Raw genomic sequence first — 56897 nt, 5'->3', positions numbered from 1 at the left:
CAACGCGATCGTCTCGCGCCTGAAGCGCGACAACATCGACCTCGTCTATGTCGGCGGCTATCATCAGGAGAGCGGCCTGATCCTGCGCCAGATGCGTGACCAGGGCCTCAAGACGATCCTGATGGCCGGCGATGCGCTCGCCGACAAGGAGTACGCCTCCATCACCGGTCCGGCCGGCGAAGGCACGCTGTTCACCTTCGGTCCGGATCCGCGCAACAAGCCGACCGCGAAGAAGATCGTCGACGCCTTCAAGGCCAAGAACATCGACCCCGAGGGCTATACGCTCTACACCTACGCGGCGATGCAGGTCTGGTCGCAGGCGGCAAAGAAGGCCGGCACCACGGATGCCAAGAAGGTCATGGCGGCGATCAAGGCCGGCAAGTGGGACACCGTGATCGGCCCGATCGAGTATGACGCCAAGGGCGACATCAAGCAGCTCGACTATGTCGTCTACAAGTGGGACGCCAAGGGCGGCTACGCCGAGATCAAGGGCAACGGCACCTGAGACAGGATGCCTGACCTTTTAATCAGATCAATCCAACGCCCCGGTTCGCCGGGGCGTTTTCTTTCGCCTTGCGGTCACACGGCCGCGGAGAGCTCGCCGCCCGCCGCAGCCTGGGCCTTGTGGAGCGCTTGCAGGAGATCGTTCGGCCGAAATGGCTTTTGCAGGCATACCACGTCGGCCAGACCAGGCGCCTCACCCATGAAATCCAGCGCGGTCATGCCGGAGACCGCGACGATCGGGAACCCGGGAACTCGCTCGCGAATGGCCGCCATGACGTCAACGCCGCTGGTGTCGGCCAGGAAAATATCGACGATCGCGGCATCGAAAGCGCCCTCGCTGAAGGCTTTCAGGCCCGCTGCGCCGCTCTCGGCGTCGACGACGTCAAAGCGGTTGACCCGAAGCACGATCGCGACCATGGCGCGGACCTCCTTCTGGTCGTCGACAACGAGAACACGGCGCATGGGAACAACTCCCGGATACGTATCATTATTTGGTTCAATTCACCGCAACTGCCCGGCAAGGCAGTATGGGTCTGTCCCGGTAAATCACCTCTTACCAGCTACCTGTTCCAAGTCCCACCCCAAGTTAAATAAGCTGTAACCTTCGGTTGAGTCGCATGCGCTTTCTGTCAGGATGCGCGCCCGGAGCGGGCTACCATGCGGGTAGCGGCTTCCCGGCCGGAAGAGATTGACGTAGGAGGTCATCATGCCGGCTTACGAGAGATCGACGTGCTAGCGCCTAACGACCGAAGCACATTCCTGTCGACCTTGCCGGCTACGCGAAGCGATCGCAGGGCTGCGTTGGCGATCGTCGGCATCTCCGCGATCCTGTTCGCACTGGCGGTACCGTTTGCGGGCTTGCCGCTCGCACAGGTGCCGGCCTTCGTGGCGAGCTACCAGTCGGCGCTCGCGGTCAGCGACATCATCACCGCCGTTTTGCTGCTGTCGCAGTTCGCCGTGCTGCGCAGCCGCGCGCTGCTGCTGCTATCGATCGGCTATATGTTCACGGCGGGCGCCGCGGTGACCCACGCCCTCACCTTCCCCGGGCTGTTCGCCCCGGCCGGATTGTTCGGTGCAGGCCCGCAGACCACCGTCTGGCTCTACATGATCTGGCACGCCGGTTTCCCGCTGTTCGTGCTGGCCTATGCCTGGCTCAAGGACAGCAACGGCGGCAACAGGGTTGCGGGCGCGACGGCTCCCGCGATCGCACTTTCCGTCGTCGGCGTGTTCGTCGCGTTGACCGTCTTCGCCTGGCTGGTGACTGCGCAGCACGGCCTGCTACCGGTCCTGCTCAAGGACGGCCACTACACCCCCACCATGATCGGCGTGGTGTCGTTCGTGTGGTCCCTGAGCTTCGCGGCGCTGGTCACGCTGTGGTTTCGCAAGCCGCACACGGTGATCGACGTCTGGCTCATGGTCACGATGTGCGCCTGGCTGTTCGACATCGCGCTGTCGGCGATCGTCAACGTCGCGCGTTTCGACCTCGGTTTCTATGCCGGCCGTCTCTACGGCCTCTTTGCGTCGAGTTTCGTGCTCGCGGTGCTGCTGATCGAGAACGTGCGGCTCCAGGCCAACACGGCAGGCATGGTCGGCGCGCTGCAGCGGCAGTCGAGCTCGGAGCGGAACTATTATGCCGAGCGCGAGCGGCTGTTCAGCGCCGTCGTCGAGTCCTCCAACGACGCCATCATCACGAAGTCGCTCGACGGCACCATCACGTCCTGGAACAAGGCGGCAGAGCACGTCTTCGGCTACTCCGCCAGCGAGGCGATCGGCCGCCAGGTCGATATCATCATGCCCGAGGGGCAGCGCGAGGAAGTCGCCGAAATGCTGGCCCGCACCCGCAACGGCGAGGTCATCGACCAGCACGAGACCGTGCGGCTGCACAAGAGTGGCCAGCCGATCGACGTCCTGCTGAGCCAGGTCCCGCTGCGATCGACCGACGGCAAGATCATCGGCGCCTCCAAGGTCGCTCGCGACATCACCGAGCGGAAGCGGGCGGAATCCGCCCTCAACCGCGAGATCGAGGAGCGCCAGCGCATCTTCGAGACCTCGCAGGACCTGATCCTCGTGACGGACGGTTACGGCAATTTCATCCAGATCAGCCCGAGCGTGAAGGACATCCTCGGGTACAAGCCGGAGGACATGATCGGGCACAGCGCCATCGAGTTCATTCACCCCGATGACCTCGACAACACCCGCAGCGAGATGCGCGCGGCGCGGCGTGGCGCGGTCAAGCGCAGCTTCGAGGCGCGCTACTACCACTACGACGGTCACGAGGTGACGCTGAACTGGATGGGGACCTGGTCGGAGCCGGTGAAGCGCCATTTCTTCATCGGCCGCGACCTCACCGAGAAGCAGGCCGCGGAAGCCCAGCTCAGGCAGGTCCAGAAAATGGACTCCATCGGCCAGCTGACCGGCGGCGTCGCCCACGATTTCAACAACGTGCTGACCGTCATCACCGGCACGATCGGCATCCTCGCGGACGCGGTGGCCGACCGTCCCGAGCTCGCCGCCATCACCAAGCTGATCGACGACGCCGCCGAGCGCGGCGCGCAACTGACCAAGCACCTGCTCGCCTTTGCCCGCAAGCAGCCGCTCCAGCCGCGCGAGATCGACGTCAATGCGCTGGCGCTCGAGGCCGCCAAGCTGCTGCACCCGACCCTCGGCGAGCAGATCACCATCATGCCGCAGCTCACCGAGGATGCCTGGCCGGCGCTGGTCGACCCGGGCCAGCTTTCCACCGCGATCCTCAATCTCGCGCTGAACGCGCGCGACGCCATGCCGGACGGCGGCACCCTGGTCCTGGAGACCCGCAACATCTTCCTCGACGACGGCTATGCCAGCATGAATCCCGACGTCGTCGCCGGCAGCTATGTGATGATCGCGGTCAGCGACACCGGCACCGGCATTCCACCCGACCTGATGGAACGGGTGTTCGACCCGTTCTTCACCACCAAGGAGGTCGGCRAGGGCACCGGGCTGGGGCTCAGCATGGTGTTCGGCTTCGTCAAGCAGTCCGGCGGCCACATCAAGATCTACAGCGAGGAAGGCCACGGCACGAGCGTGAAGATCTACCTGCCGCGCTCGAGCGGCGTGCAGGAGAGCGAGTACGAGTCGCTCCAGAACGTGCCCATCGCCGGCGGCGACGAGAAGATCCTGATCGTCGAGGACGACGCGCTGGTGCGCCAATATGTCGTGACCCAGATCAAGAGCCTCGGCTATGCCGCGCTCGAAGCCGCCAACGCGGCCGAAGCCCTCACCATCATAGATGCCGACAAGGGCATCGACCTGCTCTTCACCGACATCATCATGCCCGGCCACATGAACGGCCGCCAGCTCGCGGACGAGGCGGTGCGACGGCGTCCCGACCTGAAGACGCTGTTCACCTCGGGCTACACCGAGAACGCCATCGTCCATCACGGCCGGCTCGATTCCGGCGTGCTGCTGCTGGCCAAGCCCTACCGCAAATCCGAGCTCGCCAAGATGCTCAGGACCGCGCTGGCGAGTTGAGCGCGCGGCATCGGTGCGCTATCGCTGATGGCTGAAGCGCATGGAGTGCCGGCCTTGAAAAATCTGCTTACCGATATCGCCGGCGTCCGCGTCGGCCATGCCGAGGATGCGAAAATCGCCTCCGGCACGACAGCGATCATCTTCGATGCCCCGGCGGTCGCGGCGATCGACGTGCGCGGCGGTGGGCCCGGCACGCGCGAGGATGCGCTGCTCGACCTTGCCAGCACGGTCGAGCGCGTCGACGCGATTGCGCTGTCCGGCGGCTCCGCCTTTGGCATCGAGACCGGCGGCGGCGTCCAGGCCTGGCTTGCCGAACAGGGCCGCGGCTTCCGGATTCGCGAGGCGGTGATCCCGATCGTGCCGGGCGCCATCGTGTTCGACCTGCTCAACGGCGGCGACAAGGCCTGGGGTCGCTTCGCGCCCTATCGCGATCTCGGTTACGCGGCAGCTGTGGCCGCGGGCCACGATTTCGCGCTGGGCAGCGTCGGCGCAGGCCTCGGCTGTACCACCGCGACCTTCAAGGGCGGGCTCGGCTCGGCTTCAGCGGTCCTGCCCAACGGCATCAAGGTGGCCGCCATCATGGTCGTCAACGCGGTCGGCAGCGCAACCGTCGGCGAGGGACCGTGGTTCTGGGCGGCGCCGTTCGAGGAGAACGGCGAGTTCGGCGGGCGCGGTCTACCATCCAAATTCACGCCTGACATGCTGGCGATGCGCATCAAGGGCGGCCCGGCCGCAAGCGCGCGCGAGAACACCACGATCGGCCTCGTCGTCACCGATGCGACGCTGACCAAGGCCCAGGCCAAGCGGCTTGCGATGATCGCGCACACCGGATTTGCCCGCGCCATCTATCCCGTCCATGCCCCGACCGACGGCGACGTGCTGTTTGCGGCTGCGACCTGTGAAAAGCCGATCGAGCCGCTGGTCGGCCTCACCGAGCTCGGCACGGTCGCCGCCAACGTGGTCGCGCGCGCGATCGCGCGCGGCGTGTACAGCGCGACAGCGCTGCCGTTTACGGGAGCATTACCGGCGTGGAAGGACCGCTTCGGCGTGTAAGGGGCACGCGCCTCTCGCCGCATATCGCGCGTCATCGCCCGGCGAAGACCGGGCGATCCAGTATCCCAGAGACAGTTGTGATTGAACCGGGAAGCCGCGGCGTACTGGATGCCCCGGTCCCGGCTCCGCCAAGGCTACGCCGGGGCCACAAGGGTGCTCGGCCGCCGAAGCTTTAGCGAAGGCGGCAAGCCGGGGCATGACAGCGAGTGGGCGTCAGACGCTCATCGACATCGACGAGCCAGCGGTCGCCGAGGCGCCTTGCCCCTGCCCGCCTTGCCGCTGCATCAACTGCGCGAACAGATCGTAGGCCGAATTGCGAGAGGCGCTGGAGGCGCCCGGGACCGTCGTCGACATCTTGAAGCCGTCGGCATAGGTGACGGTGGTGGTGGTCGAGCCGTCGGCGGCGGTCGTCGTGGTCGAGGTCGATCCGCCGCTCGCCTTCGAGGCGGAATCCGATCCGTCGCCGGAGCCGCTGGCACCGTGGGCATGGCCGTGGTGGCCGCTCTTCAGCGCCTTCGACATCTCATCCAGGCTGACACCTCCGTCGGAATTCGTATCCATCTTCGAGAACACGTCGTCGGCCTGCGCGAGGTTGGTGCCGCCGGCGCCCAGCGCGTTCTCGAATTCGGACTTGGTGATCTTGCCGTCGCCGTCCCCGTCGATCTGCGAGAACAGGTCCTTCAGCGCAGCGTCGCGGCTCGTCGAGGTCGAAGACGTCGAACTCGACGAGGTCGAGCTGGCCGCACTGCCGGTGCTGTCCGTCGACTGGCTTTGCGCGGCGAACAGCGCGTTCATCGTCTCCGGCGAGATTTGCGGAGTTTTGCCCGCATTGACCGACGAGGTCGCGTTGCTCGTCGTGCTGCTGCTGCTGTCGATCGCGAACGGATTGGTCGGCGCGCTCTGCGAAGACCCCGTCTTCTGCGTCGACGAGGACGATTTCGAGTTCGTCAGCGACTGGATCGCGTCGAGCGCGCTCGATACGGCACCAAGGGCAAACAACATTGCACAACTCCAACGATGCGGCACGCCGCAGCCAATGTTCTGCCGGTGACGTGAGCAAGCGTCGTGCCAGCGCAAAAAGCTCAATGAAATCCGCCTTCGCGACGCCTGGCACGGCTCGGGAACACCGGCAATTCATGCCGGTCGCGGCAGAAATTTCCGCCCACAGGAAGCTCAAAGCTCCTGCATTGCCCGGCTGAGAGGCCCATGTTAGGCGAGCATCATCTTTCACGGCCGCCACGGGACACCGCGCCATGACCCAAGCCTTCACTCCCCGCCCCCTGGCCATCGCGCCCTCGATCCTGGCCTCGGACTTCTCCAGGCTCGGCGAAGAGGTGCGCGCGGTGGACGCGGCCGGCGCCGACTGGATCCATCTCGACGTGATGGACGGTCATTTCGTGCCCAACATCTCCTACGGCCCCGACGTCATCAAGGCGATGCGCCCGCACACCAGGAAGATCTTCGACGCGCATCTGATGATCTCGCCCTGCGACCCCTATCTCGAGGCCTTCGCCAAAGCCGGCTGTGACCACATCACCGTGCATGCGGAAGCCGGTCCCCATCTGCACCGCTCGCTCCAGGCGATCCGCGCGCTCGGCAAGAAGGCCGGCGTCTCGCTCAACCCGGGCACGCCGATCAGCGTGCTCGAATACGTCATCGACCTCGTCGACCTCGTGCTGGTGATGTCGGTCAATCCCGGCTTCGGCGGCCAGGCCTTCATCCCGTCTGCGATCGGCAAGATCCGCGACATCCGCGCGATGACGGCGGGACGTCCGATCGACATCGAGGTCGATGGCGGCGTCGGTCCCGATGTCGCGGGTCCCCTGGCCGCGGCGGGCGCCAACGCCTTCGTCGCCGGCACCTCCGTGTTCAAGGGCGGCACGCAGGAAGCGTACAAGACCAACATCGCCGCGATCCGTAACGCCGCCGCAGGCGCACGCGGCGAAGCGATCTGAAGCACAAGCAACATATTTGCTGAAAAGCTGCGGGTCTTACGGGCGTTGCGACGCGCAATGCCTAAATTGCACCTTGATCCGTACTCCTCCGGGCTTCCCTGATTCGTGCAAATCACCGCTAGTGATTCCTGCCTGTTTTCGCGGGAGCACATCATGACGACGACCCTGGTTTGGACTGGCGTGGCGTTGTGGCTTGGTTTCAGTGCGTTTGTTGTGTTTGGCCCATCGGCCGGACCGGCGAGGGTGCCGGCACGTTCGGCCCGCATCGTCCGTCGCGACTGGTATCGGGCCTGAGCCCATGCAGATCGCGCTCGTGAGGCGTCAAGCGAAGCGCAGGTGCCGCATCCCGCGGCGCCCGCATCCTGACCTCGACTATTTCTTCGGTCGGCTCGAACGCACCGAAGGCGAGAGGCGCGACGACACCGGGCCCGAGATGGCGGACCCGGATCACCCGCTCCGGTCACCGCGCCGGCATTGAATTCTGTTCTGGACCACGCCCGATGAAACCRCACTGCCCGAACTGCCTGAAGGAAATGACCAAGGCATCTGCGTCGCGTAACCTCTTCAATTGCGAGCCCTGCCGCGAGATCATCCAGTATTTCGGCGGCGGCGCGGATCACGGCGAACCCGGCCCGCAATTCTGCTGGCCGATCCGCCGCAAGCGCTCCGTCCACGCCGCCCACGCGGCGTGATCTTTCCTAGCCCCACACGACGCCGGCGTCCGGTTTCGCAGCAGCCATCCGCGGCGGCCGCACCACAGTGACGGTGCAGGCCGCCTCCGAGGCCACCTTGGCCGAGACGCTGCCGAGCAGCGCGCGGCGGAACGAGCTCTGCCGTGCGCCGATGATGACGTGGTCGACCTGATTGACCTCGGCGAATTCCAACAGCGCCGCGGCGGGGTCGACGGCCTCCAGCACGTGAACCGACAGCCGGCTCTCATCCAGCTTGAGCGGCGTCGCCCAATGCCGGAGCGCGACCAGGCGGTCGATATGCTTGTTGGAGCCCTGCTCGTCGAGCGTCCGGTCGATCGCGATGCGGTTGAGCTTGAGCACGTTGACGCAGGCAAGCCGCGCCGACGGCAGCGTCGCGAGAATGCGCTCGGTCGTCACGCGCAGCGCCTCGTTCAGCTCGCCCTCGCCTTCCACCGTGTCGAGCGCGACCGCGAGGATCGGGCTGGAGGCGATTTGCGCGGCGACGTCCGATTTCGCGCGCGGCGCCATGACACCCAGGTTGAAGCGCCGCCGCCAGGCGACGCTCAAGGGGTCGCGCTTCAGCCGTTCCGAACGCGCGGTGAGCCTGACCTGGTCCGGATGAGCGAGATCGAAGGCGAGCTGGGACGCGGTCGGATAGCGCCGCACCGGCTCGATCTCGAGACAGCGCAGCACCACCTCCTGAAGCCAGGGCGGATAGTCCGCGCGCAATTCGCGCGGCGGATGCGGATCGCGCCACAGCCGGCGACGCATCGCGCGCAGCGTCTCGCCCTCGCCGAAGGGACGCTCGCCGGTGGTGAAGAAATAGAGCAGCACACCCAGCGAAAACAGATCGCTGCGCGGATCGTCGCGTACCCCCAACAGCCGCTCGGGCGCCATGTAGGGCGCGGTGCCGTAAGGCAGCCGGAATTCCTCCTGCAACAGGTCCGGCAAATGGTTGTGGTGCGACAGGCCGTAATCGATCAGGACCGCCTCGCCGCTATCGCGGAACATGATGCTGCTCGGCTTGATGTCGTGATGGATCACGTTCTGCCGGTGCAGATCGGCCAGCGCGGCGGCGATCTTCGCGACGAGCTGCCGCGCCTCCTCGTATGGGAGCGGCAGGTCGGGCAGCCGCTTGTAGAGCGTGGTCCCGGGAATGCGCTCGATCACGGCGTAGGCCTGGTGCGCGAAGTCGCCGGTGCCGAAACACGAGGGCACGTGCGGCCCGGCGAGCCGCGGCAAGATCATCATCTCCATCTCGAACGAGACGATCGCGGCGGGGTCCTCGCCCTCCGACACCCGCGGAATCTTCATCAGCAGCGGCACGTCGATGCCGGGATGGGTGACGGTCCACAGCGTCGCCATGCCGCCGGCATGGACGCATTCGCCGATGGTGTAGCCGTCGATCTCGGCGCCTGATTTGACCAGGGATTGCGGCATCGCCGTCAGCGTCCCTGCGACAGCCGGTCGGCGAGCCAGGGCGGCAGGCCGTTCTCGCGAATCTTGTTCGCCGCGCTCGCGATGTCATAGGGCGCGCGGCAATAGGTGATCTGGCACGACACGGTGTCGAACAGCACGAAGGCTGCGGATGGATCGCCATCGCGAGGCTGGCCCACCGAGCCGAGCACGGCCAGCCATTGCCGCCCGCGTAGCAGCGGCACGGAAACGTCGGTCTTGGGCACGAGGCTCGTCATCTTCGCCGTCACCGACATCGAATAGAGCGCCGGGCGATGGATGTGGCCGCAGAAGGTGACATGGGCGGGCGTCGATATCAGGCTCTTGGCAGCATCCGCCGTCGAACGGACATAGTGCCAGCGCTGCGGGCTTGAGGCCTCCGAGTGGACGTAAAGGCGCTCCTTCTCGTCCACCAGCATCGGCAGCTCGGCGAGGAACCGCCGCTGCGCGACGTCGAGCCGCCCGCGCGTCCATTCGATCGCGATCTGCGCCTCCGCATTCATGGCTTCGGTCGTGGTGTTGACCGCCTCGTCATGATTGCCGCGGACGGCGATGGCGCCCTCCCGGACCAGACCCATCACGGTATCCACGACCCATTCCGGATCGGCGCCATAGCCGACGAAATCGCCGAGCAGGACGAACCGCTCCGCGCCCTTCGCGCGGGCAACCTTCAGGCAGGCCTCGAACGCCTGCCGGTTGCCGTGGATATCCGAGAAGACAGCGAGAAGCACGCACCCTCCACCCCAAAGGCCTTATCGGAAGCCGATAAGGCCAAATTGAGGGACGTCAAGAAGATGCGCCAGTGCGGGTCCGTTTTCCAGCGTGCCCCTGTCGCGATGGTGAAGAGCCTATTGCTCGTCCTTCGGCGGCATCCGAGGCGGCGGAATCGGGGTGAACACCGCGCCTTGCGCGCCGGCCGGAGGTGCGAGGAATTCGCCGGTCGAGGAATCGCCGCCGGTGGTCTCCAAAATGGTCTTCGGCGTCACATATTCCCGGACCATGTCAATGAGACTGCCATCGCCGCCACCGAAATCGGCGGCACGGCCTCCTTGCGGATGTCCCAGCGCGATCTCGTTCTCCGCCGCATGGGTCTTGTCGGCCAGCCTGTCATTGTAGGGCACACGAAAGGCGCGCGGGATGCCGCTCGGGCGATTGTCGTCATCCAGCTGCTCGACCCAGAGATAGATCGAGCCGGGATCGCCTTCCAGCGAATGCGGCTCGACGATGCGGGCCTTCAGCAGCTTGAAGGTCGCCGGCAGCCGGTCGGCGCTGGCCCAGCCGAGCAGTCCGCGCATCTCGGTGAAGCTGACGACATAGAAGGCGCTGGTCACGACCACTGCGACCGCCTTGAACGACCAGTGCAGCCGCGCATAGACCAGCACGACCAGCAACAACGCGCCGATGACGGCGTAGGCGACCGACAGCGTGAGGATGACCGTTTGCAGGCTAGTCACGGCGCACCCTCACAGCGTTCTTGCTCACCCCCGTCCGCGGGTCGAGATCGGCGCCGTTGCGCCAGCTGCTCCGGAACGTCTCGAGCAGCGATTTCGGCCTCTGGTCCACATTGACGACCTTGCCTTCCGCATCGATGCGGAACCGCACCGCGGTCTTCTCGTCGCCGGTGTGATCGAGCGTGAACTTGTTGTCGAAGACCACCTGCGCGGTCGGATTGAGTTTTTGTACCTTCACATTGGCCTGGACCGGCTCGCCCGTCGTCGCCACGAAATGCGAGACGTTGACGGTGTATTCGCCGGCGACGATGCCGCGCACCGTGACGATCTCCTCGCGGATCGGCGAGGCGATCTTCTTGCCGTTGACCATGATGAAGTCGTTGGCCCCGCCCCGGTCGTCGCGATCGAGCGTGAGGAAGCCGGCTTCGCGGTGGCGATACCAGGCGATGTTGCCGGCGGGATCCTGCACGAACAGGTCGAGATCGTCTGGATGGCTGTCCGGCCAGTCCAGCGTGATCATGAACTCGGCCTTGGAATCGATCTTGCCGTCCTTGGCATCGGGCGACACCGCGAGGAGCGCGAGGAAGAACAGGAAGGCGATCACCTGGAGCGCCTTGAACAGCATCACGCCCAGCGGATCGAACGGCTCCTCGCGCGGATAGAGACCAAAGTCATCCATCATGACGCGGTTCCAGCGCCTTTGCGCTCCAGTACCGGCGTCACATAGGTCTCGGTCAGCACCACCGCGTCCGAGAACACCCGCTGGGTCGCGGCATCCAGCATGTAATACTGGATGCGCACCAGGATCGAGCCGACGAGGCCCGCCAGCGTCGTGTACATCGCGACCGCCATGCCGTCGCTCATCAGCCCCATCGAGGAACGCATCGCGACCTTGTCGGCGGCATCCAGTCCCGCGATCGGCGCCAGCATGATGATGAAGCCGATGATGGTGCCGAGCAGGCCAAGCTTCATCAGCGTGTCCGAGACGAAGGCACCGAAGCCGTTCGAGCCGCGCAGCCGGTCGGCCAGCGTCCGCAGCAGCAGCGTCTGGTCGACCGCCCGGTAGTCCTGCGCGGACGCTTTCGTCACGAGGCTCTCGATATGGTCCCGCACCAGCCCGCGTGGCAGCGCGGCCGCGCTGCCGTCGAGCACTTTGCTGCCCCCGGGCGCCGCAAGCACCGCCCGGCACCGCCGCGCCGCCGCGCCTTCACGGGCGATCGCCCGTGTCCGCAGGAAGCAGTGGCCGCAGGTAAGGACATAGAGCAGCGCGATCACGCTGGAAATGTAGGTGCGGTCCGAGGTCAGCATCAGGCGGATCAGGCCGAAGCGCCACAGCAGCACGACGGCGAAGATCGACAGCCCAGTGAAGATCATCCAGAACAGCAGCGCACTGCGCTCGGATGGGTCGGCAGCAGACCCCGCAATCGGTCCAATCGTCATCGAACTCATGCTGCACTGCTCCTGGCTTGCAGGGATTGGCCTGCAACGATTCCACCCCGATTAGATCAAAGCCGCCGCGCGCGGTCCAAAGAGCCATGCCCAATCCGGCTTGGGAAATTTGCCCGAGCTGCAATCCGGCCCAAACCCCGCAATTGGCAAGGCGCGGCGGCGTTGTTAGGCTGACCTTACCAAACGTTGAGGGTGATCGCATGCGCCTCGTGCTTCAGCTTGTCGCCCGTCTGCTTCTCATCGTCGCGCTCTGCCTTGGCGCTGCGACCGTCTGGGCCACGTTCGACGCCTATCGCAGCGTCGACCGGGCGACCGCGGCCTCGGCGCAGCGGGTCGCGCAGGCGCTTCAGGCGCTGTACTGGCACGAGTTCTTGTTGCGCAGCAGCAGAACGCGCGAGCAGCTCTTGCCGGTTCCGGAGTGGCGCACCCTGGAGACGATGAAACTGATCTCGCCCGGCGTCTGCGTCGAGTTCCAGCCGGCCATCGCATTCGAAAGGCCGCTCTGCGGCCAGAGCGTGGGGCTGGGCAAGACGCCGCCGCACTGGTTCACCGCGATCGTACCCATCTTCCTCGGCAGCCACGCCGAAGTGATAAGGCCCGTCAGTCCCCGCGCGGCAGCCGCCGGAACGGTCGTCGCGACGCCGGATGCCGCAGCGGCCATCTCGCTTGCCTGGGAGTATCTCCTCAACGTGGTCGATGTCGCGCTTCTGATGGCGGCGGCGATCGCGCTCTTGGCGTCGCTCGCCATTGCGCACGCGCTGGCGCCGGCGCGCACCATCGTCGCCGCGCTCCAGCGCATGGCGCGGGGCCAGTATCGCACGAAACTGCCGCGCTTCCGCTCCATGGAGCTGGCGATGATCGGCAGCGCCGTCGGCGAGCTCGGCGGCCGGCTGGAGGAAGCCACCGAACAGCGCGCGGCGCTGACAAGGCGGCTGATCGAGATCCGTGACGACGAACGCCGCGCGCTCGCCCGCGAGCTGCACGACGAGTTCGGCCAAAATCTCTCCGCCATCCTCGCCTTCGCCAACACGATCGAGACCGCAAGCGCGAAGGAGAGCAAGGATAACGCAATCGCGCAGGACGCGCGCATGATCTCGCAGGCCACCCATCATCTGATGGCCTCGCTGCGTGATGCGCTCAAACGCCTGCGCAATCCGCTGCCCGAGGAGCTCGGGCTCGAGGCCAGCCTGGTCAATTTGGTGGACAGCTGGCGCTCGCAAAGCGCAGCGCAGCCGACCATCCGGCTCGATCTCAGGGGCGACCTCACCGACATCAGCGGCCCGGCCRCCACCACCGCCTATCGCGTGGCGCAGGAATGCCTGACCAACGCACTGCGCCACAGCTCGGCGCGCGAGATCTCCTTGCGCATCGAGCGGCGCGCCGGTGACGACGACGCGTTGCTGATCCGTGTCGAGGACGACGGCGGCGGCGACGCCGCGCGCGTGGCGCAGTCGGCCGGCTTCGGCCTCACCGGCATCCGCGAGCGGGTCGCGGCGGCCGGCGGATCGCTGTCGATCCTGCCTGCGCGAGGAGGCCTCAGCGTCGCCGCCACCATCCCGCTCGCCGCATGAGGCCGACATGAGCGATGTTGCGGCAACAGGCATCTCCGTGCTGCTGGTCGACGATCATCCGATCGTGCGGCAAGGCTACCGGCGCGTGCTGGAGAGCCAGGGCGATCTCCATGTCGTGGCGGAAGCCGACAACGCGGCCGACGCCTACGGCGCCTTCAAGGCGCACGACCCTGATGTCGTCCTGCTGGATATCTCGATGCCCGGCGCGAGCGGGCTGGAGGCGATCCGCAACATCCGCGCGCGCAGCCCGCGGGCGCGCATCCTCGTCTTCACCATGCACAACGAGGCCGTGCTGGTGAAAGCCGCCTTCAGCGCCGGCGCCAGCGGCTTCGTCACCAAGAGCAGCGAACCTTCCGCGGTCGTCACCGCGATCCGCAGCGTTGCGCGCGGCGAGCGCGCCATGAGCGACGACATCGCGCACATTTTGGCCGAGGACAGCCTGTCGGCGGGCTCGGCGCTGGACCAACTGGGTGAGCGCGAGATCGAGATCCTGCGCCAATTCGCCGGCGGCGCGACGACCGAGCAGATTGCTGCGCATCTCAATCTCAGCGTCAAGACGGTGCAGAACTATCACTATTTGATCAAGACCAAGACCGGCGCGCGCACCGACGCGCAACTGGTGCGGCTGGCAGCGAGCTGCGGGCTGACGAGGATCTAGAGCTTGGCGGCTGGACGCCTATCTGGTTCCGGCCGCTCCAACGAAGATCTCCAGTCGCTCTCGGATTGTGCTAGGCTCGATCGCAGCCACGGCATCCGGCACGAGACCGCCGGTGGATGTCTGTTGGGCTCCGATCTTGACGCGAGCCTCCCGGCGCTTTCGAAGCCGCCCTCGTTCCCGTTGTATGTTTTGCATGACAACAGGAGACGCTTCCATGAACATCAGGGACAGTCTTCTTGCCGCACTGATCGCCTTCAACGTTTTCGCGACCGGAACCACCGAGAGCGCAGCAGCCGACGCGAAAGACCAGATCACCATTCTTTATGATGCCTTCGGCACAAATGACGCGATGACAAAGGACTGGGGTTTTTCCGCCCTTGTCGAAGTCGCGGGAAAACGCATCCTGTTCGACACGGGTAACGACCCCGAGATCTTCGCGGCAAACGTGAAGGCCAGGGGCGTCAACCTCTCGGACCTCGACTTTGTCGTTCTTTCGCACCGCCACTCCGATCATATGGCGGGCTTGTCCTATGTCCTGAGCGTCAATCCGACCGTCAAGATCTACGCGCCGAAGGAAGGATTCGRCATCTACGGCTCTTCGCTGCCCTCCGGCTTCTTCCGGAAGGACGAGTCTCTGCCGCCGGAGATGCGGTACTACGGAGGCAAGCCCCCAGCGGTGATGAAGTTCGGCTCGGCATGGGCCACCGCAAACTTCGAACTGATCGATCAGACGACCGAGATTGCTCCTGGGATCACGCTGATTTCGCTGATCTCCGACGCGCCCGGGACAAGAGAGCTCAAGGAGCTGTCTCTGGCCGTCAACACCGCAGAAGGCGTAGTCCTTCTGGTCGGTTGTTCGCACCCCGGGATCGAGCGCATTGTCGAAGCGGCGACCGGGATCAATCCCAGGATTCATCTCATCGTAGGCGGATTTCATCTGGTCGTGGCGCCTGACGAGGCAATCGCGAAAGTCGTTACCGCTCTGAAGGACAGGTTCAAGGTCGACGCCGTAGCACCGGGACATTGCACCGGTGAGCCGACTTTTGCCGCGCTCAAGAAGGCGTTCGGCGACAGCTATCTCTATGCCGGCCTCGGCACGTCGATTCCGGTTGGAACGAGTGGGAATGTCCGACGCGGAGAAGGTCCGACGCTTGACGACCTTGCGACATATCGGAAACTGGCCGGGCGCGAAGACCCGTTCGGCATCTTGCGGTCGCGCGGCCTGCGGTCGGGATCCGCGCTCTAGCGCGGCGGCGCGCAGTTCGCGCCTTTATCCAGCGCTTGAGGCGAGCAGAATGGAACCGACACCGTCGCGCTTTGGTTAGCAGAAGAGTGAAGGAGTTGCGCCATGAGTAAGGCCATGCACCGAACGGTCGTCGATCCTCCGCTCCTCACCGTGGGCGAGCTCATCGACGAACTCTGCCGCTTGCCAGATACGGCCGTCGTCCACTTCCGCTGCCCCGCACTCGATCAGGAGCTTACATTCTACCGCATTCGGAAGCGGTCGAAGGACGCCGTCGAAATCGCGGTGAACACATATCCGGAGAGCCCGCCTGTTGTCCCATCCTCCAACGGAAGGCAATCGACCCGCTCGCCTGCCCTTCGCGAGGAGGCCCTTTTGCACAAGGCGAAAGGCTGAATCGACAGTTACACGCTTTGGCGGGACCGCGTCGGTCTAGGCCGCCTTCAACCCGCGCAGCACCAGCGCCAGGGTCGCATCGACACGAGCGGGCAGATCGGTGTCCTTCCACTCATCGGCATGGGCCGGGTGGTGAAAGCGGACGGTGGCATCGAAGATGGCGCGGGCGGTGGCCTTGACGTCGCCGACCTCGAACACGCCCTGCTTCACGCCGTCAGTCAGGATCGACGCGATCTGGTCGATCATGGTGTCCTTGTGGCACTTGACGGCGGCGCAAGCCTCGCGCGCCAGCGTCAGATAGGTGTCGAACATCTCGGGATCGTCGAGCACGCGCGAGCGCTTGGCGGCGAACAGCGTGCGCAGCCAGCGGTCGAGTCGGGCCGGCGCCGGCCCCTGCTCCTCGGCGATCGCCAGCAACGGCGCGTCGATGCGATCCAGCCAGCGTTTGGCGACGGCCTCGCGCAGCGAGGCCTTGCTCGGGAAATGGCGATAGACGCTGCCGTGGCTCACATCGAGCGCACGGGCAACGTCAACCACGGTGGCCTTGGCAAGTCCGTAGCGCCGCAGAACGTCCTCGGTGACTTCGAGGATCCGCTCCGGCGTCAAGATCACGGCTTCATTCATGCCAGCACCATGTTCCCGTTGAGGGCTCAGTTACCCGGCGATGGAGCTGCTTCCGAAGCGCCCGTCGTGCCGGTCGTTTCGGAAAGCTCTCGCCTTAATGAGGCAGTTTTGCAGCCTGCGCCGCGATCTGGCGCGCAACCAGTAAATTGAGCCAATGCCCAATCGTTCCGGTGAAGTTGATGATTTCGGTCGTCATTGTCTTAAGTCTCCATTCGTCCGCGGTCCCAACATCCTTATGTCCCGCGATCCGCAACTGTTTCGGACCTCGGGCTCCCCGGGCGGGTCGCCGCGGGACGCCCAATCGGAGCGTCCGAGAACGGATATACACGTCTCGCTGACAGATTTCAATATCTGTCAGTCAATGATCCGTGATTGACAGTTAATTTTTGTGGGCGGCGTCTCCTCAGCTTGGGCTGGTCCAGGGGCGGTGGATAGCTCGCCGATCCCCCTCGCCAGGGGTCCAGATCGTTTGTTTCGCCCTGACCGCTCTGCTAAATCACGGCGTAAAAAGCATTTTGGCCGGTCGCCGCCCCCTTGGGCCGCCCGCCCACCTTCCTGGAGCAGTCTGATGATCCCCCGCTATACCCGCCCGGAAATGGCCTCGATCTGGGAGCCGCAGACCCGGTTCAAGATCTGGTTCGAGATCGAGGCGCACGCGGCGGACGCCCTCGCCGAACTCGGGACCATCCCCAAAGAGGCCGCCAGGACGGTATGGGCCAAGGCCAAGGACGCCACTTTCGACGTCGCCCGCATCGATGAGATCGAGCGCGAGACCAAGCACGACGTCATCGCCTTCCTGACCCACCTTGCCGAAATCGTCGGCCCCGAGGCGCGCTTCGTACACCAGGGCATGACCTCCTCCGACGTGCTCGACACCTGCCTCAACGTCCAACTCACCCGCGCCGCCGACCTCCTGCTTGCCGATCTCGACAAGGTGCTGGCGGCGCTGAAGAAGCGTGCCTTCGAGCACAAGATGACGCCGACCATCGGCCGCAGCCACGGCATCCACGCCGAGCCTGTGACCTTCGGCCTCAAGCTCGCTTATGCCTATGCCGAATTCTCGCGCGCCAAGGAGCGCCTGATCGCAGCGCGCAAGGAAGTTGCGACCTGCGCCATCTCCGGCGCCGTTGGCACCTTCGCGCAGATCGACCCGCGCGTCGAAGAGCACGTCGCCAAGGCGATGGGCCTCGTCCCCGAGCCGATCTCCACTCAGGTCATCCCGCGCGACCGCCACGCGATGTATTTCTCGACGCTTGGCGTGATCGCCTCCTCGGTCGAGCGTATCGCGGTGGAAATCCGCCACATGCAACGCACCGAGGTGCTGGAGGCCGAGGAGTTCTTCTCGGAAGGCCAGAAGGGCTCGTCCGCGATGCCGCACAAGCGCAACCCGGTGCTGTCGGAAAACCTCACCGGCCTCTCCCGCATGGTCCGCGCCTATGTGACGCCGGCGCTTGAGAACGTCGTGCTCTGGCACGAGCGCGACATCTCGCACTCCTCTGCCGAGCGCATGATGGGCCCGGATGCGACCGTGACGCTCGACTTCGCGCTGGTGCGCCTCGCCGGCCTGATCGACAAGCTGCTGGTGTACCCCGCCAACATGCAGAAGAACCTCGACCGCCTCGGCGGCCTCGTGCATTCGCAGCGCGTGCTGCTGGCGCTGACCCAGAAGGGTGCAAGCCGCGAGGACGCCTACAAGCTGGTGCAGCGCAACGCCATGCCGGTCTGGCGCGGCGAAGGCGACTTCCTCCAGCTCCTGAAGAAGGACGCCGAAGTGAAGAAGTATCTCACCGACGCCGAGATCGAGGAGCAGTTCGACCTCGGCTATCACCTCAAGCATGTCGACACGATCTTCAAGCGCGTGTTCGGCGAGAGCTGAGCGCGCGTCCGTAGAAGCTGCCGGGTGGTTAGCCGCAGGCATCACCCACCATTCCTCGTGACACGGCGGTGGGTTACGCTACGCTAACCCACCCCACGAACAAGAAACGGATCCCCTCATGCCCATCGTCAACCGCGTTGCCGCCCTCTCCGACGAAATGGCCGCCTGGCGCCATGACTTCCATGAGAACCCGGAGCTGCTCTACGAGGTCCATCGCACCGCCGGCATCGTCGCCGATCGCTTGCGCGAATTCGGCTGCGACGAGGTGGTGACGGGCATCGGCCGGACCGGTGTCGTCGGCGTGATCCGCGGCCGCAAGTCCGCCTCCGGCAAGACCATCGGGCTGCGTGCCGACATGGACGCGCTGCCGATCATGGAGACGTCGGGCGTCGCCTACGCCTCCAAGGTTCCCGGCAAGATGCACGCCTGCGGCCATGACGGCCACACCGCCATGCTGCTCGGTGCTGCCAAATATCTCGCCGAGACGCGCAATTTCGACGGCACCGCGATCATGATCTTCCAGCCTGCGGAAGAAGGCGGCGGTGGCGGCAAGGCCATGGTCGAGGACGGCTTGATGACGCGCTGGAACATCCAGGAGGTCTATGGCATGCACAACATGCCGGGCCTGCCCGAGGGCCATTTCGCGACCACGCCCGGCGCGATGCTGGCCTCGTCCGACAACATCCAGATCACCGTCCACGGCAAGGGCGGCCACGCCGGCGCCGGTCCGCACAAATCCGTCGACAGCGTGCTGATCGGCTCGCAGATCGTCAACGCGCTGCAGTCAATCGTCGCGCGCAACGTCGATCCGCTGAAGTCCGCCGTCATCTCGATCACGCAATTCCACTCCGGCACGGCCTTCAACATCATCCCTGAAGTCGCCGAGCTCGGCGGCACCGTCCGCACGCTCGATCCTGAAGTGCGCGATCTCGTCGAGCGCCGCATCGGCGAGGTCGCCGAGAGCGTCGCCCGTGCCTATGGCGGCTCGGCCGAGACCAAGTATACGCGGATGTATCCGGTGACGATGAACCATGCGCGCGAGGCCGGCCTTGCCGCCGACGTCGCCCGCGACATCGTCGGTGCCGAGCGTGTCAACGACAAGTTCATCCCGATGATGGGCGCCGAGGACTTCTCGTTCATGCTGGAAGCACGTCCCGGCGCGATGATCCTGGTCGGCATGGGCGACGGCAACGAGTGCCACCACCCGGCCTATGTCTTCAACGACAACATCCTCGGCCACGGCGCCTCCTACTGGGCGCGCCTGGTGGAGACGCGGATGCCGGCTGGCTAGCGCCGCTTCGCTGCAATCGTGGCCCCGGCGACAATCCCGCCAAAGGGCCACGCTACGCGGAGCCCGTCATCGAGCCGCAGAGCGTTGGCCCGTTGGCTCATCGGCCTCCAGCGGGCGAGATGCGGTCTCGTCTGAGGCGAGAGGCAGGGTGAACTGGAAGAAGGCGCCCCGCGGCTCGTTTGCGCCGGCCCACATCCGCCCGCCGTGCGCCTCGATGATCGAGCGGCAGATGGCGAGACCCATCCCCATGCCTGTGGGCTTGGTGGTGTAGAAGGCTTCGAACAGGCGATCCACGTTCTTCGGATCCAGCCCCGGACCGGAATCCCGCAAGGTGACGTGGACGCCGTCGGATGCATCCCGACCGGTGCTGATCAGCAACTCCCGTCCCCCCTCGCCGACCGCGGCCATCGCCTCGATCGCGTTGACGATCAGGTTGAGCACCACTTGCTGAACTTGAACCCGGTCGGCCTGAATCGGCGGCAAGCCCTCGGCAAATTGCATTCGCACCGAGACGCCGTTCTTGAACGCTTCGCTGCGTGTCAGCGCGATGACCTCAAGCACCGCCGGGTTGATCTCCAGAGTCTCTTTTTGCGGGGGCGCGTTCCTGATGAGCGCCCGGATCCGGCCGATGATGTCGCCGGCTCGCATACCATCACCGGTGATCCAGTCGAGGGTCTGTCGAACCCGCTCCAGGTTTGGCGGTCGCGCCTCCAGCCAATTCAGCCCGGCCTCGGCGTTCGCCACGATCGCGGCGATCGGCTGGTTGACTTCATGGGCGATCGAAGCGGTTAGCTGTCCCATCGTGGTGACGCGATTGGCGTGCGCGAGCTCCATCAGCGCTTCACGGTAGCGCCGCTCGTGTTCGCGGCCTTCGGCTTCCGCCCGCTTGAGAGCCGTCAGATCAAGGACAAAGCCGACGCCATGATCCGTACCTTCTCCGAACATGGTCCCGCCGATCAGCACTGGAACACGGCTTCCGTCCTTCCGCACATACTCCTTCTCGAATGGCTGGGCCGTCCCGATCCGCTTCAGTTCCGCCACGGTATGCAAGTCGCGGTCGCGCCATTCCGGCGGCGTGAGGTCGGTCCGATGCAGGCGCCCCGCGGCGAGATCTTCCCGGTCGTATCCCACGATGCGCAGGAAGGCATCGTTGGCCTCGAGAATGCGCCCCTCGACCTCCCAGATGATGATGCCGATGATGTTGRCATCGAACAGGCGCCTGATCTTGATATCCCGTGCTGCAAGATCACTCTGGAGCTGGATGTTCTGCTCAGTCGCCTCCCGCCGCCGTTTCGCTTCGAGCCGCGCGAGCGCCAGCGCCGCTGCGGCCAGCGCGACGACGAGGACAACGGCGCCGGCGATCAGCCAGGTCCAGCGTTGCTCGAATGCTTCTGCGCGCGCCTCCCGGCCGGCGAGCCGAAAGCGCTCGTGATCCACCATCTGGTCGATTTGCGAGCGGATCTCGTCCATGCTGCGGATCATTGCCAGCGCGGCCAGCCCGGACGTGCCGGCCGTCTTCAGCAGCTCGTCGATCTCGCGCAGCGTGGCTGTAACGGTCAGCGCCAGATGTCCGGCCCGAAGGCCCTGCAACGGATCATCCGCCACCAACATCTGCAGCGCCTGAGCCTCGCGCCGTACGCTTTCGTCAGAGACGCCGTAGGCCTTGAGATAGGCGGGGTCGAGGGTCATGAGATACCCGCGCCTTTCAGTCTCCAGTTCCGCGACGATCGCCCGCAGCCGATCAAGCGTTTCGAGGACCTGGCGGCTATGCTCGATGAAGTGATGAGCTGCTTGCYGCTCCTGCCAATATTGCAGGCCGAGGAAGCTGGTCGCGGCAAACAGGGTCACAAGCACTGCGACCGCAAGGATCAGCGGACGAGCAAACCATCGCAGAGGCAGGGCCCGAACAGGAACGGACATTGGCCGTGGGTCTTCGATGCTCGTGTGACCGCGCGTGTTCTGGTGCCGACGCCAGAGCATGATGGGACAATAGCACGGATAAGGAGGTCGGGAACCCGACATTCATCGGATACGCCGGAGGTCGGGCCGTGATGTCGCAGGACTGCGGCACCGTGCGTGTGCTATGGATGAATGCCCTTGGTTGATTCAAGGAGCATCATCATGGCACAGGGTGAAAACTCTTTGAGCCATCCGGCGAGCCGCCGCAGTTTCATCAAGGGACTGGGGGCGGCTGGCGCGGGCCTGACCGCGCTGCCGCGATGGGGCTTTGCCGAGGATTCCGCTGCGGCTAACGCCAACGCCGCGATCGACTGGAAGCAATTTGCGGGACAGACGATCGCACTTTCGGGTGCGATCCATCCGTGGTCGAACGCGATCGCGCCGCTGTTGCCGGAGTTCACCATCCTCACCGGCATCAACGTCACCATCGATTTCCAGCTGGAAACCACCTACCTCGGCGCGCTGCCGATCAGGCTCGCTCGCGGCAGTAGCGCGCCCGACGTCTTCATGTTCACGACCTATGGCCAGGGCATCACGAACGGATGGGTGGAGCCACTGAACGGCTATTATTCCATGAAGTCGCTGACCGACCCCGCCTGGTATGACGAGAGCGACCTGCTCAAGACGGCCCGCGCCTTCCCGCTGTGGTCGGACGGCGAACGGTACGCGGTCCCGATTACCTCAGAGGCGACGACCCTGTTCATCAACAGCGATGCGCTGGCAGCCAAGGACCAGCCGATACCCCAGACTTTCGACGAGCTGCTTGTCACCGCCAAGGCGGTCAAGAGCAACGGGATGTCGGGGATCGCGATGCGGGCCCAGGCGAGCGGCAATTCCTCCCCGCCTGCCATGGGCTTCCTGTTCTCCTACGGTGGGGCCATGGTCGAGCACAACAGGGTCGTTTTCGCGAGCCCGGAGGGGATCGCGGCCGTCGAGATGTACGGACAGTTGCTCGGTCAGGCCGGGCCTGCCGGCGTCGGCAGCTACGAATGGTACCACGTGCTGGACGACTTCCTGCAGGGGCGGACGGCCATGGCGATCGACAGCAGTAACTTCGCGACCGACATTTCCAATCCAGCGAAAAGCCGTGTCGCCAAGCAGGCCGGATTTGCAACCTTTCCGCATCTCGCCGGTCGCGGCCCCGTCCCCTTCATGTCGCACTGGCAGGCGTGCATCAATTCCAAATCGCGAAACAAGCGCGCGGCTTTCCTGTTCCTGCTCTGGGCGACGAGCAAGGCGACCTCGCTGCAGACTGCTGCAGCAGGGCTGGCGACGACACGCGTGTCGGCCTGGTCGAGTGAGGGCTTCAGGAAGGCGTTCGGTTCGCAGGCCGCCGAGGCGGCGCTGATCAATTTGCAGAATGCCGACGTCGACCGCGCCAAGGCGATTCTTTTCCATCCGCAATCAAGACTGATCCTGGACGCCTTCATGATCGGCGTGAATGAAGTGGTCAACGGTGCGAAATCGGCCAAGGATGCGATGACGGGCGCAGCCGAAAGGGCCAATGCGGCGATCCGCGGGTAACGGCGAGGCGTCGCCCGATCGGAAGAGGTGGCCACGGCGGACAAGTCGCCGACTCCCGCTGCGCGGCGATTACCCCTGATATTGCAGCACGTGCATTCCGGCATTCCAGTCCGACACGAACATCAGCCCGTCAGGCCGGACATAGGCGTCGCAGGTCTTGGCCGCGAGCGCGACGTTCGGCCGGGGATCGATCAGCTTCTTCGGTACCGGCGGCACCCAATACGCGATCTCCTTCGGCGCAAACTGATCCCTGACGTCAAACACCCTGACGCCGGCATTGTTGTAGGTCGCGAAAATCGTCTCCTCGCTCTGGAAGGAGCCGGGGCGGTTCTCATGCAGATTATGCGGACCGAAGGTGCCCTTCGCACAGAAGTCGCGATCGCGTGGCGTCGGCAGCGTCGCGATCGGCACCGGATTTTGCGGCGCGCGCACGTCAAGCACGAATGTATGAAACAGGCCCTTGGCGCATTGATCCGCATTGGCTTCATCCGCGACGATGGCGAGCTGGCGCTTGGGCAGCGGCAGCGGCGTATGCGTGCCGCCGGCGAAGGGCGGCGACCAGTTGATGTGCGAGAGCAGCTTCGGATTGGCGGGATCGCCGATGTCGTGGATGGTGAAGCCGCCGTCGCGCCAGGCGGCATAGCCGCGATCGCCCGCCGTGATCATGTGATGCAGCGCAAAGCGCTTGCCCTTGGGCGTCGCCGGCTCGCCGGCCGCGCGGTTCATGCCCGGCAGCCACCATTTCGCGACGATCTCCGGCTTGGTGATGGTCTTGAGATCGACCACGCAAAGGATGTGGTCGGTGAAGCCGTCGAAATGCGCCGACACATAGGCATAGCGGCCGCCGGGCCACCACAGCCGGTTGATGCCGAAGCCCGGCATTTCGAGAAACGCGATCTCGCGCATCTCGCCCGGTTTCGAGATGTCGTGGATCGACAGGCCGGAGCGGAATTTCTTGGCCTTGGTGATGCTGTCGGCGAGCGAATTCTCGAAATAGCCGCGCATGCTGTCGTAGGACTGCATCGCGACGATGTTGGCGCCGTTCGCAAGCAGCAGCAGGTCTTCCGCCACCTGCAAATGGTGGGTGCGGGTGTATTGCCCGGCAGTGAAGAAATTGACCGGTTTCAGTGCGCGCGGATCGGATGCGTCCAGGATCGTCACGCCGTCGCTGAACATGTGTCCGACATAGACGTGCTGCCGGTTGAACATCACCTGCACGGTGTCGGGCCGGCCGCCGACATCGCTGTACGAGATATGCTTGATGCCCTTGCCGATGCCCTCCGGCGGAATGTCCGGCTCTGACGCCCATGCCGGCCGTGACAATCCGGACAGCGCAGCGGATCCGAACACGGCCGACAATTGTTGAAGGTGATGGCGGCGAGAGAGTTCAGGCATCGGCTTCCCCCCATTTTTTGAGAGGATGATGCGCGCTCGCGGCGAGGCGCGCAAGCCTCGCGTGCCCTTACCTACGCCTGCACCACCTCGTGCCGCATCACGAACGGATCGAGCAGCGTGTGCACCTCGCCAGCGACGAGTTCGCGCTGGTCTGCCGGCAGGCCCGCGAGCGTCACAGTGGCGATCGAGCCGTGGCTGCCATGCGCGCCGACCTTCACCTTGCAGTCGATGCCGCGCTCAGTGAGCGGCGACAGCACTTTGGCGAACACGCGCTGCGCGGCATCCCAGCGCAGCTGTGGCTTGAACACCTTGCCCACGCCGGTCACCGGCATCGGATCGATCGGAATGACCTGCACCGGAACGGCCGCGCGCTCCGGCGTGCGTTCGCGCACCCAGGCTTCCAGCTCGCCCGGCTCGACCTTGGCGCCCGGCTTCAGCTGCACATAACCGACCGGCAGCTCGCCCGCATAAGCGTCGGGCTGGCCAACCACGGCGGCGAAGCCGACGGCGGGATGGCGAAACATGATCTCTTCGATCGGCGCCGGATCGATATTGTGGCCGCCGCGGATCACGAGATCCTTGGCGCGGCCAGTGATCCAGAGGTAGCCGTCGGCATCGAGACGTCCGAGGTCGCCGGAGTTGACCCAGACATCGTCGACGAACGCGCCCTTGTTGTGCTCGTCGTTGAGATAGCCGCCGAACACGCCGGGCCCGGCCATGATGACGACGCCAATCTCGTCGGCCGCGCAGTCGCGGATCAGGCGGCCGTCGGCATCGAGCTGCACAATGCGCACGCGCGCGTAAGGCATGGGAAGGCCGACCGAGCCGAGCCGGATCGGCCGGCTGGGATAAGCAAGCGTGTGCACGCTCGAGGTCTCGGTCATGCCGTAGACCTCGACCACCGGCAGCTTCAGCTTCTCCTGGATCGCCGAGCCGACGGCGACGGGAATCGCCGAGCCGCCGCCGGCGGCATATTTCAGGCTGGAGATGTCCGCATTGCCTGGCGGCACCGCAAGCGTGGCCGCCAGCACCGTCGGCACGCTCGACAGCGCCTCGGGCTTGAAGCGCTCCACCAGCCCCCAGATGTTCTTCACCGAATTCGGGTTGCGCCAGCCGCTCGGCGACAGCACGACCAATGAGCCGCCGGCGGACAGCGTCAGCAACACCTGCGTCAGCGATCCCCCGACGTGGAATAGCGGCATGCCGAACAGCATGTTGGCGCCGGGCTTCGACTTCAGCAGCAGATTGAGCGCCCAGGCCTGATAGACCTGATTGGCGTGGGTGTGCCGCACAAGCTTCGGCGTGCCGGTGGTGCCGCCGGTGTGGAAATAGGCGGCGATGTCGCCACCGAGAATCTTGCGCCCGCTGATAAGCCGGTCGGACGGCTGCTGCTTGATCAGGTCGTTGAAGGCGAAGATGCCCTTGTCCGGATCGCCTCCCCCGAACACCTGCACGACCGCCTTGAGGTGTTTGAGCTGCGGACGGATCTGCTCGACCTTTTGCCAGATGTCGGTGCCCGGCATCGGCCCGAGCGCAACCAGAACCTTGGTATTCGCGGCCTCAAGGATCTCCGCGATCTGGTGCGGCTCGAGCAGCGGATTGACGGGATTGGCGATGCCCGCGACCTCGACGCCGAACAGCGTCACGAAGGCATCGGGCACCAGCGGCAGCATGAAGCTGACGACGTCGCCCTTCTCGACGCCGAGCGCGTGAAACATGTTGGCGGCCTGCGTGACGCGCGCGACGAAATCGCGATAGGTGACCATCACAGGCGTATCGGCCGGATCGGCGTTTTGCAGGAACTGGATCGCCGCGCCGTCGGGATTGCGCGCCGCACCGAGCCTGATGGCGTCATAGGTGCTCTCGGCCGCGACGCGATCGGCGTAAGGGACCTGCTCGAAAGCCTGGACCTCTGCGTCCGTCGCAAAGTCCGGATAGTCGTTGCCGATGAACCGATCGAGCGCGTGGATGCCCGCCATGAAATTCCGTCCTCCCTCAGATGCATTTCCCCGCCCCCTGTCTTTTGACATTTTGGTCGGCGAGGCCTCGGCCGATGGCCGGTCGAGCGCGGACAGAATGATGGATGATTGAGCGTTCGTCCATGGCCGAACGGCTACGGCCGTAGCACGCGTCTTCGAGGCCATTGAACCTCCCCGCCCGATCGGGGGACCAAGAACATGCATCGGACTCCCCTGCCAGCGTCCTGCCGCAAGACTTGAGGAAATCATGACCACGCCCCCGCGGGACCGCGTCACACGGCTGATTGTCGCGCTCGCCGTGACTTCGGCGATCATGACTTCAACGATCATGACTTCGGCGATCGTCCTGCCGCGCGCGGCGCGCGCCGAGGACGGCCAGTTCGACAAGATGCGTGCCAGGATCGCCGCCTTCGTCGCCGACAAGATGGAGAAGCTGGGCGGCTCGCGCATCGTCTACAGGGTCGATACCGACGGCTTGCGCGAGAGCGTCATCACGGATTTGCGCGACGATGTCTACAAGACCCTGCGCGAGGGCAAGATCGCCTTCTCCGGTCTTGCGATCCGCGACGCCGGCGTGGAGGTGAAGATCGCGGATGCCAAGGGCCGCGAACAGCTCGCACGCAAGGTCGCGTCGGCCGCGGAGGGATTGCCATCGCATGCGCTCAAGGTGACCGATAGCGGCGACGGACTGGTCAGGCTCGCGCCGACCGATGCCGCATCCGCGGCCCGGCTGCGCGATCTCGTCGAAGATTCCATCGCCATGATCGAGCAGCGCCTCAAGGATGCCGGCATCAACCTCGCCAGCGTCCTGCCGGATGGCACGGATCGCATCCGCATTTTCATCCCGAGCATGATGGAGCCCGCCCGCGTGACCGCGGTCTTCGCCAGGAAGGTCAAGGTCAGCTTCCGTCTGATCGACGTCTCGATGCCGGCGGAGCAGGCGCAATCCGGCACGCCGCCCACGGGCACCGAAGTCCTGCCCGGCTTCAAGGACGAGCGCCATTACCTAGTCGCCAGGGACAGCGCACTCGATGGCGACGACATCAGCTATGMCGGCCCGGGATTTGCCAGCGGCACGAAAGACCCGATCGCCTCGTTCCGCTTCAACGGCCGCGGCACGCGGCGCTTTGCCCACGTCACCGAAGAGAACATCGGAAGGCCCTTCGCCATCGTGCTCGACGGCAAGGTGATCTCCGCCCCCGTGATCCGCGAGCCCATCACCGGCGGCTCGGGCCAGATCTCCGGCAATTTCACCCTGGAGGAAGCCAATAGCGTCGCGATGCTGCTGCRCGCCGGTTCGCTGCCGGGGCACCTCGACCTCGTCGAGCAGCAGGTCGTGCAGCCCGCCGCCAAGCCGTAAGGCTGGTCGCCCTGCGCCCAGCCCCGTCGGGGCGCCAAGGTCCACGACGCCGAAGCCCGCGCCCCGGGGGCCCCGAATCACGGGCGCGCCACGGCCATGCGCACAACCAACGGGCAATTGCCGAAACGCCCGATCAGGCTAAAATTTGCCTCTTGCGGCATGGCGGCCGAAGGCTTCATTTCAAGCGGTCGTCATTCGATTTCGGCTATACGTGTCGAGCATACCGACCAGGACTGAAGGCCTTACGCGGGGTTAGTACATGCCGTCCGGCAGCGCAGACATTTCCTCGATCCTCGACCGCATTCTCGATGCGGCGACGGACAACCTCAGGATCGCAAAGATCCTGGTCCAGATGGGCCTCGATCCCAACAACGTCACCTACGACGCGATCTTCAACCGCCTGCTGGAGATCTTTGTCCAAAACATTACGCTGGCCAATCTGTTCGCCGCGGTCGGCGCCGGCTTCTTCGTCGCCACCCTCCTGATGCGGACGATGGTGCCGCTGCGCGTCGCCAACATGGTCGGCTGTGCATTCTTCGCCGTTTTCGGCGCGCTCTCGGCCAACGTCTCGACCTTCCTCCTCTATCTGTTGCTGCTTCCGATCAACGCCCTGCGCCTGCGGCAGATGCTCAAGCTCGTCAAGAAGGCGCGTCATGCGGCCGAAGGCGACATGTCGATCGAGTGGCTCAAGCCGTTCATGACCGAGCGCAGATATCGCAGTGGCGATACGCTCTTCAAACTGGGCGATCCCGCCAAGGAGATGCTCCTCACGGTCACCGGCAAGTTCCTGGTCAAGGAGATCAATGTCGAGATCGGGCCCGGAGCTCTCATGGGAGAGCTCGGGTTCCTCACGCCGGACAACCGGCGCACCGGAACGATCGAATGCGTCGAGGACGGACAGGTGCTGACGATCACCTATGACCGCTTGCTCGAGATCTATTTTCAGGACCCGCAGTTCGGCTATTACTTCCTGGTGCTGACCAGCCAGCGCCTGCTGCAAAACATCGACCGCTTGCAGAAGCAGCTGGCGAGCGAGCGGTCAACGACCACGAACCGGATCGCGTGAACGGCGCCGCGGCTCAGCTCAGCAGCAGCGCCATTCCCGGATCGCCCTTCTCCATCGCGCGCCGGTAAGCTGCCCGCGCGCCGATGCGGCCGAGATAGTTCACCACGTTCGGGCAGCGCGACAGGTCATAGGGCTGGAAGTAGCGCATCGTGGTGAGCGAGAAGCCCATCATGATGTCGGCGGTGGTGAAGGTGTCGCCCGCCAGATATTCGGCGTCGCGAACACGCGCATCGACCAGGTCGAAGGCGCGGTCGGTACGCCCTCTGCTCGCGACCAGCATCGGATTGTCCTCGGCAAGCTTGAGCCGGTTCAGGATCATCAGCCGGCCCATGCCGGCCTGCAGCGTGCCGTTGGCGAAGTGAAACCAGTACAGGAACTGCGCGAAATCAGGATGATCAGGGCGGAGCGCAAGGCGTCCATCGCCGTATTTGGCCATGATGTAATCGACGATGGCGCCGGACTCGGCGAGAACGAGGTCGCCGTCGGTGATCACGGGCGCACTCCCGATCGGATGCAACGCCTTGTAGTCGGGCGGCGCCAGCATGGTGACGGAATCGCGCGCGTAGCGCTTCAGTTCGTAGGGAATTCCCAGTTCCTCGCAGAGCCAGACGATGCGCTCGGATTGCGACTTGCCGAGATAGTGGACGGTGAGCATGGCGTCTCCTGCGACCGTGAGTTGGACCTGCCGTGATGTCCGGATCTTAACCCGTCATTGCGAGCGCAGCGAAGCAATCCAGACTGCCACCGCGGAAAGACTCTGGATTGCTTCGCTGCGCTCGCAATGACGACGTGGAGGGACCGCCCTACCCCGCCTCGTCCGTCACCATCCGCGCCACGACGCGGTCGCGGCGGATGAAGTGGTGCCAGAGGGCAGCGACCACGTGAATCGCGATCAGCGCCAGCAGCACATAGGCAAAGAGGATGTGGCGGTCCTCATAGGCGCCCGCCGCCGCACGGTCGGGAGAGGTGAATTGCGGCACGTGAAACAGGCCGAAGAAGTCGGAATAATCCGGCGTACGCGCGCCGGAATGCGCCCAGCCCAGGATCGCGACCAGGATGACCACGAGATAGAGCGCGCCGTGGCTGATATGGGCCGCGATCTTCTGCCAGCGCGAGGTTTCGGGCGGCATCGCGGGCGTCGGGTTGACGGCGCGCCAGGCCAGGCGCAGCACGGTCAGCAGCAGGATCACATAGCCGATATCGGCGTGGATCGAGCGGTAAAAGAAGCGGTCGGGACGCGCCGGGATGTGGTTTATCCACCAGCCGAAGCCGATCATGGCGAGGATGGCCAGCGCCAAAATCCAGTGCAGCCACCGGGAAACGCTGCCCCAGCCGTTACTGGTATTTCTGATCATGTCGGCTCTCCGGAGTTTTGCGGATATGTCCCCGTCCGCAGCGCAGCTGCTGATAGCGGGAACTTGCGGCAACCGTGAAATTGAATCGTTCCAAATTGGTACCAAGCGGGCCCTGCCGCAAAACCGCCCCAAAAACCGAATGGTAACCATGGTGCCCTTAAGGTAGCGACGTGACCTATTCCCCGACGATCCTGGTGTTCGATTCCGGCCTTGGCGGACTCACGGTGCTCCGCGAGGTCGTGGCTGCGCGCCCGGACGCGCATTACGTCTATGTCGCCGACGATGCCTTCTTCCCCTATGGCCACCACAGCGAGGACGAGATCATCGCCCGTGTCGTGCCGCTGATGGGCGAACTGATTGGCACGCACGATCCTGACCTCGTCGTCATCGCCTGCAACACGGCGTCCACCCTGGTCCTATCTCACTTGCGCGCCGCTTATTCCCTGCCCTTCGTCGGCACCGTGCCGGCGATCAAGCCCGCCTGCGCGCAGTCGAAGAGCCGCCGCGTCTCGGTGCTCGGCACCAAGGGCACGGTGAAGCGCGAATACACCAAGGCGCTGATCCGCGATTTCGGGCTGGGTTGCGAGGTGACTTTGGTCGGCTCGCCGGAGCTCGCCTCTCTGGCAGAAGCCGCGCTCAGCGGCCATCCGATCAGCGACGGCGACATCCTCGCCGAACTCGTCCCCTGCTTCGTCGGTGATCCCGCGGACGCGACATCGCGCACCGACACCGTGGTGCTCGCCTGCACGCACTATCCGCTGCTGCTCGACCGGATGAAGACGCTCGCGCCCTGGCCGGTCGAATGGATCGACCCTGCGCCGGCCATCGCCCGCCGCGTCTCCGACCTGCTCGGCACGCAAATCGGCGGCATCGCGCAGTCCGGCGCCGAGATGATCTTCACCTCGAACCGCGTGCATGGGCTTTCGGCCACGCTGACGCCGTTCTTCGGCGGACGCGCACTGGCCTGACCTTGCGCCTCGACGGCGCGCTGCTAGGTTTCGCCGTCGCCATCTTCGCAGGTTCATCCCCATGCCGGTCCCCGCAACGCCGCTCAATCGCCTCCGCCAATTGTGGAGCGAGGGGCGCCCCGCCTTTGGCGCGATCGCGACGATCCCGAGCGTGCAGACCGTACAGATCATGGCGCGCTCGCTCGACTGGATCATCGTCGACCTCGAGCATGGCCCGATTGGCTTGACCGAAGCGCATGCGATGATCGCCGCCACGACAGGCACGCCATGCACGCCCCTGGTGCGGATCGCGGCGAACGAGCCGTGGCTTGCGAAAGCGCCGATGGACATCGGCGCCTTCGGCATCAATTTCCCGATGATCACTAATCGCGCCGAAGCCGAGAAGGCGGTGCGCAGCGTGCGCTATCCGCCGCGCGGCGATCGTCTCTGGGGTCCGTTCCACGCGCCGTTCCGCTGGGGCCAGTCGATGCCGGACTACATGGCCAGCGCCGACGACGAGATGATCTGCATGATCACCATCGAGCATATCGAGGCCGTCAATCGCATCGATGAGATCATGGCGACGCCGGGCATCGACGTCGCGGTGATCGGCCCCGGCGATCTCGCGACGTCCATCAACAAGCGCGGGCAGATGGACGATCCGGAATTGCTGGAGCTGGTCGCCCGCGCCGAGGCCGGCATCCTCAAAAGCGGCGTGCCGATCGGCGGCGTCGCCCGCACCGCAGACCAGGCCAACGCCCTGGTCGACCGCGGTTATCGCGCAATCGCGCTGGGTTTCGACTGGTCGCTGTTCCAGCGCGGCATCATGGCGGCGTTCGAGGGAATCAAGCGCTGAACGAGCCGATCGCGGCCTTGCCGGGAACTGCGACGCTGCTAGGGTCGGCGGTTCCAGGGAGGAAGAACCATGCTCAAAAAGACTTTACTCGCTCTCGCCTTCACCAGCCTCGCCGTTGCGGCCTTCGCCCAGCAGACCGGCATCAAGCGGACCCCACTGCAGAAGGTCGAATTTCCCGACGGCTACAACACCGTCACCGCCATCGCAGAGGTCCCGGCGGGCGGCGCGGCCGGACGCCATACCCATCCTGGGGTCGAAACCGGCTACGTGCTCGAAGGCGAGCTGAATCTCCTCATCGACGGCCAGCCGGAGAAAACCCTGAAAGCCGGGGATTCCTACCAGATCCCGGCGGGCGTCGTGCACGACGCCAAGGCTCATGGCGACAAGGCCATGAAAGTGCTTGGGGTTTACATCGTCGACAAGACCAAGCCGCTGGCTTCGCCGGCGCCCTGATGCGGCGAACCGACCGGCGCCAGGCGGGTTGGTTCGTGCTAGAGCACGCGGCGAGCGGGCCACCCGCTCGCTGCACATATTTTAGTCCGCAGGAACCGAAAGACCCATGCGCGGGACGTCCAAGACCATTTCGCTGCCGCGCCGGCTGATTTGCGACCTCATGCGGGCGTCGATGGACGTGCCATTCGTCTCGCTCTCCCGCCCCCTCAATATCCGCCCCCTGCTGGAGGCGCGTGCGGGAGCGATGGCGCCCTCCGGCTGGGCCGCAATGTTCGTCAAGGCCTTTGCCCTGGTCGCCAGGGACGAGCCGGTCCTGCGCACCGTCTACGCCAAATGGCCTTGGCCGATGCTCTACGAGCTGCCCAATAGCGTGGCGTCGGTGGCGATCGCCCGGGTCCAAGACGGCGAGGAATGCGTGATGCCGCAGCGAATCGCGGCTCCCGAAGCCATGGCGCTGGCCGCGGTGGACGCCGAAATCCGGCGTGCCAAGACGGCCCCGATCGACGATATCCCGATGTTCCGCAAGATCATGCGGGCCACCCGCCTGCCGCTGCCGCTGCGGCGGCTGTGCTGGGCGGTCGGGCTGAATTTCGGCCGACAGCGCGGCAATTGGTTCGGCAGTTTTGCCGTGAGCTCAGTGGCCGCCTATGGCGGTGGCGAGCTCCATCCCATCACGCCGGGCCCGTTCATCGTCAGCTATGGGGTGGTCGAGGGCGACCAGACCATCCATGTCGTGATCCGCTGGGACCACCGTGTGACCGACGCCGCCCCCATTGCCCGGGTCCTGACCCGGCTGGAGCAGGTCCTGAACACTGAAATCGCTGCCGAATTGCGCGCGGCCGGGCCGAAGACGATCCGCGCTGTCCGGACATGATTTCGGGGCTATTCGCATTGACAGAACGGCCCAAACTCACCTAAAAGCCGCCTGCTCGCGGGCCGATTTCGGCCCGCGAAGCGTTTCGCGACCCGTGGTCCTCTCCCTTAAGCTTTGGGGATCGGACCTGTCAGTGCCGGGCCCAGCCCGTCACACAGGAGGGCGCGTTTCCTCAAACCATGTACCTGAAGAGGACGCGATGACTAAGCGCAGTGAGGCGAAGTACAAACTCGATCGCCGTATGGGCCAGAACATCTGGGGCCGCCCGAAGAGCCCCGTCAACCGCCGCGAGTACGGCCCCGGCCAGCACGGCCAGCGCCGCAAGGGCAAGCTCTCCGACTTCGGCGTGCAGCTGCGCGCCAAGCAGAAGCTGAAGGGCTACTACGCCAACATTTCCGAGCGTCAGTTCCACGGCATCTATGTCGAGGCGAGCCGCCTCAAGGGTGACACCGGCGAGAACCTGATCGGTCTCCTGGAGCGTCGTCTCGACGCGGTCGTGTACCGCGCCAAGTTCGTCTCCACGATCTTCGCCGCGCGCCAGTTCATCAACCACGGCCACGTCAAGGTGAACGGCCGCAAGGTCAACATCTCGAGCTACCAGCTCAAGATCGGCGACGTGATCGAGGTCAAGGAAGCCTCCAAGCAGCTCGCCCACGTGCTCGAAGCCAGCCAGCTCCCCGAGCGCGACACCCCCGACTATCTCGAAGTCGACCACGGCAAGATGACCGCCAAGTACGTGCGCATCCCCGGCCTCTCCGACGTGCCGTTCCCGGTGCAGATGGAGCCGCATCTGGTCGTCGAATTCTATTCGCGCTAATAGTTCGGCAGAACGACATTCAAAGGCCCCGGTTCACCGGGGCCTTTTTGTTTGAGCCGGCGATTYCCATGTCTCAGGCCATCTGTGCTATGATTGCACATCGCGGAGTTGAGCATGACTCGTCTTCTGGAAGAGGCCTTCAGCAAAGTTTCCGGCCTGCCCGATTCAGAGCAGGACGAACTGGCGCGGACCCTGCTTGAGCTTGCCGGGGTCGATCAGCCACCAATCCAGCTGACGGCGGCGGAAGAGGCAGATCTCGCCGAGGCCGAAGCCGAAATCGCCCGCGGCGAGCTGGCCAGCGCCGACGAAGTCCGCGCGATGTGGGCTAAGCACGGCCTGTGAAGGTCCGCTATACGAAGCGGGCGCTCGCCCAAATCGACCAAATTCTGACCTACATCGAGGCGCACTCGCCCCAAGGCGCAGGCCACGTGCGCGGCCGCATTGTCGCTCTCATAGCATTGCTAGAGACCTCCCCCCACGCAGGGCGAACGACTACGCGTGCATACGTCCGTCGCTTGCCGGTCAACCCTTATCCCTATCTGATCGATTATCGTGTGACCGAGACAGAAATCGTTATTATGCGGTTTCGTCACGCCGCCCGGCGTCCACCCAGAGCTCGCTGACCGCGAGCGAGTGCCATTCCCCTCAGGGAGCAAGTTGATGCTCTATACCCCTCCCCCGATCGATCCCAAGGCGCCGCCGGTGCGCATCAATCTGCTCTCGGACACGCAGACCAAGCCGACGGCTGCGATGCGCGAGGCGATGGCGCGCGCCGAGGTCGGCGACGAGCAGGTCGGCGACGATCCGACCGTGAACGCACTGTGCGAGCGCGTCGCCGCGCTGCTCGGCAAGGAAGCCGCGGTCTACATGCCCTCAGGCACGATGTGCAACGTCACCGCGACGCTGGTGCATTGCCGTCCCGGCGACGAGATCCTCGCCCACGAGAGCGCACATATCATCGCCCGCGAAGGCGGCGCGCATGYCGCGATCGGCGGCTTCCAGGTCACCCAGCTCAAGGGACCCGACGGCCAGTTCACGCCCGAGACCTTTCGCAAGGCACTGCATCCGCGCACGCGCTACCAGCCGCCGCAGACAGTCGTCAGCGTCGAGCAGACCGCCAATATCGGCGGCGGCACGATCTGGAAGAAGGCAGCGCTCGACGAGATCGTCGCGATCGCCAAGCAACACGGCCTCGTCACCCACATGGACGGCGCGCGCCTGCTCAATGCCACGGTGGCGAGCGGCATCTCCCCGCGCGACATGACAGCGGGCTGGGATTCGGCCTGGATCGATTTCTCCAAGGGCCTGGGCGCGCCGATCGGCGGCGTGCTCGCGGGCACCCGCGCCTTCATCGACGCGGTGTGGCAGTGGAAGCAGCGCCTCGGCGGCTCGATGCGGCAGGCCGGCGTCTGCGCGGCCGCCTGCATCTACGCACTCGACCATCACGTCGATCGCCTGGCCGACGACCACGCCAATGCGCGCGYGCTCGCCCGCGGGCTGTCGCAGATCGCAGGCGTCGAGGTGCAGGAGCCCGAGACCAATCTCGTGTTCTTCAAGCCTGATGGCGCCGGAATTGCCGGCGACAAGATGGTCGCCGCACTGCGCCAGCGCGGCGTGACGCTCGCGATGATGGACGGCCGTATCCGCGCCTGCACCCATCTCGACGTCAATGCGGGCCAGATCGAGGAAACGATCGGATACGTGCGCGAGATCGTGCGCGGGGCGTAAGTCCGTAGCCCGGATGGAGCGCAGCGAAATCCGGGGTCCTCGCCTCGCGGAAAGATTTTCCCGGATTGCGCTTCGCTCCATCCGGGCTACGAAGGCGGCTAGCTACCGCCCCATCGCCTGATAGATCAGCGTCTTCAACGCGAGCTGAATCCGGCCACGCTGCGACGGGGTTTGCACCATGAAGATCCCGAACAGATCGTCTTCGGGATCGATGAAGAAGAAGGTGCCGCCGACGCCGTCCCAGCGATATTCGCCAAGCGGCCACGATGTCCCTGATGGCACCGAGGTGCGCACCGCGAAACCGAGGCCGAAGCCGGAGCTTCCGCCCGGATAGTAATTCTGATCGCGCGCGATCTTCGTCCCGGGGCCGATATGATCCGACGCCATCAGCGCGATGGTCTCGGGCTTGAGATAGCGCCGGCCTTCATAGCTGCCGCCGTTGAGCAGCATCTGCGAGAAACGCGCGTAGTCACCGACCGTACCGACAAGGCCGCCGCCGCCCGACTCCCACCTCAGCGGTTTCCGGGGATCGCGGACCTGTGTCATCGGGCTGATCGCGCGATCCTGCGGCATCGGCTCGGCGATGCGCGGCCACTTGGCAGGATCGGCGACATAGTATGCAGTGTCCGTCATCCCGAGCGGATTGAGCAGCCGCTCCTTCTCGAACTCGAACAGCGATTTCCCCGATATGACCTCGAGGATGCGGCCGAGCACGTCCGTGGAGTGGCCATAGTCCCAGTTCGTGCCGGGCTGTTCGGCGAGCGGAAGCGTGGTGATCTTCGCGACGAGTTCGGCGTTGGTCAAAGCCTTGTTGTCGAAGAGACCCGCGTCGGCATAGAGCTTGTTCACCAAGCCCCCGCCATAATAGCCGTAGGGCAGCCCGGCAGTGTGGCGCATCAAATCCTTGATCGTCACGGAGCGACTGAGCGGCTCCAGCGCCAGCGCAACCTTGCCGTCCTCGGCCTTCGTCTCGACACCGACCTTCATCTTGCCAAAGGCCGGAATGTATTTTGCGACGGGATCGTCGAGCGAGAGCTTGCCCTCCTCGACCAGCATCATCGCCATGACTGTCGTGACCGGCTTCGACATCGAAYAGAGCCGAAAGATCGTGTCCGCGCTCATCGAGATCTCGGTGGCGACATCGCGGACGCCGAAATTCTCGTAATAGACCGGCTTGCCGTGCTGCTGGAGCAGCAGGATCGCGCCCGGAAACGTACCGGCGACGATCTCGCTGCGGATGTAGTCGGAAACCTTTGCCAGACCCTCCGGCGAGAAGGCGTGGGCGCGCCCCTCGGAGCCCGCTTGCGCCCCCACTGCACCGAACAAGAGAACGAGCGCCGCAATCAGCGCGCGGCGCCCGAACATGTCAATTCTCCATGGCTTCATAGACCAACTGCTTCAATGTCCGCTGCACGCGCTGGCGCTCGGTCGGGGTCTGCTCCAGCAGCACGAAGAACATGTCCTGCTTGGGGTCGATGACGAAATAGCAACCGGAGGCGCCGTCCCACTTCAATTCCCCGAGATCGCCGGGCGGCGGCGGCTTGGCGTTGCCGGGATCGGTGCGGACCGCAAGGCCAAGACCGAAGCCGAAACCGTCGCCGGGGAAATAGAAATAGTCGCGACCGACCCCCGAGGTCGGGCCGATTTGATCGGTCACCATCAGCTTGAACGTCTCGGGCTTGAGGATGGTCTTGCCGTCGAGGCTGCCGCCATTGAGCAGCATCTGCGCAAAGCGCTCATAGTCCGCCATGGTCGTAACCATGCCGCCGCTGGCAAATTGAATCTTTTTGACAACCGTCGGATCGTTGATCCGGCCGACGCGAAAATCGGCGTCATTCGGCACCGGCTGCGCCAGAAGCTTCTGCTTCTCGGGCGCGGTGACGAAGAAGCCGGTGTCGACCATGCCGAGCGGATCGAGCAGCTTCTCCCGCTCGATATCGAGCAACGGCTTGCCGGTTGCGACCTCCATGACTCGCGCCAGAATGTCGGTGGAATGGCCGTATTGCCACAGCGCGCCCGGCTGGTTGTGCAGCGGCAATTTTGCGATGCGCTCGGCGAACTCGGCGAGATCGAAATCGCCGTCGTAGATCTTGGCGTCGCGATAGGCCTTGCGGACCAGGCTGTCGCCGTAGAAGCCATAGGTGACGCCAGACGTGTGCGTCATCAGATCCTTCACCGTCATCGGCCGGCTCAGCGGCACGAGTTCGAGCGACTTGGTGCCGTCGTCGGCCTTCTTCTCGACGCCGACCTTCACATTGGCGAAGGACGGAATGTATTTCGAGACGGGATCGTCGAGCTTGATCTTGCCGTCCTCGATCAACTGCACCGCAACGACGGAGGTGATCGCCTTGCTCATCGAGAACAGGCGGAAGATGGTCTGGTCCGTGATCGGCGCCTTGCTCACCACGTCCTGCACGCYGAAGGCTTCGCGGAAGACGGGCTTGCCGTGCTGCTTGATCAGCACTGTCGCGCCGGCGATCTTGCCGGTCGCGACCTCGTTCTTGAAGAACTCGCTGACCTTGGCGAGCTTGTCCTGATTGAAATGCGCGCCGGCCGGAATCTCGTAGGTGCCTTCGGCGCGCGCGAGCGACATCGCACCCAGCGACACCAGTGCGCCGCAAATCAACGCACGCAGTCCGAAATGTGAATTCATATCCCCTCCCCGGAAGGTGGCCGAGCGGAGTGTACTGACCACGTCATCAGGCACAAGGGCTGCTGTACCGCGCCAGAACGTCCGTGTGGAGCGCGGCGCTTGTCTCCGAGAAACAACAGAATATGACGTGGGTGACCAGCGGCGCAGCCGGCAGGGCTTCGATGGTCGCATGGACCGCAATCTTCGCGGCCTGGTCGGCCGGAAAGCGATATACCCCGGTCGAGATCGCGGAGAAGGCTAGAGAGTTCAGTCTATTGGCCTGGGAGAGCTCAAGCGCACGGCGATAACAGGAACGCAGCGAATCCACCTCGCCGCGGCTGCCGCCGTGCCAGACGGGGCCGACTGCGTGGATCACATGTCGCGCGGGCAGACGGTAGCCCTTCCTGATCTTGGCATCGCCGGTCGGACATCCCCCGAGCGTCCGGCACTCGGCCAGAAGCTCGGGACCGGCAGCGTCGTGGATTGCGCCATCAACGCCGCCTCCGCCAAGGAGAGACGAATTTGCGGCGTTGACGATGGCGTCAACGCCGAGTGTCGTGATGTCAGCGACGATAACCTCGAGCTCGGCGCCGCCGATGCGGCGCGTCAGCTGGGTCACGTGTCAGGCCGCGACGGCGACGCCCTTCTCGGAGAGCAGCTGCTGCAGTTCGCCGGCCTGGAACATCTCGCGGACGATGTCGCATCCGCCGACGAACTCGCCCTTCACATAGAGCTGCGGAATGGTCGGCCAGTTCGAGTAGTCCTTGATGCCGTTGCGCAGTTCGGCGGATTCGAGGACGTTGAGGCCCTTATAGCCAACGCCGATATGGTCGAGGATCTGGACGACCTGGCCGGAGAAACCGCACTGCGGAAACTGCGGCGTTCCCTTCATGAACAGAACCACGTCGTTCGACTTCACTTCGTTGGCGATGAATTCCGCGATGCTCATATCCGTGTCCTTCTGGGGCGGAGCCCTCAACAATCACTCCGGGCCGGCTCAGCCGATTTAACCCGATACCTGCCTTATATATGTAGCCCAAACCGTTGTGCATCCAAAGTAAAATGGCGGCGAACAGCCCCATGGGGCCGGTCCAGGCCACGCCGGCCCCATTACATGATGCCACGAATATCATCGCCGGGGAGGACTTTCATACCGTAACGGAGCCCCTATCTAGGACGAACCCAGGTTTTGGAACCGGGCAACGCCAACAACGTTCTCTTGTCCTGTCTGGAGAAAAACGTGACGAAATCAGCCTCCGCTACGGCCACCCCGCCGCTTTCGTCACCGTCGGCCGACCCGCGCGGCCTCGCCCAGGGGCYGGAAGAGGCATTTCTCGCCGTCCGCAACGAGACCGAGCGCCGGGCCGAGCCGCTGTCGCCCGAAGACCAGCAGATTCAATCCATGCCGGATGCGAGCCCCACGAAATGGCATCGGGCCCATACCACCTGGTTCTGGGAGCAATTCCTGCTCGGCGAGCACGCCCCTGGCTACCGGCCCTTCCACCCTGATTTCGCTTTCCTGTTCAATTCCTATTACGTCAGCGCCGGCCCGCGTCATTCCCGCAATCACCGCGGCGACATCACCCGTCCCAGCGCCGATCAGGTCGGCGCCTATCGAGCATATGTCGATGCGGCCGTCGTCAAATTCTTTCGCGAGGTTGGCGCGGACAAGCTTCGCGAGATCGCACCGCTGGTCGAGGTCGGGCTCAATCACGAGCAGCAGCATCAGGAATTGATGGTCACCGACATCCTGCATGCCTTCGCGCAGAACCCGATCCCGCCGGCCTATGATCCGGACTGGCGCTTCCCGGCTTCGACACGCGCGGGTGAGGATTGGCTGACACTGAACGAGGGTATCCACACCGTCGGTCATGTCGACGACAGTTTTCATTTCGACAATGAGAAGCCGGCGCATCGCGCCCTCGTCGGTCCAGTCAGGGTCGCACGCAATCTCGTCACCAACGCCGAGTGGCTCGCCTTCATGCGCGACGGCGGCTACCGGACCGCAACGCTGTGGCTGATGGACGGCTTTGCCACCGTCAACAACGAAGGCTGGGACGCCCCCGGCCATTGGCGCGAGATCGACGGCCAGTGGCACACGATGACGCTCGCCGGCCTCAAGCCGGTCGATCCGGACGCGCCGGTCTGCCACGTCAGCTATTACGAGGCCGATGCGTTTGCGCGCTGGGCCGGAAAGCATCTGCCGACCGAGATGGAATGGGAGGTTGCTGCGCGCGCCGGCCAGCTCAACGACGCCTTCGGCATCGTCTGGCAGTGGACGCGTTCTTCATATTCGCCCTACCCCGGCTACCGCGCCATCGAAGGCGCGCTCGGGGAGTACAACGGCAAGTTCATGATCAACCAACTGGTGCTGCGCGGCTCCTCGCTTGCAACTCCCGAGGGCCACAGCCGTATTACCTATCGCAATTTCTTCTATCCGCACCATCGCTGGCAGTTCGCGGGACTGCGGCTCGCCGATTACGTCTAGTTTTCATCCGACGATAAATGCGCGCCGGACAGCGCGTTCAGGAGAGTATCATGAATGTGCACGCCAGCGCTTTGGCCGAAGCCCATCTCCCCGACGAGCAGACCACCGCCTTCGCCCGCGAGGCCATCGAGGACCTCTCGCAGCAGCCGAAAAAGCTGTCGCCGAAATATTTCTACGACGCGACCGGCTCGGAGCTGTTCGAGGCAATCACGCGCCTGCCGGAATATTACCCGACGCGCACCGAGCTTGCGATCCTGAAGGAGCGCGGCAGCGAGATCGCGAAGATCATTCCGCAGCATGCGGCGCTGGTCGAGTTCGGCGCCGGAGCAACCACAAAAGTCCGCCTGCTGCTCGATCACTGCAAGTTCGCGGCCTATGTACCCGTCGACATCTCCGGCGACTTCCTGAAGGCGCAGGCCAACGGCCTGAAGCGGGACTTCCCAACGCTCGGCATCTATCCGGTGGCGGCCGACTTCACCACGCCGTTCGAGTTGCCCAAGGCCGTCGCATCGATGCCCAAGGTCGGCTTCTTCCCCGGCTCGACCATCGGAAATTTCGAGCCGCATGAGGCTCAGGCCTTCCTGAAGAGCGCCCGCAAGATCCTGGGCAAGGGCGCGCAGATGATCATCGGCGCCGACCTCGAGAAGGAAGAGCGCGTCCTCCACGACGCCTACAACGATGCCGCCGGCGTCACCGCCCGCTTCAACCTCAATGTGCTCGTGCGCATCAACCGCGAGCTCGGCGGCAATTTCGACCTGTCCGCCTTCACCCATCGCGCGATCTACAACCGCGAGCGGCACCGGATCGAGATGCATCTGATCAGCAAGAAGAGCCAGACCGTGCGCCTGCTCGGCACCAGTTTCTCGTTCCRCCCCGGCGAGAGCATCCACACCGAGAACAGCTACAAATACAGCCTCGAGCGTTTTGCTGCGCTGGCGCAGGGCGCGGGCTGGCAGGTGCGCGAAAGCTGGACGGACGCGGCGAAGATGTTTTCGGTGCACGCGCTGGAGGCGGCGGAGTAAGTGCTCCGTTGAATCTGAGAGCGGTTTCCTGCGGCACATCCTTCGAGACGCCCGCCTTCGGCGGGCTCCTCAGGATGAGGACGGAGCGCGCGGCAACAGTTTCAACGGGTGCCTATGCCGATTAGCCTCACCCTGAGGAGACCGCGCAGCGGTCGTCTCGAAGGACGAGGCGTGCGCTCAGACAGCTCTACGAGGACATATGCGGCCGGAGCTCAATGCGCCTCTGCCTCCTCCGGCTTCGACCCCAGCGACATCGACTCCCACACTGCGACCACGATCATGATCACGGTCGACGCGACCGACAGCCAGAGCGGTGAGAGATCGGCGGCGAACCACCACAGCACCAGTAGCAGGATGATGCCGATGCCGTGGGAGAGCTGGAGGAAGCCGCGGATCGCGTGCTTGAACAGGATGGTGCCGACCAGGAACACCAAGGGACCACCGACCGTGCTCACGATGATCCTGATATCGGAATGGCCGGTCGGATGCTTCAGCACCAGCTCGTCCGACACTGCGGTCAGGATGATGCCGGCGACGATCGGCATGTGCAGATAGGTATAGGCCATCCGTGCCAGCCGGCCGGATTCGGTGGATTTCGAGAGCCGCTCGGAGCCGGCCTCCGCGCCCTTGTGGAAATAGACCCACCACATCGCGATGGCCCCGGCCAGCGCCGAGACGAAGGCCAGGATGTTGTCCGCGGTCCACTCCAGCTCGGCGAAGGTGGCACCGTTGACGACGACGGCCTCACCGAGTGCGATGATGATGAAGCCGGCGCAGCGCTCTGCCATGTGCCCGCCTTCGACGGCCCAGGCTTCGACCGACGAGAAGCCGAGCTTCGGGACCCAGAAGCGCACCGCGGGCGAGACGTATTCGATCGCGAGCGCCGCGATCCAGAACCACAGCCGCGCCTCGTCATGGGCGAGACCGCCGAGGATCCAGAAGATCGCGGAGCCGCAGAGCCAGACCAGAATGCGGATCGCGTTGTGCCGGACGGCCGTTCGATGGCGCGGGGTCGCGAGCAGCCAGAAGGCGGTGCGTCCGACCTGCATGGTCGCGTAGGCGATCGCGAACCACAGGCCCCGCCCCTCGAACGCGGTCGGAATCGTCGTCGACAGCACGAGGCCGCCCAGCATCATCAGGAAGATCAGGATGCGGACCGGCGTCAGGTCGGGGTTGAGCCAGTTGGTGACCCAGGCTGTGTAGACCCACACCCACCACACCGCGAGGAACAGCACCGTGACGTGCACCGCGCCGAGCGGGGTGAAATGGTGCAGCAGCGTGTGCGAGACCTGCGTGACGGCGAAGACGAAGACGAGGTCGAAGAACAGCTCGGCATTGGTGACGCGGCTGTGCTGGTTCGGAGCGATGACGCGAAACATCGCGCCGCGAGGATTGTCCGCAGCCATCGTCATCCCCCCGTCACGCGATCAGATCAGGCCCCGGGTACCCCGGTTTGCAACGCCAGCGCATGCAGCACGCCGCCCATCTGGCCTTGCAGGGACTGATAGACGATCTGGTGCTGCTGAACGCGGGACTTGCCGCGGAAGGATTCCGAGATCACGGTCGCGGCATAGTGGTCGCCATCGCCGGCGAGGTCACGGATCGTCACCTCGGCATCGGGGATCGCTGCCTTGATCATCGCCTCGATATCGTGGGCGTCCATGGGCATTCGGGTCTTGCTCCTGTCTCGGCTTCGAATCGCTTGCCGGGGTCCCCGGACCGGCAGGGCCAAACTTAGCGTGAACGGCCTTCTACGTCACGCATTCCGGCACTATATCCTTGATCCCATCCGGATAAAGGCACGACAAAGTGCCGCGCGCGCAAGATTGATCGAAAAGGCGTGAAATCATGAAGCTCCCAGGGCCCGACCACCCCATCACCATTACCCAAAATCCCCGACGCGTCCGCGTCACGGCCGGCGACATCGTGATCGCCGAGACCAGCAAGGCGCTGATCTTGAAGGAGGCCAAATATCCGGCGGTGCAATATGTTCCGCGGGAGGACGCCAACATGGCGGTGCTGGAGCGCACCGACCGCGTCACCCATTGCCCCTACAAAGGGGACGCGAGCTATTACAGCGTCAAGGCCGACGGCAAGACGCTCGACAACGCGATCTGGACCTACGAGACGCCCTTCCCCGCGATGACGGAGATTTCCGGCCATCTCGCCTTCTATCCGGACAAGGTGAAGATCGAGGAAGTGGGGTAGGCTCATCGCGCCGGGGGCGATCGCAGGTCGCTTCCTCTCAGTCGACACAAGGCTCAAGATGCCGCGCAAAGCCGCAAGACTGATTGGGGTCTCGTTGCTGGGCGTGGCCGGTATCCTCATCGTGGTGGCCGCCGCCGGACTGGGTTTTCGCGCCTATCGCCAGCATCTTGCTGCCGAAACCCTCGCGATCCGCTCACCAAAGGGCGTGCAGGAGGGAGGGTTCGTCCACATCGGCGGAATCAAGCAATGGATTCAAATCCGCGGCGAGGATCGGGATAACCCGGTCCTCCTGTTCGTCCACGGCGGGCCCGGAGGCTCCAGCTGGCCAATGTCGTCGGGTTGGCGCCCCTGGGAGAAGCACTTCACCATCGTGCAATGGGACCAGCGCGGCACCGGCCGCACGTATGGCGCCGCCGGAGACACGCTTGCGCCGACCATGACACTGGAGCGCATGACGCAGGATGGCGTCGAGCTGGCCGAGCATCTGCGCACGCATCTGCACAAGGACAGGATCGTCCTGGTCGGGCATTCGTGGGGCTCGTTCCTGGGAATTCACATGGTGAAGCAACGCCCGGATCTGTTCTCGGCCTATGTCGGCACCGGCCAGGTGGTTGGCAGGACGACCTTCGAGAAGGCATTCGAGCTCACGATCGCGCGCCTGCAACGGCTTGCGGCATCCGCCAACAATCGTGAAGCCCTGGCGGAATTGGCGCCGGTCGCTTCACAGCCGACCCTCACCCCCGAAAATCGCCTGATTGCGGACAGATGGAGCAACGCGCTGGGTCTGCCGCCCGCCGGCGGCTTCCAGTTCGCCGGTCCCATCCCGCCGCTCTTCATGCCGGATGTCTCGCTGCTCGACTTGTACAACTGGCGCAAGGGCGTCGCCTTCTCGGCCAAATATCTGACCGGGCGGAACGGGCCGATGTTTCAGAGCGACATGGTCTCGATGGGATTCAGATCTTCGATCCCCATGTTCTTCATTGAGGGCGACGCGGACGGCGTGACGCCGGGCGAACCCGCCGAGCAATATTTCAAGGAGATCACGGCCCCGCATAAGGAGTTTGTGTGGGTTCGCGGCGGCGATCATTTCATTCCGTTCGATCGTCCTGATGAATTCCTGGCCGAGCTGATGGCCCGCGTCATGCCATTCGCAGGCAATTGAGGGCCGGCGCCCCGCCCCCCGCGATTCGAGCGGCAGCCCGGCTACGCCCTGAAGATCGTGAGCCCCAGTATCAGCAACACCAGGAAGATCACGACGAAGATATAGAACAGGAAGCGGGCGACATCGGCCGAGGCGGCCGAGAGGCCGGTGAAGCCGAGCACGCCGGCCACGATCGAGATCAAGAGAAAGATCAGCGCCCATTTCAGGATCGTCATAACCAACTCCGACTAAAATGCCGCATGTTTTGCGGCCCTCAACCCATTCGCGAACGCTAACTTCGCTGCGCGGAACTGGTTCCTGAGGGCGCTCCGCGGGCAAGGCGCGGCACAAACTGCGCTTGCTGAATCCGGTTCCCGGCGGCACAGTCCGGCCAGGGCAGGAGCGCAATCGGGGCGACCATGATGACGATGTCACATTCCGCGACGATCGGCGCGGAGGCGCACGCCGCGCCGAAAGCCAAGACGCGCAATCTGTCGCTCGATCGGACCCGCACCTTCCTCACGCTGGTGGTGCTGCTGCACCACGCCGTCATTCCCTACACCTATTTCGGTCACACCGACCCGGCGTCCTGGATCGGCTTCGACGTCGTCGTGCTCTGCACCGACAGCTTCTTCATGGCGATGTTCTTCTTCCTGTCGGGACTGTTCACGTGGTCCGGCATCGCGCGCAAGGCGCCACAGGTTTTCCTGCGCGACCGCCTGTTGCGACTCGGGCTGCCGTTCGTGATCGCGGCCTTCACGGTCATCCCGATCGCCTATTACGCGATCGCGCTGCGGCACGATCCCGAGCTGACCTTCGCTTCGTTCTGGTGGAAGACGATCACCGTCGGGCCGTGGCCGAGCGGGCCGATCTGGTTCGTGTGGGTGCTGCTGGCGTTCGACCTGACTGCGAGCCTGCTCTACCGGGTCTCAGCCCACCTGGTCGATCCGGTCAACCGCGTTTCGCTGCGCGGTTTTGACCAGCCGGCCGTGTTCTGGCTGCTGCTGGCCGTCGTCACCGCCGTCGTTTACGTGCCCGCGCTGGTCCATTTCGGCGCCAACAAATGGTTCGAGTTCGGACCGTTTTCGGTGCAGGCGAGCCGCGTCCTGCTCTACTTCGCCTATTTCTTCATTGGCGTCAGCGTCGGTGCCGCCAACTTCGATCGCGGCATCCTCAGCGCCGAGGGCCAGTTGCCGAAGAACCGATGGATGTGGGTGATCGCCACGCTGGTCCCCTACTGCCTGATGTGGTGCATGATCTACATCAAGCGCGCAATCCTCGGGAATCCCAACGTGCTGCCGGACTGGTATCAGGCGATCTACGGCACGTTCGTCGTGCTGTTCTCGGCCGCGATCCTGCTCGCGATCCTCGCCTTCTTCCTGCACCAGAAGTCACCGGGGCCGAACCTGCTCGACCGCATGCAGGCGGACGCCTACGGCATGTTCCTGGTGCACTACCCGATCGCGCTGTGGATCCAGTATGTGCTGTTCGACTATTCGTGGCCTGCGATCTTCAAGGCCGCGATCGGCTTCGTGCTTACGGTGTTGCTGAGCTGGGGACTGACGGCAATGTTGCGGAAGATTCCGGGCGCGTCGCACGTTTTGTGAGGCCGAGGTCTCTCCGCCTGTCATTGCGAGCGTAGCGAAGCAATCCAGAGTCGCGGAGACAGTCTGGATTGCTTCGGCGCTTTGCTCCTCGCAATGACGGAGTGTGTGGCGGCGCCTTACGCCGCCTTCCCGCTCATATATTCCGGCAGCCAGCGCTCGAACGATTTCCGCAGGCTATCGATCGACACTGGCGCCTCGCCCGCGATCGCGATCGCATCGCCGCCGGTGGTGCCGATGCGCACGCAAGGCACCTCGCAGCCGCGCATCTTGGCCAGCACGCGGCCGGCTTCCGCTTCCGGCACGGTGACGAGATAGCGCGCCTGGTCCTCGCCGAACCAATAGGCCTGCGGCACGAGCGCCGCCGGCGCCGCCAGCAGTTTTGCGCCGATGCCGCTCGCCATTGCCATCTCGGCGAGCGCGATCAGGAGGCCACCGTCGGAGAGATCGTGCACCGCCGTCGCGGTGCCCGCATGGATCATGCCGCGCACGCAATCGCCGTTGCGCTTCTCGGCCGCGAGATCGACCGGCGGCGGCGCGCCCTCCTCGCGACCGCAGATGTCGCGCAGGTAGACCGACTGGCCGAGCCAGCCGTGGGTTTCGCCGACCAGGAGGATCGCCTCGCCCTCGGCCTTGAAGGCCAGCGAAGCGGACTTGGTGAAATCGTCGAGCAGGCCGACGCCGCCGATCGAAGGTGTCGGCAGGATCGCGCGGCCGTTGGTCTCGTTGTAGAGCGAGACGTTGCCGGACACGACCGGGAAGTCGAGCGTGCGGCAGGCTTCCGAGATGCCCTTCAGGCAGCCGACAAACTGGCCCATGATCTCGGGCCGTTCAGGATTGCCGAAATTGAGATTGTCGGTGATCGCGAGCGGCTTGCCGCCGACCGCGGTGATGTTGCGCCAGGCTTCCGCCACCGCCTGCTTGCCGCCCTCGAACGGATCGGCCTCGCAATAGCGCGGCGTCACGTCGACGGTCAGCGCCAGACCCTTCGGCCCGTCCTGCACGCGCACGACAGCGGCGTCGCCGCCGGGACGCTGCAAGGTGTTGCCGAGGATGACGTGGTCGTATTGCTCCCAGACCCAGCGCTTGCTGCACATGTCGGGCGTGCCGATCAGCTTCTCCAGCGCGGCACCGACGCCCATCGGCGCCGGCACCTCGCGCGCGTGCACCACAGGCAGCGCGGTGGAGGGAACGTGCGGACGGTCGTAGAGCGGCGCCTCGTCGCCGAGCTCCTTGATCGGCAGATCGGCCATCACGTCGCCGCCATGCTTGACGACGAAGCGCTTGCTCGGCGTGGTGTAGCCGACCACGGCGAAGTCGAGGCCCCACTTCTTGAAGATCGCCTCGGCTTCCTTTTCCTTCTCGGGCTTGAGCACCATGAGCATGCGCTCCTGGCTTTCCGAGAGCATCATCTCGTAGGCACTCATGCCGGTCTCGCGCGTCGGCACCGCGTCGAGATCAAGGTCGACGCCGAGGTCGCCCTTGGCGCCCATCTCGACCGCCGAGCAGGTCAGGCCGGCCGCGCCCATGTCCTGGATCGCGATGACGCAGCCCTTCTCCATAATCTCGAGGCAGGCCTCGAGCAGCAGTTTTTCGGCGAAGGGATCGCCGACCTGCACGGTCGGGCGCTTCTCCTCGGACTTGTCGTCGAACTCCGCCGAGGCCATCGAGGCACCGTGAATGCCATCGCGGCCGGTCTTGGAGCCGAGATAGACGATCGGCATGTTCACGCCGGAGGCGGCAGCATAGAAAATCTTGTCGGCATCGGCGAGGCCGACCGCCATTGCGTTGACGAGGATGTTGCCGTCATAGCGGGTGTGAAAGCGCACCTGGCCGCCGACCGTCGGCACGCCGAAGGAATTGCCATAGCCGCCGACGCCGGCGACGACGCCGGAGACGAGATGCCGCGTCCTGGCATGCTCGGGCGCGCCGAAGCTCAGCGCATTGAGGCAGGCGATCGGACGCGCGCCCATGGTGAAGACGTCGCGCAGAATGCCACCGACGCCGGTGGTCGCACCCTGATAGGGCTCGATGTAGCTMGGGTGGTTGTGGCTCTCCATCTTGAAGACCACGGCCTGGCCGTCGCCGATATCGATCACGCCGGCATTCTCGCCGRGGCCCTGGATCACCCAGGGCGCCTTGGTCGGCAGGCCGCGCAGATGGATGCGCGAGGATTTGTACGAGCAGTGCTCGTTCCACATCGCCGAGAAGATGCCGAGCTCGGTGAAGGTCGGCTCCCGCCCGATCAGCTTCAGGATGCGCTCGTACTCGTCGGGCTTGAGCCCGTGGGCGGCAACCAGTTCGGGGGTGATCTTGGGTTCGTTCTTCATGGATTCGGGGCTTTCGGCGGCGTTTTGCCGTTCTTAGGAAGATCGGGGGCCTACGAAAAGCCCTTTATGGCCCATTTTCCCGCTGTCCCACGTTTTGCGGGCAGGCGGTCGGCGGGAACGGGAATTGCAAGGCGCTGACGGATCGGATTTAAGGACTAAAGACCCGTAATTGAAGGCCCATTTCCTTGCACGAATTGACCAAAGTCCCCTCCACCCGCCGCCCGGACCTGCACGTCGCCACCGATGGCGAGTTCACGGGCTGGCGGACCTGGATTCGCGACAGTTTTGAGAGCCATATCGGCCCATTCTGGCACAAAATCGAGGACGACGGCAGCGTCCGCTCGGCGTTCCGGGTCGAGAAAAAGCACCTCAACGGCTCCGGAAACGTCCATGGCGGCTGCTTCATGGCCTTCGCCGACTATTGCCTGTTCGCGATCGCCACCCATGAGCTCGATGGCCCGGCGGTGACGACGAATTTCGCCTGTGATTTCCTCGACGCGGCCCGCGAGGGCGAGCTGGTCGAATGCGTCGGCGAAGTGTCCCGCGCCGGCGGCTCGCTGATCTTCCTGCGGGGCAAGCTGACCTCGGCAGGGCGGCCGCTGTTTACCTTCTCCGGCACGATCAAGCGGGTGAAGCGGAAGCCTGCACTCCAGGCAAACGCATAGCTCGACGCCTTCCCTTTTCGCGCCCCCTCGCCCAGACTTGCGACAAGCGCGTTGGCGCGGGGGAGCAGGAACAAGGTGCCGAAGAGCACATCGTCGGGCCGCACGGCGGCCGCCGCATCATCGTCGCCATCCGTCATCGCCACCGGCGCGCGCAACTGGCGCGACTATGCGCTGCTGTTCGCGCTCGCCTGCTGCTGGAGCTCGACCTATCCGCTGGCGAAGCTCGCGCTTCCCACGATCCCGCCCATCACCTTCATCTCGGCGCGCTCGCTGATCGCGTTCGCCTTCCTGTTTGCCATCCTGTGGATGCGCGGCGTCAAGCTGCCGACCGACGTGAAAGCCTGGAAGCTGTTTGCGACCCAGCAGCTGATCAATTCGACCTTCCCGTTCCTGATCATCACCTGGTCGCAGCAATATGTGCCGGCCTCGAACACGGTGGTGCTGGCCTCGACGACGCCGATCTTCGCCTTCCTGATCACGTCGCTGATCACGCGGCACGAGCCGGCCACGCTGCTGAAGCTCGCGGGCGCAATTCTCGGCCTCGCCGGCACGATCGCCATCGTCGGGCTGGACGCGCTGCGCGGCTTCGGCAGCGAGATCGTGGCGGAGATCGCGATCCTGCTCGCCACCATCTCTTTTGCCTGCGCGACCATCTTTGGCTTGCGGCTCTCCGAATACGATCCGATGGTGGTCGCAACCGGCTCGCTGCTGTTCGGTGGCCTCGTGCTGCTGCCGCCCTCGCTCATCATCGACCAGCCCTGGACGCTGCACCCGACGCCGACGGCGATCGTCGCTACCATCGTCATGGGCATCGTCTCCAGCGCGCTGGGGCTGATGCTGTTCTACGTCTGCCTGGGCCGGCTCGGCACGCTGACAACGAACGCACAAGGCTATCTGCGCATTCCGATCGGCGTCGGATTGTCCGTGCTGCTGCTCGGCGAGAGCGTGCCGTCGAACCTCGCGCTGGGACTTCTGCTGGTCATGGCCGGCGTCGCCGCGATGACGGTGCCGGCGGAACGGCTGAAGCTGCGCAAAGCATGATCCGGAAAAGTGCGCAGCAGTTTTCCGATAAGATCATGCTCAAACAATAAGACCGCTCAGGTCGAAATCTGCTTCTCGGCGATCGAGAGCCACTCGGCCTGCGCCTCGCGCAGATATTTCGGCGCGCGCCGCATCTGGATCAGGAGCTCGTTGAAGACCATGCGCGCCTCGGCGCTGCGGCCGACCATCTGGAGCAGCATGCCGTAGCGCACCCGGGCCTCGGCGCCGGGGAAATAGCCGGCGACGGCGTGATATTCCTCCAGCGCCTCGTCGAGCCGCCCCACCTCGGCGAGCGCGCGGGCGTACAGCAGATGCGCATCGGCGGAATCGAAGTCCGGCCATTGCTTCTGAAGATCGTCCAGCGTCGCCAGCGCATCGGCCGGACGTTTGGCGGCAAACTCGGCCTGCGCCTTGCCGAAGGCATAAGCGGGATCGTGGCCCATCGGCAGGCTCAGGATGTGACCGTAATGCTGCGGCCTCGCTGAAGCGGCCGACCTTCGCGCATTCCCCGGCCAGCGCCGCACGGTTGGCGATGGTGTCGGTGGCCGCCAGCCGGTCGCACAGCTCGCGATAACGCTTCTCCGGATCGAGCCGATTGGCAACGCGCTGACGCGCCTGTCGCGCACCGGGGCTGGAAAACCATTCAGGGACGATTTCGACCGCGATGTAGGCGAGCGCGCCGATCAGCGGCACCATCAGGATGATGAAGGCCCAGGGCTGCAACCGCCCGGTTCGCGACGCGTGATAAATCAGTGTGATATCGAGCAGCAGAACGACCAAAGCGACGGGCATGTGACATCCGGGAGCACAACGACAGCGCACGCTTCCTGATATCGCAACTCGCGCGGCGAAACAACTTTGAGTTGCTTCCACCCGCGCGGAAATCAGCGACCCCGGACGCGCGCACCTTGATGGCGACGAGGAGTCAGTCGTCTCAAACGCGATTGAGGTTCATGAGACAGCAAGCCCAAAACCGCTATGACTTGCTATGACTTGGGCGGCTACTACTTGGCGTCGTCCGCCAGCATCTTCCGGTATTTCTCGACGTCGCGCGTCACGAGCTGCTGGAGCAGCTCGGGCGTATGCTCGTTGTCATCAGGCGCAACGGTCGACAGGTCGGCAAAACGCTTCTTCACCGCGTCGGTCTCGACAGCCGTGCGCGCGGCGGCATTCAGCTTGGCGATGACGGCCTGCGGCGTGCCCTTGGGTGCGAACAGGCCATTCCAGCCCTGCGCCTCGAAGTCCGGCAGGCCCGCCTCGGCAGACGTCGGCAGATCGGGCAGCGTGGCCAGCCGCACGGTCGAGCCGACCACGAGGCCCCGCACCAGCTTCTCGTTGATCGACTGCGAGACGGAGGCCGCAGCATCGCAGACGCCGTCGATCTGGCTGCCGATCGCATCCGTCAGCGCGGGCGATGCGCCGCGATAGCCGACCAGCGTCGCGTCGATGCCGGCGGCCGTCACGAAGCTCTTGCAAATGAGGTAATTCGACGAGCCGACACCGGCGTGGCCGAGATTGATCTTGCCCGGGTTGGCCTTGGCGTAGGCGATGAACTCTTTCAGGTCCTTCGCCGGGAAATCCTTGCGCAGCGCGATGATGCCGAACGTCTTCGCGACCATGGCGATCGGGACGAAGGATTCAGGCGTGAACGGCAGTTTTGGATAGATCGTGTAGGTCGCGGCGTTGGTGCCGGCGTTGCCGATAGCGATGGTGTAGCCGTCAGGCTCGGCGCGGGAGGCGCGCGCCAGCGCGGTCGAGCCGCCGGCGCCGGCGACGTTCTCGATCACGATGGTCTGGCCGAGCGCGATGCCCATCTGCTCGGCGACCGTGCGCGCGATCACGTCCGACGTGCCGCCGGCCGCGAACGGCACGATCATCGTGATCGGGCGCTTGGGGAAATCCTGCGCGAAGGCTGCGGTCGCGAGTGAAAATGTCGCGAGCGACAGCGCCGCGATCGCGGCGAGAGCCCGCTTCGCCACGAACGAGATCACGCGGCCTTTTCCAGATGGGCAGTGAGACCGGCGAACAGGCCGCGGCCGTCGGTGCAGCCCATGATGTCTTCGACGTGGTTCTCCGGGTGCGGCATCATGCCGAGCACGTTGCCCCTGTCATTGACGATTCCGGCGATGGATTCCGCCGCGCCGTTGATGTTGTGGGCCTCGTCGACCACGCCGTCGGCGGAGCAGTAGCGATAGAGCACCCGCCCTTCGCCTTCGAGCCGCTTGATGGTCTCTTCATCCGCCTCGTAATTGCCCTCACCATGGGCGACGGGCACGCGGATCACCTGGCCGGCATTGTAGCCGCGGGTGAACGGCGTGTCGGAGCGCTCGACGCGCAGATGCACGTCGTGACAGATGAACTTCAGCCGCGCGTTGCGCATCAGGACGCCGGGCAGCAGGCCGGACTCGCAGAGGATCTGAAAACCATTGCAGACGCCGAGCACGAGACCGCCCTTGGCCGCATAGTCGCGCACCGCGTCCATCACCGGCGACCGCGCCGCGATCGCGCCGCAGCGCAGATAGTCGCCGTAGGAGAAGCCGCCGGGCACCACGACGAGGTCGGTGCCCGCGGGCAGCGACGTCTCGGCGTGCCAGACCATCGCGGGCTCGCTGCCGGAGATCAGCCTCAATGCGCGCGCCATGTCGCGCTCGCGGTTGATTCCGGGAAAGACGAGGATGGCGGCTTTCATGGTTCGGGTTCCGGCGGTGATGGGAATCGGGCTGGCCAAATAGGGCCAAAATCATGAAGAGACATAGCCATTTGACGGGGATTTTACCAGTGCTAGCCTCGCCGGGCGGCCTTGTACACAGGCCATAGCCACGGCACTTTTGCCTGACGATCTTGCCCGGGATTGAAGCCATGAACGTCCCGTCGCTGCCCGCCTCCCCCTCCGAACCGGTGTCCACTCAGGGCGTCATCGCTGCCGGCGCCTATGTCGACGGCCGGCGTGTCGCCAATATCGCCATCAGCGAGGCTTCGAGCTGGCGGGCCAAGCCCGGCCACGTGGTGTGGATCGGGCTGCACGAGCCTGACATGGCACTGCTCAGCGCCGTGCAGAAGCAGTTCGACCTGCACGACCTTGCCATCGAGGACGCCAACAACGCCCATCAGCGGCCGAAGATCGAGCAATATGGCGAGGCCCTGTTCATCGTGGCGCGGACGGCGCAATTGTTCGAGGGCCGGATCGCCTTCGGCGAGACGCACATATTCGTCGGCGAAGGCTATCTGGTCTCGGTGCGCCATGGCGCCTCGACATCCTACACCCCGGTGCGCGAACGCTGCGAAAGCTGCCCACGGGCGCTTGCGCGCGGCGAGGACTACATCCTCTACGCCATCCTCGATTTCATCGTCGACAACTACTCGCCCGTGCTGGAGAGCATCCACGAGGAGGTCGAGGGCATCGAGGACGACGTGCTCTCCAAGCCGATCAGCAAGGCACAGATCGAGCGGCTCTACATGCTGCGCCGCGACCTGTTGCGGCTCAGGACCGCGATCGGCCCGCTGGTGGAAGTCTGCCGCCGCCTCGAGCATGACGAGCTTGCGATGGTGCGTGCGACGATGCAGCCGCTGTTCCGCGACGTCACCGACCACGTCAGGAACATCCAGGAGCGCATCGATTCCATGCGCGAGGTGCTGGCCTTCGCCTTCGAGGCGAGCCTGCTGGTCGGACAGGCGCAGGAGACCGCGGTCTCCAAGAAGCTCGCCTCGTGGCTGGCGATCCTCGCCGTGCCCACCGCAGTCGCAGGCATCTACGGGATGAACTTCAAGTACATCCCCGAGCTGCAATGGGAGTACAGCTATTTCGTCGTCATGGGGATGATGGCGCTCGCCTGCCTCGCATTGTACTGGCGCTTCCACCGCGTCGGATGGCTGTGAAGCGCCGCGCGGGTTAGACGATCTCGACGCGATAGTTCTCGATCACGGTGTTCGCCAAGAGCTTGTCGGCCGCCTCCTTCAGCGCGGCTTCGGCCTTGGCCTTGTCGGCGCCGGCAAGCTCGATGTCGAACACCTTGCCCTGGCGGACGCTGGCGACGCCGTCGACGCCGAGCGACTTCAGCGCGCCTTCGATGGCCTTGCCCTGCGGATCGAGGATGCCCGTTTTCAGGGTAACGGTAACACGTGCCTTCACGTCAAATCCCTCTTAGCTCTTCACCAGCACCGGGCCAGTGCCCTGCGGACGCTCATTCTCCATGAGGATGCCGAGGCGTTTTGCGACTTCGGTGTAAGCCTCGAGCAGGCCGCCGAGGTCCCTGCGGAAACGGTCCTTGTCGAGCTTCTCGTTCGACTTGATGTCCCACAGACGGCAGCTATCCGGCGAGATCTCGTCGGCGACGATGATCCGCATCATCTCGTTTTCGAACAGCCGGCCGCACTCCATCTTGAAGTCGACGAGGCGGATGCCGATACCGAGGAAGAGGCCGGTGAGGAAGTCGTTGACACGGATGGCGAGCGCCATGATGTCGTCGATCTCCTGGGGCGTGGCCCAGCCGAACGCGGTGATGTGCTCTTCCGACACCATGGGGTCATTGAGCTGATCGTTCTTGTAATAGAACTCGATGATCGACCGGGGCAGCTGCGTGCCCTCCTCGATGCCGAGGCGCTGCGACAGCGAGCCGGCGGCAACGTTCCGCACCACCACTTCGAGCGGCACGATCTCGACCTCGCGAATCAACTGCTCGCGCATGTTGAGGCGGCGGATGAAATGGGTCGGCACCCCGATGTCGTTGAGATGCTGAAACAGGTACTCCGAGATCCGGTTGTTGAGGACACCCTTGCCCTCGATTACCTGATGCTTTTTCGCATTGAACGCGGTGGCGTCATCCTTGAAGTGCTGGATCAGGGTACCGGGCTCCGGGCCTTCGTAAAGAACCTTTGCCTTGCCTTCATAAATACGACGCCGACGGCTCATGGGGATGTACCGTGTTTTGTTGAAATCCATGTATTTGGTGTGCTCCGGTTACCAGGTTACGACCCACAGCGGAGCTGCCGTGAACGGCTGGGAACCCGTCTATAACCCCTTGGAAACAGAACGGGAACCAAGCCTTCAGGCAACCTATCCGATTGGCTGTCCCAGCACAATCGATCCGGCCGCCCGGCATCAACTTATACCGTCTTGCCTGCGGCTTAACGGCTCGTTGTTTTGCCGATTCGTGCCCCCTATCTAGGCATGCGCCGGGGCCGTCGCAACGACGGCCGCCGGATCCAGTCAGCAGGGAATTGGAAAAAGGCATGAGCAGTTTGGACAAGCGCGAGGAAGGCTTCGAGAAGAAGTTCGCCCTCGACGAGGAGCAGAAATTCAAGGCGGAAGCCCRCCGCAACCGGCTGCTCGGCCTTTGGGCCGCCGAGAAGCTCGGCATCACCGGCGAGGCCGCCACCGCCTACGCAAAGGAAGTGGTCGCGGCCGATTTCGAGGAGGCCGGCGATGCCGACGTCCTGCGCAAGGTCATGGCCGATTTCGCCGCCAAGAACGTCGCCATCACCGAACAGGCGATTCGCGCCAAGATGAGCGAATTGATCGCCGTGGCCGCGGCCGAGGTGAAGGCGGGCAAATAGGCGAATAGGGAGCGGCGAGTAGCGAATGAACCCCATTCGCTACTCGCGATTCGCCATTCGCGTGCCTCACCCCTCCTTGAAGCCGTATTCCGGCACATTGCCGCTGGCGCCGTAGTATTTGTACGGCAGAAACTTGCCGCTCATGGTGATCTTGACGCGGTCGCCCTTCGGG

General features: G+C 64.7%; 57 protein-coding genes and 1 pseudogene (1 of these 58 running past the window's edge). 31 read left to right on the top strand and 27 right to left on the bottom strand.

Annotated elements, in window-relative coordinates; translation table 11 throughout:
- Positions 1 to 505, top strand: the final stretch of a protein-coding gene (locus AB4Z51_RS30480; RefSeq protein ID WP_028147453.1) for a branched-chain amino acid ABC transporter substrate-binding protein. The gene continues 614 nt to the left of window position 1, outside the view; only the last 505 of its 1119 coding nucleotides appear in the window; its start codon lies beyond the left edge, outside the window; it ends in the stop codon at positions 503 to 505.
- 74 nt (positions 506 to 579) lie between these two features.
- Here the strand turns inward: AB4Z51_RS30480 and AB4Z51_RS30475 are convergent, their stop codons facing one another.
- Complete coding sequence (locus tag AB4Z51_RS30475) at positions 580 to 966, bottom strand: response regulator (RefSeq protein ID WP_441498634.1); 387 nt, start codon at positions 964 to 966, stop codon at positions 580 to 582.
- 195 nt (positions 967 to 1161) lie between these two features.
- On the opposite strand from AB4Z51_RS30475, the gene AB4Z51_RS30470 reads away from it, so the two are divergent.
- Together AB4Z51_RS30470 and AB4Z51_RS30465 are read left to right on the top strand one after the other, a co-directional pair.
- Entirely contained in the window at positions 1162 to 4014 is a 2853-nt protein-coding gene (locus tag AB4Z51_RS30470; protein WP_441498633.1) for a PAS domain S-box protein, read from the top strand.
- Positions 4015 to 4068: 54 nt separating this feature from the next.
- Positions 4069 to 5067: a P1 family peptidase gene (locus tag AB4Z51_RS30465; protein ID WP_441498632.1), complete on the top strand. Its 999-nt coding sequence runs from the start codon at positions 4069 to 4071 to the stop codon at positions 5065 to 5067.
- Between the two features lie 213 nt (positions 5068 to 5280).
- Here AB4Z51_RS30465 and AB4Z51_RS30460 read toward each other — a convergent pair whose 3' ends face one another.
- Positions 5281 to 6069, bottom strand: coding sequence for an EF-hand domain-containing protein (locus AB4Z51_RS30460; RefSeq protein ID WP_441498631.1), 789 nt, complete (start codon positions 6067 to 6069; stop codon positions 5281 to 5283).
- A gap of 251 nt (positions 6070 to 6320) precedes the next feature.
- Here AB4Z51_RS30460 and rpe point away from each other — a divergent pair, with 251 nt between their 5' ends.
- A complete protein-coding gene (rpe, locus tag AB4Z51_RS30455) occupies positions 6321 to 7022 on the top strand; it encodes a ribulose-phosphate 3-epimerase (protein WP_441498630.1) in 702 nt (233 codons plus the stop codon).
- Positions 7023 to 7522: 500 nt separating this feature from the next.
- Positions 7523 to 7714: a hypothetical protein gene (locus AB4Z51_RS30450; protein ID WP_014494175.1), complete on the top strand. Its 192-nt coding sequence runs from the start codon at positions 7523 to 7525 to the stop codon at positions 7712 to 7714.
- A 6-nt stretch (positions 7715 to 7720) separates the two neighbouring features.
- Here the strand turns inward: AB4Z51_RS30450 and AB4Z51_RS30445 are convergent, their stop codons facing one another.
- From AB4Z51_RS30445 to AB4Z51_RS30425, 5 genes are all read right to left on the bottom strand, one after another.
- A complete protein-coding gene (locus tag AB4Z51_RS30445) occupies positions 7721 to 9154 on the bottom strand; it encodes a serine/threonine protein kinase (protein WP_063982397.1) in 1434 nt (477 codons plus the stop codon).
- Between the two features lie 5 nt (positions 9155 to 9159).
- A complete protein-coding gene (locus AB4Z51_RS30440) occupies positions 9160 to 9900 on the bottom strand; it encodes a metallophosphoesterase family protein (RefSeq protein ID WP_014494173.1) in 741 nt (246 codons plus the stop codon).
- Positions 9901 to 10017: 117 nt separating this feature from the next.
- Positions 10018 to 10623, bottom strand: a complete 606-nt coding sequence (locus AB4Z51_RS30435; protein WP_231142282.1) for a hypothetical protein — start codon at positions 10621 to 10623, stop codon at positions 10018 to 10020.
- A complete protein-coding gene (locus AB4Z51_RS30430; protein ID WP_231142283.1) occupies positions 10616 to 11302 on the bottom strand; it encodes a hypothetical protein in 687 nt (228 codons plus the stop codon). The genes AB4Z51_RS30435 and AB4Z51_RS30430 overlap by 8 nt, the downstream gene beginning before the upstream one ends.
- A complete protein-coding gene (locus AB4Z51_RS30425) occupies positions 11299 to 12069 on the bottom strand; it encodes a MotA/TolQ/ExbB proton channel family protein (protein ID WP_028147463.1) in 771 nt (256 codons plus the stop codon). Before AB4Z51_RS30425 ends, AB4Z51_RS30430 begins: the two co-directional genes overlap by 4 nt.
- Positions 12070 to 12269: 200 nt before the next feature.
- Between AB4Z51_RS30425 and AB4Z51_RS30420 the strand changes: the two genes are divergently transcribed.
- From AB4Z51_RS30420 to AB4Z51_RS30405, 4 genes are all read left to right on the top strand, one after another.
- Positions 12270 to 13640: a sensor histidine kinase gene (locus AB4Z51_RS30420; protein ID WP_441498629.1), complete on the top strand. Its 1371-nt coding sequence runs from the start codon at positions 12270 to 12272 to the stop codon at positions 13638 to 13640.
- A 7-nt stretch (positions 13641 to 13647) separates the two neighbouring features.
- Complete coding sequence (locus AB4Z51_RS30415; protein WP_014494168.1) at positions 13648 to 14298, top strand: response regulator; 651 nt, start codon at positions 13648 to 13650, stop codon at positions 14296 to 14298.
- Positions 14299 to 14512: 214 nt separating this feature from the next.
- Positions 14513 to 15544, top strand: coding sequence for an MBL fold metallo-hydrolase (locus AB4Z51_RS30410; RefSeq protein WP_441498640.1), 1032 nt, complete (start codon positions 14513 to 14515; stop codon positions 15542 to 15544).
- Between the two features lie 102 nt (positions 15545 to 15646).
- Complete coding sequence (locus AB4Z51_RS30405) at positions 15647 to 15937, top strand: hypothetical protein (protein WP_354096174.1); 291 nt, start codon at positions 15647 to 15649, stop codon at positions 15935 to 15937.
- A 36-nt stretch (positions 15938 to 15973) separates the two neighbouring features.
- On the opposite strand, the gene AB4Z51_RS30400 is transcribed toward AB4Z51_RS30405, so the two are convergent.
- On the bottom strand, positions 15974 to 16561 hold the full coding sequence (locus AB4Z51_RS30400; protein WP_354096173.1) for a TetR family transcriptional regulator: 588 nt from the start codon (positions 16559 to 16561) through the stop codon (positions 15974 to 15976).
- 568 nt (positions 16562 to 17129) lie between these two features.
- On the opposite strand from AB4Z51_RS30400, the gene purB reads away from it, so the two are divergent.
- Together purB and AB4Z51_RS30390 are read left to right on the top strand one after the other, a co-directional pair.
- Positions 17130 to 18437, top strand: coding sequence for an adenylosuccinate lyase (gene purB / locus AB4Z51_RS30395; RefSeq protein WP_441498628.1), 1308 nt, complete (start codon positions 17130 to 17132; stop codon positions 18435 to 18437).
- A 118-nt stretch (positions 18438 to 18555) separates the two neighbouring features.
- Positions 18556 to 19728 (top strand): M20 aminoacylase family protein, encoded by a 1173-nt coding sequence (locus AB4Z51_RS30390; protein ID WP_085404318.1) that lies wholly within the window; start codon positions 18556 to 18558, stop codon positions 19726 to 19728.
- 66 nt (positions 19729 to 19794) lie between these two features.
- Here the strand turns inward: AB4Z51_RS30390 and AB4Z51_RS30385 are convergent, their stop codons facing one another.
- Positions 19795 to 21648: an ATP-binding protein gene (locus AB4Z51_RS30385; RefSeq protein ID WP_441498627.1), complete on the bottom strand. Its 1854-nt coding sequence runs from the start codon at positions 21646 to 21648 to the stop codon at positions 19795 to 19797.
- A 201-nt stretch (positions 21649 to 21849) separates the two neighbouring features.
- Here AB4Z51_RS30385 and AB4Z51_RS30380 point away from each other — a divergent pair, with 201 nt between their 5' ends.
- Complete coding sequence (locus AB4Z51_RS30380; protein ID WP_441498626.1) at positions 21850 to 23211, top strand: ABC transporter substrate-binding protein; 1362 nt, start codon at positions 21850 to 21852, stop codon at positions 23209 to 23211.
- A gap of 69 nt (positions 23212 to 23280) precedes the next feature.
- Here the strand turns inward: AB4Z51_RS30380 and AB4Z51_RS30375 are convergent, their stop codons facing one another.
- Positions 23281 to 24606 carry an LVIVD repeat-containing protein gene (locus tag AB4Z51_RS30375; RefSeq protein WP_441498625.1) on the bottom strand — a complete coding sequence of 442 codons (1326 nt, stop codon included), beginning with the start codon at positions 24604 to 24606 and terminating at the stop codon, positions 23281 to 23283.
- A gap of 71 nt (positions 24607 to 24677) precedes the next feature.
- A complete protein-coding gene (locus AB4Z51_RS30370; protein ID WP_441498624.1) occupies positions 24678 to 26585 on the bottom strand; it encodes an acyl-CoA synthetase in 1908 nt (635 codons plus the stop codon).
- A gap of 247 nt (positions 26586 to 26832) precedes the next feature.
- On the opposite strand from AB4Z51_RS30370, the gene AB4Z51_RS30365 reads away from it, so the two are divergent.
- Together AB4Z51_RS30365 and AB4Z51_RS30360 are read left to right on the top strand one after the other, a co-directional pair.
- Positions 26833 to 27945, top strand: coding sequence for a SecDF P1 head subdomain-containing protein (locus AB4Z51_RS30365; RefSeq protein WP_441498623.1), 1113 nt, complete (start codon positions 26833 to 26835; stop codon positions 27943 to 27945).
- A gap of 259 nt (positions 27946 to 28204) precedes the next feature.
- Positions 28205 to 29011, top strand: coding sequence for a Crp/Fnr family transcriptional regulator (locus AB4Z51_RS30360; protein WP_071912420.1), 807 nt, complete (start codon positions 28205 to 28207; stop codon positions 29009 to 29011).
- Between the two features lie 13 nt (positions 29012 to 29024).
- Here AB4Z51_RS30360 and AB4Z51_RS30355 read toward each other — a convergent pair whose 3' ends face one another.
- Positions 29025 to 29666, bottom strand: a complete 642-nt coding sequence (locus tag AB4Z51_RS30355; protein WP_441498622.1) for a glutathione S-transferase family protein — start codon at positions 29664 to 29666, stop codon at positions 29025 to 29027.
- A gap of 148 nt (positions 29667 to 29814) precedes the next feature.
- Positions 29815 to 30366 (bottom strand): cytochrome b, encoded by a 552-nt coding sequence (locus AB4Z51_RS30350; protein WP_441498621.1) that lies wholly within the window; start codon positions 30364 to 30366, stop codon positions 29815 to 29817.
- A 170-nt stretch (positions 30367 to 30536) separates the two neighbouring features.
- Between AB4Z51_RS30350 and murI the strand changes: the two genes are divergently transcribed.
- The 8 genes from murI (at position 30537) to AB4Z51_RS30310 (ending at position 36041) form a co-directional block, all read left to right on the top strand.
- Positions 30537 to 31334, top strand: coding sequence for a glutamate racemase (gene murI, locus AB4Z51_RS30345; protein ID WP_441498620.1), 798 nt, complete (start codon positions 30537 to 30539; stop codon positions 31332 to 31334).
- A gap of 61 nt (positions 31335 to 31395) precedes the next feature.
- Positions 31396 to 32169 (top strand): HpcH/HpaI aldolase family protein, encoded by a 774-nt coding sequence (locus AB4Z51_RS30340; protein ID WP_441498619.1) that lies wholly within the window; start codon positions 31396 to 31398, stop codon positions 32167 to 32169.
- A gap of 69 nt (positions 32170 to 32238) precedes the next feature.
- Positions 32239 to 32622 carry a cupin domain-containing protein gene (locus tag AB4Z51_RS30335; protein ID WP_085404308.1) on the top strand — a complete coding sequence of 128 codons (384 nt, stop codon included), beginning with the start codon at positions 32239 to 32241 and terminating at the stop codon, positions 32620 to 32622.
- Positions 32623 to 32728: 106 nt separating this feature from the next.
- On the top strand, positions 32729 to 33496 hold the full coding sequence (locus AB4Z51_RS30330; protein WP_441498618.1) for an acyltransferase: 768 nt from the start codon (positions 32729 to 32731) through the stop codon (positions 33494 to 33496).
- A 199-nt stretch (positions 33497 to 33695) separates the two neighbouring features.
- On the top strand, positions 33696 to 34313 hold the full coding sequence (gene rpsD / locus AB4Z51_RS30325; RefSeq protein ID WP_071912408.1) for a 30S ribosomal protein S4: 618 nt from the start codon (positions 33696 to 33698) through the stop codon (positions 34311 to 34313).
- Between the two features lie 114 nt (positions 34314 to 34427).
- Positions 34428 to 34655: a hypothetical protein gene (locus tag AB4Z51_RS30320; protein WP_028147480.1), complete on the top strand. Its 228-nt coding sequence runs from the start codon at positions 34428 to 34430 to the stop codon at positions 34653 to 34655.
- Entirely contained in the window at positions 34652 to 34936 is a 285-nt protein-coding gene (locus tag AB4Z51_RS30315; protein ID WP_441498617.1) for a type II toxin-antitoxin system RelE/ParE family toxin, read from the top strand. The genes AB4Z51_RS30320 and AB4Z51_RS30315 overlap by 4 nt, the downstream gene beginning before the upstream one ends.
- Before the next feature lie 37 nt (positions 34937 to 34973).
- Positions 34974 to 36041 carry a threonine aldolase family protein gene (locus AB4Z51_RS30310; protein ID WP_441498616.1) on the top strand — a complete coding sequence of 356 codons (1068 nt, stop codon included), beginning with the start codon at positions 34974 to 34976 and terminating at the stop codon, positions 36039 to 36041.
- Between the two features lie 102 nt (positions 36042 to 36143).
- Here AB4Z51_RS30310 and AB4Z51_RS30305 read toward each other — a convergent pair whose 3' ends face one another.
- From AB4Z51_RS30305 to grxD, 4 genes are read right to left on the bottom strand one after another with little or no spacing between them, the layout of a single operon-like run.
- Entirely contained in the window at positions 36144 to 37406 is a 1263-nt protein-coding gene (locus AB4Z51_RS30305; RefSeq protein ID WP_441498615.1) for a serine hydrolase domain-containing protein, read from the bottom strand.
- 1 nt (position 37407) lies between these two features.
- Entirely contained in the window at positions 37408 to 38694 is a 1287-nt protein-coding gene (locus AB4Z51_RS30300; protein WP_441498614.1) for a serine hydrolase domain-containing protein, read from the bottom strand.
- Between the two features lie 46 nt (positions 38695 to 38740).
- Positions 38741 to 39292 (bottom strand): O-acetyl-ADP-ribose deacetylase, encoded by a 552-nt coding sequence (locus tag AB4Z51_RS30295; RefSeq protein ID WP_441498613.1) that lies wholly within the window; start codon positions 39290 to 39292, stop codon positions 38741 to 38743.
- A gap of 3 nt (positions 39293 to 39295) precedes the next feature.
- The gene (gene grxD, locus AB4Z51_RS30290; protein WP_085404302.1) at positions 39296 to 39622 is read right to left on the bottom strand and encodes a Grx4 family monothiol glutaredoxin; all 327 of its coding nucleotides are present in this window, start codon (positions 39620 to 39622) and stop codon (positions 39296 to 39298) included.
- Between the two features lie 240 nt (positions 39623 to 39862).
- Between grxD and egtB the strand changes: the two genes are divergently transcribed.
- Entirely contained in the window at positions 39863 to 41161 is a 1299-nt protein-coding gene (egtB, locus tag AB4Z51_RS30285; RefSeq protein ID WP_441498612.1) for an ergothioneine biosynthesis protein EgtB, read from the top strand.
- A gap of 50 nt (positions 41162 to 41211) precedes the next feature.
- Positions 41212 to 42183 (top strand): L-histidine N(alpha)-methyltransferase, encoded by a 972-nt coding sequence (gene egtD, locus AB4Z51_RS30280; RefSeq protein ID WP_441498611.1) that lies wholly within the window; start codon positions 41212 to 41214, stop codon positions 42181 to 42183.
- Between the two features lie 212 nt (positions 42184 to 42395).
- Here egtD and AB4Z51_RS30275 read toward each other — a convergent pair whose 3' ends face one another.
- On the bottom strand, positions 42396 to 43589 hold the full coding sequence (locus AB4Z51_RS30275) for a low temperature requirement protein A (protein ID WP_441498610.1): 1194 nt from the start codon (positions 43587 to 43589) through the stop codon (positions 42396 to 42398).
- 26 nt (positions 43590 to 43615) lie between these two features.
- Positions 43616 to 43852 (bottom strand): BolA/IbaG family iron-sulfur metabolism protein, encoded by a 237-nt coding sequence (locus AB4Z51_RS30270; RefSeq protein ID WP_028147489.1) that lies wholly within the window; start codon positions 43850 to 43852, stop codon positions 43616 to 43618.
- A gap of 179 nt (positions 43853 to 44031) precedes the next feature.
- Between AB4Z51_RS30270 and AB4Z51_RS30265 the strand changes: the two genes are divergently transcribed.
- Positions 44032 to 44391, top strand: a complete 360-nt coding sequence (locus AB4Z51_RS30265) for a DUF427 domain-containing protein (RefSeq protein ID WP_085404300.1) — start codon at positions 44032 to 44034, stop codon at positions 44389 to 44391.
- 58 nt (positions 44392 to 44449) lie between these two features.
- Positions 44450 to 45553 (top strand): alpha/beta fold hydrolase, encoded by a 1104-nt coding sequence (locus AB4Z51_RS30260; protein ID WP_441498609.1) that lies wholly within the window; start codon positions 44450 to 44452, stop codon positions 45551 to 45553.
- Positions 45554 to 45594: 41 nt separating this feature from the next.
- Here AB4Z51_RS30260 and AB4Z51_RS30255 read toward each other — a convergent pair whose 3' ends face one another.
- Entirely contained in the window at positions 45595 to 45768 is a 174-nt protein-coding gene (locus tag AB4Z51_RS30255) for a DUF1328 domain-containing protein (RefSeq protein WP_014494135.1), read from the bottom strand.
- 183 nt (positions 45769 to 45951) lie between these two features.
- Between AB4Z51_RS30255 and AB4Z51_RS30250 the strand changes: the two genes are divergently transcribed.
- Positions 45952 to 47139: an acyltransferase family protein gene (locus AB4Z51_RS30250; RefSeq protein ID WP_441498608.1), complete on the top strand. Its 1188-nt coding sequence runs from the start codon at positions 45952 to 45954 to the stop codon at positions 47137 to 47139.
- A 116-nt stretch (positions 47140 to 47255) separates the two neighbouring features.
- Here AB4Z51_RS30250 and purL read toward each other — a convergent pair whose 3' ends face one another.
- Positions 47256 to 49466 carry a phosphoribosylformylglycinamidine synthase subunit PurL gene (gene purL, locus AB4Z51_RS30245; RefSeq protein ID WP_441498607.1) on the bottom strand — a complete coding sequence of 737 codons (2211 nt, stop codon included), beginning with the start codon at positions 49464 to 49466 and terminating at the stop codon, positions 47256 to 47258.
- 185 nt (positions 49467 to 49651) lie between these two features.
- Here purL and AB4Z51_RS30240 point away from each other — a divergent pair, with 185 nt between their 5' ends.
- Positions 49652 to 50131, top strand: coding sequence for a PaaI family thioesterase (locus tag AB4Z51_RS30240; protein ID WP_167768114.1), 480 nt, complete (start codon positions 49652 to 49654; stop codon positions 50129 to 50131).
- 75 nt (positions 50132 to 50206) lie between these two features.
- Positions 50207 to 51172, top strand: coding sequence for a DMT family transporter (locus AB4Z51_RS30235; RefSeq protein WP_441498606.1), 966 nt, complete (start codon positions 50207 to 50209; stop codon positions 51170 to 51172).
- Positions 51173 to 51228: 56 nt separating this feature from the next.
- On the opposite strand, the pseudogene AB4Z51_RS30230 reads toward AB4Z51_RS30235, so the two are convergent.
- The 3 genes and pseudogenes from AB4Z51_RS30230 to purQ all read right to left on the bottom strand — a co-directional run bounded on the left by AB4Z51_RS30230 (position 51229) and on the right by purQ (position 53861).
- Positions 51229 to 51964: pseudogene (locus tag AB4Z51_RS30230) on the bottom strand (tetratricopeptide repeat protein).
- A gap of 212 nt (positions 51965 to 52176) precedes the next feature.
- Positions 52177 to 53163: a tripartite tricarboxylate transporter substrate binding protein BugD gene (locus AB4Z51_RS30225; RefSeq protein WP_441498605.1), complete on the bottom strand. Its 987-nt coding sequence runs from the start codon at positions 53161 to 53163 to the stop codon at positions 52177 to 52179.
- Complete coding sequence (purQ, locus tag AB4Z51_RS30220; protein ID WP_166342514.1) at positions 53160 to 53861, bottom strand: phosphoribosylformylglycinamidine synthase subunit PurQ; 702 nt, start codon at positions 53859 to 53861, stop codon at positions 53160 to 53162. Before purQ ends, AB4Z51_RS30225 begins: the two co-directional genes overlap by 4 nt.
- A gap of 170 nt (positions 53862 to 54031) precedes the next feature.
- On the opposite strand from purQ, the gene AB4Z51_RS30215 reads away from it, so the two are divergent.
- Positions 54032 to 55048, top strand: coding sequence for a magnesium and cobalt transport protein CorA (locus AB4Z51_RS30215; protein ID WP_441498604.1), 1017 nt, complete (start codon positions 54032 to 54034; stop codon positions 55046 to 55048).
- A gap of 13 nt (positions 55049 to 55061) precedes the next feature.
- Here the strand turns inward: AB4Z51_RS30215 and purS are convergent, their stop codons facing one another.
- Complete coding sequence (gene purS, locus AB4Z51_RS30210; RefSeq protein WP_014494125.1) at positions 55062 to 55301, bottom strand: phosphoribosylformylglycinamidine synthase subunit PurS; 240 nt, start codon at positions 55299 to 55301, stop codon at positions 55062 to 55064.
- 12 nt (positions 55302 to 55313) lie between these two features.
- Positions 55314 to 56081, bottom strand: coding sequence for a phosphoribosylaminoimidazolesuccinocarboxamide synthase (gene purC / locus AB4Z51_RS30205; RefSeq protein WP_172782948.1), 768 nt, complete (start codon positions 56079 to 56081; stop codon positions 55314 to 55316).
- A gap of 320 nt (positions 56082 to 56401) precedes the next feature.
- On the opposite strand from purC, the gene AB4Z51_RS30200 reads away from it, so the two are divergent.
- On the top strand, positions 56402 to 56725 hold the full coding sequence (locus AB4Z51_RS30200) for a DUF1476 domain-containing protein (RefSeq protein WP_441498603.1): 324 nt from the start codon (positions 56402 to 56404) through the stop codon (positions 56723 to 56725).
- A gap of 66 nt (positions 56726 to 56791) precedes the next feature.
- Here AB4Z51_RS30200 and AB4Z51_RS30195 read toward each other — a convergent pair.
- Positions 56792 to 56897: cyanase (locus AB4Z51_RS30195; protein ID WP_441498639.1), on the bottom strand; the 106-nt coding region annotated here is incomplete at its 5' end.

The sequence above is a fragment of the Bradyrhizobium sp. 2TAF36 genome (genome assembly GCF_052114925.1).
Taxonomy (GTDB): domain Bacteria; phylum Pseudomonadota; class Alphaproteobacteria; order Rhizobiales; family Xanthobacteraceae; genus Bradyrhizobium; species Bradyrhizobium barranii.
The sequence above is the reverse complement of the archived record's forward strand: the minus strand, read 5'-3'. Positions and strand labels throughout refer to the sequence as shown.

Excerpts from the sequence above, each read along its gene's own strand:
- AB4Z51_RS30415 (WP_014494168.1), top strand. The coding sequence starts at position 13,648 with ATGAGCGATGTTGCGGCAACAGGCATCTCCGTGCTGCTGGTCGACGAT.
- AB4Z51_RS30380 (WP_441498626.1), top strand. The coding sequence starts at position 21,850 with ATGGCACAGGGTGAAAACTCTTTGAGCCATCCGGCGAGCCGCCGCAGT.
- AB4Z51_RS30425 (WP_028147463.1), bottom strand. The coding sequence starts at position 12,069 with ATGAGTTCGATGACGATTGGACCGATTGCGGGGTCTGCTGCCGACCCA.
- AB4Z51_RS30350 (WP_441498621.1), bottom strand. The coding sequence starts at position 30,366 with ATGATCAGAAATACCAGTAACGGCTGGGGCAGCGTTTCCCGGTGGCTG.
- AB4Z51_RS30270 (WP_028147489.1), bottom strand. The coding sequence starts at position 43,852 with ATGCCCATGGACGCCCACGATATCGAGGCGATGATCAAGGCAGCGATC.
- AB4Z51_RS30250 (WP_441498608.1), top strand. The coding sequence starts at position 45,952 with ATGATGACGATGTCACATTCCGCGACGATCGGCGCGGAGGCGCACGCC.
- purC (WP_172782948.1), bottom strand. The coding sequence starts at position 56,081 with ATGAGCCGTCGGCGTCGTATTTATGAAGGCAAGGCAAAGGTTCTTTAC.
- AB4Z51_RS30375 (WP_441498625.1), bottom strand. The coding sequence starts at position 24,606 with ATGCCTGAACTCTCTCGCCGCCATCACCTTCAACAATTGTCGGCCGTG.
- AB4Z51_RS30460 (WP_441498631.1), bottom strand. The coding sequence starts at position 6,069 with ATGTTGTTTGCCCTTGGTGCCGTATCGAGCGCGCTCGACGCGATCCAG.
- AB4Z51_RS30265 (WP_085404300.1), top strand. The coding sequence starts at position 44,032 with ATGAAGCTCCCAGGGCCCGACCACCCCATCACCATTACCCAAAATCCC.
- AB4Z51_RS30475 (WP_441498634.1), bottom strand. The coding sequence starts at position 966 with ATGCGCCGTGTTCTCGTTGTCGACGACCAGAAGGAGGTCCGCGCCATG.
- AB4Z51_RS30260 (WP_441498609.1), top strand. The coding sequence starts at position 44,450 with ATGCCGCGCAAAGCCGCAAGACTGATTGGGGTCTCGTTGCTGGGCGTG.
- AB4Z51_RS30400 (WP_354096173.1), bottom strand. The coding sequence starts at position 16,561 with ATGAATGAAGCCGTGATCTTGACGCCGGAGCGGATCCTCGAAGTCACC.
- AB4Z51_RS30335 (WP_085404308.1), top strand. The coding sequence starts at position 32,239 with ATGCTCAAAAAGACTTTACTCGCTCTCGCCTTCACCAGCCTCGCCGTT.
- AB4Z51_RS30390 (WP_085404318.1), top strand. The coding sequence starts at position 18,556 with ATGCCCATCGTCAACCGCGTTGCCGCCCTCTCCGACGAAATGGCCGCC.
- AB4Z51_RS30355 (WP_441498622.1), bottom strand. The coding sequence starts at position 29,666 with ATGCTCACCGTCCACTATCTCGGCAAGTCGCAATCCGAGCGCATCGTC.
- AB4Z51_RS30340 (WP_441498619.1), top strand. The coding sequence starts at position 31,396 with ATGCCGGTCCCCGCAACGCCGCTCAATCGCCTCCGCCAATTGTGGAGC.
- AB4Z51_RS30275 (WP_441498610.1), bottom strand. The coding sequence starts at position 43,589 with ATGGCTGCGGACAATCCTCGCGGCGCGATGTTTCGCGTCATCGCTCCG.
- AB4Z51_RS30320 (WP_028147480.1), top strand. The coding sequence starts at position 34,428 with ATGACTCGTCTTCTGGAAGAGGCCTTCAGCAAAGTTTCCGGCCTGCCC.
- AB4Z51_RS30370 (WP_441498624.1), bottom strand. The coding sequence starts at position 26,585 with ATGGCGGGCATCCACGCGCTCGATCGGTTCATCGGCAACGACTATCCG.
- grxD (WP_085404302.1), bottom strand. The coding sequence starts at position 39,622 with ATGAGCATCGCGGAATTCATCGCCAACGAAGTGAAGTCGAACGACGTG.
- AB4Z51_RS30445 (WP_063982397.1), bottom strand. The coding sequence starts at position 9,154 with ATGCCGCAATCCCTGGTCAAATCAGGCGCCGAGATCGACGGCTACACC.
- AB4Z51_RS30405 (WP_354096174.1), top strand. The coding sequence starts at position 15,647 with ATGAGTAAGGCCATGCACCGAACGGTCGTCGATCCTCCGCTCCTCACC.
- AB4Z51_RS30215 (WP_441498604.1), top strand. The coding sequence starts at position 54,032 with ATGAACGTCCCGTCGCTGCCCGCCTCCCCCTCCGAACCGGTGTCCACT.
- AB4Z51_RS30360 (WP_071912420.1), top strand. The coding sequence starts at position 28,205 with ATGCCGTCCGGCAGCGCAGACATTTCCTCGATCCTCGACCGCATTCTC.
- purQ (WP_166342514.1), bottom strand. The coding sequence starts at position 53,861 with ATGAAAGCCGCCATCCTCGTCTTTCCCGGAATCAACCGCGAGCGCGAC.
- rpe (WP_441498630.1), top strand. The coding sequence starts at position 6,321 with ATGACCCAAGCCTTCACTCCCCGCCCCCTGGCCATCGCGCCCTCGATC.
- purB (WP_441498628.1), top strand. The coding sequence starts at position 17,130 with ATGATCCCCCGCTATACCCGCCCGGAAATGGCCTCGATCTGGGAGCCG.
- AB4Z51_RS30330 (WP_441498618.1), top strand. The coding sequence starts at position 32,729 with ATGCGCGGGACGTCCAAGACCATTTCGCTGCCGCGCCGGCTGATTTGC.
- rpsD (WP_071912408.1), top strand. The coding sequence starts at position 33,696 with ATGACTAAGCGCAGTGAGGCGAAGTACAAACTCGATCGCCGTATGGGC.
- AB4Z51_RS30255 (WP_014494135.1), bottom strand. The coding sequence starts at position 45,768 with ATGACGATCCTGAAATGGGCGCTGATCTTTCTCTTGATCTCGATCGTG.
- AB4Z51_RS30430 (WP_231142283.1), bottom strand. The coding sequence starts at position 11,302 with ATGATGGATGACTTTGGTCTCTATCCGCGCGAGGAGCCGTTCGATCCG.